The organism is Flavimobilis rhizosphaerae, from assembly GCF_014852685.1.
GTDB classification, from domain to species: domain Bacteria; phylum Actinomycetota; class Actinomycetes; order Actinomycetales; family Cellulomonadaceae; genus Flavimobilis; species Flavimobilis rhizosphaerae.
In genome coordinates, this window is sequence record NZ_JACZDF010000001.1 from 631,369 (window position 1) to 689,039 (window position 57,671).

General features: G+C 71.8%; 42 protein-coding genes (2 of these 42 only partly in view). 25 read left to right on the forward strand and 17 right to left on the reverse strand.

Translation table 11 applies throughout. The annotated features are described in order from the left end of the window. The 14 genes from IGS67_RS02725 to IGS67_RS02790 form a co-directional block, all read left to right on the forward strand. Positions 1-873: the 3' portion of an ABC transporter permease gene (locus IGS67_RS02725; RefSeq protein WP_192277553.1), read on the forward strand. It extends 645 nt beyond the left edge of the window; 873 of the gene's 1,518 nt are visible here — the last part of the coding sequence; its start codon lies off the left edge, out of view; it ends in the stop codon at positions 871-873. A gap of 54 nt (positions 874-927) precedes the next feature. Beyond that, positions 928-1,956 carry an ABC transporter permease gene (locus IGS67_RS02730; protein ID WP_192277555.1) on the forward strand — a complete coding sequence of 343 codons (1,029 nt, stop codon included), beginning with the start codon at positions 928-930 and terminating at the stop codon, positions 1,954-1,956. Continuing rightward, the gene (locus tag IGS67_RS02735; protein WP_192277557.1) at positions 1,956-3,680 is read left to right on the forward strand and encodes an ABC transporter ATP-binding protein; all 1,725 of its coding nucleotides are present in this window, start codon (positions 1,956-1,958) and stop codon (positions 3,678-3,680) included. The genes IGS67_RS02730 and IGS67_RS02735 overlap by 1 nt, the downstream gene beginning before the upstream one ends. A gap of 5 nt (positions 3,681-3,685) precedes the next feature. Beyond that, positions 3,686-6,424: an FtsX-like permease family protein gene (locus tag IGS67_RS02740; RefSeq protein ID WP_192277559.1), complete on the forward strand. Its 2,739-nt coding sequence runs from the start codon at positions 3,686-3,688 to the stop codon at positions 6,422-6,424. Then, positions 6,421-9,090, forward strand: a complete 2,670-nt coding sequence (locus IGS67_RS02745) for an FtsX-like permease family protein (RefSeq protein ID WP_192277561.1) — start codon at positions 6,421-6,423, stop codon at positions 9,088-9,090. The genes IGS67_RS02740 and IGS67_RS02745 overlap by 4 nt, the downstream gene beginning before the upstream one ends. Before the next feature lie 34 nt (positions 9,091-9,124). Further along, positions 9,125-10,141 carry an ABC transporter ATP-binding protein gene (locus IGS67_RS02750; protein ID WP_192277563.1) on the forward strand — a complete coding sequence of 339 codons (1,017 nt, stop codon included), beginning with the start codon at positions 9,125-9,127 and terminating at the stop codon, positions 10,139-10,141. Then, positions 10,138-10,776, forward strand: a complete 639-nt coding sequence (locus IGS67_RS02755) for an ABC transporter ATP-binding protein (RefSeq protein ID WP_192277565.1) — start codon at positions 10,138-10,140, stop codon at positions 10,774-10,776. Before IGS67_RS02750 ends, IGS67_RS02755 begins: the two co-directional genes overlap by 4 nt. 137 nt (positions 10,777-10,913) lie before the next feature. Continuing rightward, positions 10,914-12,824, forward strand: coding sequence for a translational GTPase TypA (gene typA / locus IGS67_RS02760; protein WP_192277567.1), 1,911 nt, complete (start codon positions 10,914-10,916; stop codon positions 12,822-12,824). A 12-nt stretch (positions 12,825-12,836) separates the two neighbouring features. Then, entirely contained in the window at positions 12,837-13,802 is a 966-nt protein-coding gene (locus IGS67_RS02765) for a PIG-L family deacetylase (protein WP_192277570.1), read from the forward strand. 4 nt (positions 13,803-13,806) lie between these two features. Continuing rightward, a complete protein-coding gene (locus tag IGS67_RS02770) occupies positions 13,807-14,214 on the forward strand; it encodes a DUF6113 family protein (RefSeq protein WP_192277572.1) in 408 nt (135 codons plus the stop codon). Between the two features lie 67 nt (positions 14,215-14,281). Continuing rightward, a complete protein-coding gene (locus tag IGS67_RS02775; protein ID WP_192277574.1) occupies positions 14,282-16,069 on the forward strand; it encodes a VanW family protein in 1,788 nt (595 codons plus the stop codon). A gap of 84 nt (positions 16,070-16,153) precedes the next feature. Further along, entirely contained in the window at positions 16,154-17,023 is an 870-nt protein-coding gene (locus IGS67_RS02780; RefSeq protein WP_192277576.1) for a hypothetical protein, read from the forward strand. Between the two features lie 8 nt (positions 17,024-17,031). Next, positions 17,032-17,952, forward strand: a complete 921-nt coding sequence (locus IGS67_RS02785; RefSeq protein WP_328741373.1) for a prephenate dehydratase — start codon at positions 17,032-17,034, stop codon at positions 17,950-17,952. Between the two features lie 38 nt (positions 17,953-17,990). Further along, positions 17,991-18,998 carry a prephenate dehydrogenase gene (locus tag IGS67_RS02790; RefSeq protein WP_407925801.1) on the forward strand — a complete coding sequence of 336 codons (1,008 nt, stop codon included), beginning with the start codon at positions 17,991-17,993 and terminating at the stop codon, positions 18,996-18,998. Positions 18,999-19,062: 64 nt separating this feature from the next. Here the strand turns inward: IGS67_RS02790 and IGS67_RS02795 are convergent, their stop codons facing one another. Continuing rightward, complete coding sequence (locus IGS67_RS02795; protein ID WP_328741374.1) at positions 19,063-19,335, reverse strand: putative acetyltransferase; 273 nt, start codon at positions 19,333-19,335, stop codon at positions 19,063-19,065. A gap of 104 nt (positions 19,336-19,439) precedes the next feature. On the opposite strand from IGS67_RS02795, the gene fdxA reads away from it, so the two are divergent. Both fdxA and IGS67_RS02805 read left to right on the forward strand, forming a co-directional pair. After that, positions 19,440-19,760, forward strand: a complete 321-nt coding sequence (gene fdxA, locus IGS67_RS02800) for a ferredoxin (protein ID WP_102510398.1) — start codon at positions 19,440-19,442, stop codon at positions 19,758-19,760. A gap of 147 nt (positions 19,761-19,907) precedes the next feature. After that, positions 19,908-20,804: a hypothetical protein gene (locus tag IGS67_RS02805; RefSeq protein ID WP_192277579.1), complete on the forward strand. Its 897-nt coding sequence runs from the start codon at positions 19,908-19,910 to the stop codon at positions 20,802-20,804. Positions 20,805-20,811: 7 nt separating this feature from the next. On the opposite strand, the gene cobA is transcribed toward IGS67_RS02805, so the two are convergent. From cobA to IGS67_RS02830, 5 genes are all read right to left on the reverse strand, one after another. Then, the gene (cobA, locus tag IGS67_RS02810) at positions 20,812-22,089 is read right to left on the reverse strand and encodes a uroporphyrinogen-III C-methyltransferase (RefSeq protein WP_328741375.1); all 1,278 of its coding nucleotides are present in this window, start codon (positions 22,087-22,089) and stop codon (positions 20,812-20,814) included. A gap of 139 nt (positions 22,090-22,228) precedes the next feature. Continuing rightward, positions 22,229-23,560: a sulfate adenylyltransferase subunit 1 gene (locus IGS67_RS02815; protein ID WP_192277581.1), complete on the reverse strand. Its 1,332-nt coding sequence runs from the start codon at positions 23,558-23,560 to the stop codon at positions 22,229-22,231. A 55-nt stretch (positions 23,561-23,615) separates the two neighbouring features. Continuing rightward, positions 23,616-24,560, reverse strand: coding sequence for a sulfate adenylyltransferase subunit CysD (gene cysD, locus IGS67_RS02820; protein WP_102510401.1), 945 nt, complete (start codon positions 24,558-24,560; stop codon positions 23,616-23,618). Further along, positions 24,557-25,375 carry a phosphoadenylyl-sulfate reductase gene (locus IGS67_RS02825; RefSeq protein ID WP_192277583.1) on the reverse strand — a complete coding sequence of 273 codons (819 nt, stop codon included), beginning with the start codon at positions 25,373-25,375 and terminating at the stop codon, positions 24,557-24,559. Before IGS67_RS02825 ends, cysD begins: the two co-directional genes overlap by 4 nt. Beyond that, positions 25,372-27,099 carry a nitrite/sulfite reductase gene (locus IGS67_RS02830; protein WP_192277585.1) on the reverse strand — a complete coding sequence of 576 codons (1,728 nt, stop codon included), beginning with the start codon at positions 27,097-27,099 and terminating at the stop codon, positions 25,372-25,374. The genes IGS67_RS02825 and IGS67_RS02830 overlap by 4 nt, the downstream gene beginning before the upstream one ends. A gap of 256 nt (positions 27,100-27,355) precedes the next feature. Here IGS67_RS02830 and dapC point away from each other — a divergent pair, with 256 nt between their 5' ends. Together dapC and IGS67_RS02840 are read left to right on the forward strand one after the other, a co-directional pair. Then, positions 27,356-28,492 (forward strand): succinyldiaminopimelate transaminase, encoded by a 1,137-nt coding sequence (gene dapC / locus IGS67_RS02835; RefSeq protein ID WP_192277587.1) that lies wholly within the window; start codon positions 27,356-27,358, stop codon positions 28,490-28,492. Positions 28,493-28,750: 258 nt separating this feature from the next. Continuing rightward, positions 28,751-30,049 carry a citrate synthase gene (locus tag IGS67_RS02840; protein WP_192277589.1) on the forward strand — a complete coding sequence of 433 codons (1,299 nt, stop codon included), beginning with the start codon at positions 28,751-28,753 and terminating at the stop codon, positions 30,047-30,049. Positions 30,050-30,218: 169 nt separating this feature from the next. Here IGS67_RS02840 and IGS67_RS14470 read toward each other — a convergent pair whose 3' ends face one another. Beyond that, positions 30,219-30,293: a 50S ribosomal protein bL37 gene (locus IGS67_RS14470; RefSeq protein ID WP_099052597.1), complete on the reverse strand. Its 75-nt coding sequence runs from the start codon at positions 30,291-30,293 to the stop codon at positions 30,219-30,221. Positions 30,294-30,427: 134 nt separating this feature from the next. On the opposite strand from IGS67_RS14470, the gene IGS67_RS02845 reads away from it, so the two are divergent. Then, positions 30,428-31,513: a type IV pilus twitching motility protein PilT gene (locus IGS67_RS02845; RefSeq protein ID WP_192277591.1), complete on the forward strand. Its 1,086-nt coding sequence runs from the start codon at positions 30,428-30,430 to the stop codon at positions 31,511-31,513. A 76-nt stretch (positions 31,514-31,589) separates the two neighbouring features. Here the strand turns inward: IGS67_RS02845 and IGS67_RS02850 are convergent, their stop codons facing one another. From IGS67_RS02850 to IGS67_RS02880, 7 genes are all read right to left on the reverse strand, one after another. Further along, positions 31,590-32,189: a GDSL-type esterase/lipase family protein gene (locus IGS67_RS02850; RefSeq protein WP_328741376.1), complete on the reverse strand. Its 600-nt coding sequence runs from the start codon at positions 32,187-32,189 to the stop codon at positions 31,590-31,592. A gap of 77 nt (positions 32,190-32,266) precedes the next feature. Continuing rightward, positions 32,267-33,247 carry an aldo/keto reductase gene (locus tag IGS67_RS02855; RefSeq protein ID WP_192277593.1) on the reverse strand — a complete coding sequence of 327 codons (981 nt, stop codon included), beginning with the start codon at positions 33,245-33,247 and terminating at the stop codon, positions 32,267-32,269. 160 nt (positions 33,248-33,407) lie between these two features. Beyond that, positions 33,408-37,241 (reverse strand): multifunctional oxoglutarate decarboxylase/oxoglutarate dehydrogenase thiamine pyrophosphate-binding subunit/dihydrolipoyllysine-residue succinyltransferase subunit, encoded by a 3,834-nt coding sequence (locus tag IGS67_RS02860; protein ID WP_192277595.1) that lies wholly within the window; start codon positions 37,239-37,241, stop codon positions 33,408-33,410. Between the two features lie 355 nt (positions 37,242-37,596). Next, positions 37,597-38,397 carry an ABC transporter permease gene (locus IGS67_RS02865; protein WP_192277597.1) on the reverse strand — a complete coding sequence of 267 codons (801 nt, stop codon included), beginning with the start codon at positions 38,395-38,397 and terminating at the stop codon, positions 37,597-37,599. Beyond that, positions 38,394-39,335: an ATP-binding cassette domain-containing protein gene (locus IGS67_RS02870; RefSeq protein WP_192277599.1), complete on the reverse strand. Its 942-nt coding sequence runs from the start codon at positions 39,333-39,335 to the stop codon at positions 38,394-38,396. The genes IGS67_RS02865 and IGS67_RS02870 overlap by 4 nt, the downstream gene beginning before the upstream one ends. A 41-nt stretch (positions 39,336-39,376) precedes the next feature. Further along, on the reverse strand, positions 39,377-40,480 hold the full coding sequence (locus tag IGS67_RS02875) for a sensor histidine kinase (protein ID WP_192277601.1): 1,104 nt from the start codon (positions 40,478-40,480) through the stop codon (positions 39,377-39,379). A gap of 2 nt (positions 40,481-40,482) precedes the next feature. Then, on the reverse strand, positions 40,483-41,229 hold the full coding sequence (locus IGS67_RS02880) for a response regulator transcription factor (protein WP_102510411.1): 747 nt from the start codon (positions 41,227-41,229) through the stop codon (positions 40,483-40,485). 159 nt (positions 41,230-41,388) lie between these two features. Between IGS67_RS02880 and IGS67_RS02885 the strand changes: the two genes are divergently transcribed. The 3 genes from IGS67_RS02885 to IGS67_RS14275 all read left to right on the forward strand — a co-directional run bounded on the left by IGS67_RS02885 (position 41,389) and on the right by IGS67_RS14275 (position 45,658). Beyond that, positions 41,389-42,726, forward strand: a complete 1,338-nt coding sequence (locus tag IGS67_RS02885) for a hemolysin family protein (RefSeq protein ID WP_328741377.1) — start codon at positions 41,389-41,391, stop codon at positions 42,724-42,726. Beyond that, positions 42,723-43,772, forward strand: coding sequence for a hemolysin family protein (locus IGS67_RS02890; protein ID WP_192277605.1), 1,050 nt, complete (start codon positions 42,723-42,725; stop codon positions 43,770-43,772). The genes IGS67_RS02885 and IGS67_RS02890 overlap by 4 nt, the downstream gene beginning before the upstream one ends. A gap of 332 nt (positions 43,773-44,104) precedes the next feature. After that, entirely contained in the window at positions 44,105-45,658 is a 1,554-nt protein-coding gene (locus tag IGS67_RS14275) for a M15 family metallopeptidase (RefSeq protein ID WP_192277607.1), read from the forward strand. A gap of 189 nt (positions 45,659-45,847) precedes the next feature. Here the strand turns inward: IGS67_RS14275 and adhE are convergent, their stop codons facing one another. Next, positions 45,848-48,595, reverse strand: coding sequence for a bifunctional acetaldehyde-CoA/alcohol dehydrogenase (gene adhE, locus IGS67_RS02900; protein ID WP_192277609.1), 2,748 nt, complete (start codon positions 48,593-48,595; stop codon positions 45,848-45,850). Positions 48,596-48,756: 161 nt separating this feature from the next. Beyond that, a complete protein-coding gene (locus IGS67_RS02905; RefSeq protein WP_192277611.1) occupies positions 48,757-50,034 on the reverse strand; it encodes an APC family permease in 1,278 nt (425 codons plus the stop codon). A gap of 512 nt (positions 50,035-50,546) precedes the next feature. On the opposite strand from IGS67_RS02905, the gene IGS67_RS02910 reads away from it, so the two are divergent. From IGS67_RS02910 to IGS67_RS02920, 3 genes are all read left to right on the forward strand, one after another. Continuing rightward, the gene (locus IGS67_RS02910; RefSeq protein WP_192277614.1) at positions 50,547-51,428 is read left to right on the forward strand and encodes a nucleotide-binding protein; all 882 of its coding nucleotides are present in this window, start codon (positions 50,547-50,549) and stop codon (positions 51,426-51,428) included. 8 nt (positions 51,429-51,436) lie between these two features. Then, positions 51,437-51,898, forward strand: a complete 462-nt coding sequence (locus tag IGS67_RS02915) for a hypothetical protein (RefSeq protein WP_192277616.1) — start codon at positions 51,437-51,439, stop codon at positions 51,896-51,898. A gap of 783 nt (positions 51,899-52,681) precedes the next feature. Next, positions 52,682-53,707 (forward strand): DUF4238 domain-containing protein, encoded by a 1,026-nt coding sequence (locus tag IGS67_RS02920; protein ID WP_192277618.1) that lies wholly within the window; start codon positions 52,682-52,684, stop codon positions 53,705-53,707. A gap of 1,247 nt (positions 53,708-54,954) precedes the next feature. Here IGS67_RS02920 and IGS67_RS02925 read toward each other — a convergent pair. Further along, a protein-coding gene (locus tag IGS67_RS02925; RefSeq protein WP_192277620.1) for a restriction endonuclease crosses the window boundary here: on the reverse strand, positions 54,955-57,671 show its 3' portion. 379 nt of this gene lie beyond the right edge of the window; only the last 2,717 of its 3,096 coding nucleotides appear in the window; the start codon falls outside the window, past its right edge; its stop codon occupies positions 54,955-54,957.

Sequence of the window (57,671 nt, forward strand, 5' to 3'; positions counted from 1 at the left end):
TCCTACTTCTCGGCGACCGAGTGGTTCCGCCGCCCGATGCTCGGCATCGCGTTCGTGCTGCTCGTCGGTCTCGGGGCCGCCGTCGGTGCGACGGCGCTCTTCAGCGGCATCCGCAACCGCCGCGTCCTCTACGCGACGCTCGGCACGGTGGCCGCCGGGACCGCGAGCCATCTCATCGTGCTGCCCCTCCTCGAGAAGGGGGGCTGGGGCACGATCTTCGGGCTGCTCCCCGTCGCGCTCCTCGTCTCCGCGGCCATCGGCTGGTTCGTCGGCGGATACTCGCGCAAGCCCGCGACGGTCCTTTCGATGTCTGTCGCGGTCATCATGGGCATGCTCACCATCGCTGACGTCGCGAGCCGGCACTGGGCGTCGCTGCTCGGGCTCAAGCCGCGCCCCATCTCGACAATCGGGTCGCAGACGCCGAACTTCGCAGGCGGTTTCTGGGAGTCCTTCCTCGACAAGGGCGCCCAGATCATCCTTCCGACGATCGTCCTCACGCTCATCTCCATCGCGTCCTACACGCGGTACACGCGGTCCTCGATGCTCGAGGTGATGAACCAGGACTACATCCGCACCGCTCGGTCCAAGGGGCTCTCCGAGCGCGTCGTCATCGTCAAGCACGGCTTCCGCAACGCGCTCATCCCCATCACGACGATCGTCGCGTTCGACTTCGCCGGGCTTATCGGAGGGGCCGTCATCACGGAGCAGGTCTTCGGCTGGAAGGGCATGGGCGAGCTCTTCCGCACCGGGCTCGACCACGTCGACCCCGCGCCCGTCATGGCCTTCTTCCTCGTCACCGGCACGGCGGCGATCCTCATGAACCTTGTCGCCGACCTTGCGTACGCGGCGCTCGACCCCCGGATCAGGCGGTGAGACTGATGACCCTCGTCCCGTCCGCCGCCCCCCACGCCCTCAGCGGAGCCTGCCATGACTGATCCCAACACCCCTGCACCGCACGAGAACCTCCAGACCTCGAGCCCCGGCGTCGGCGGTGTCGAGCCCGTCGTCTCAGGCATCGACCTCGACGTCGAGAAGGCCGTTCCTGACGCCTCGCAGAAGTCCTACTCCCAGGGGCAGCTGGTCCTGCGCCGCTTCCTGCGCCACAAGGGCGCCATGACCTCGCTCGTCGTGCTCCTCATCATCGTCGTCGTCGCCTACACGTCGATCGGCTTCGGCCCGTTCCCCGGCTGGTGGGACAAGGACTTTTCCAAGGCTGCCAACGTCGTCAACGGCGGCCGACCGACGCTCCAGCTGTGGCCCTTCAGCCTCGGCGAGCACCCGCTCGGGCAGGACGACACGGGCAAGGACTACTTCGCCCTCGCGATGCGTGGCACGCAGATCTCGCTCATGATCGCGTTCGTCGTCGGGATCGGCTCGACCCTCATCGGCACCGTCATCGGTGGCGTCGCCGGGTACTTCCGCGGTTGGGTCGAGTCGCTGCTCATGCGTCTCACCGACCTCGTCATCGTCATCCCGCTCCTCGTCCTCGCCGCGGTGCTCGGGAAGATCGCCTCGAAGTGGGGGGTCATCGGACTCGCCGTCGTCCTCGCGATCGTCACGTGGACCGGCCTCGCCCGACTCGTTCGTGGAGAGGTCCTCTCGCTGCGGGAGCGCGAGTTCGTCGCCTCGGCCACCGCGATCGGCACCTCACCCACGCGGATCATCTTCAAGCACATCCTGCCCAACACGATCGGCGTCATCATCGTCTCGGCGACGCTCGCGATCGCCTCGGCGATCCTCCTCGAGACGTCGCTCAGCTTCCTCGGCTACGGGGTCCAGGCCCCCGACGTCTCGCTCGGCAAGCTCATCAGCGACTACCAGGGCGCCTTCAGCACCCGTCCGTGGCTCTTCTGGTGGCCCGGCATGCTCATCCTCGTCATCGCGCTGACGGTGAACTTCATCGGCGACGGGCTGCGTGACGCCTTCGACCCCCGCCAGAACAGGAGCAAGGACTGATGAGCGTCGACACTACCCAGGACCCGGTCCTCTCGTTCACCGACCTCGACGTCAAGTTCCGCACCGAGTTCGGTTCGGTCCACGCGGTCAAGGGCATCAGCCTCGAGGTTCGCCCGGGCGAGGTTCTCGCCCTCGTCGGCGAGTCCGGCTCCGGCAAGTCCGTCACCTCGATGACCGCGCTCGGGCTCCTTCCCGGCAACGCCAGGATCTCCGGGCGCGTCACCGTCGGCGACAAGGTCGTCGGCGACCTCGACGACGGCGCGCTGCGCAGTATGCGCGGCAACGACATCGCCATGGTCTTCCAGGAGCCCATGACGGCGCTCAACCCGGTCCTCACGATCGGGTCGCAGCTCACCGAGTCGCTCGAGCTCCACGACGTCGCGCACGGCAAGGACGCGGACGCCCGCGCGGTCGAGCTGCTGCGCATGGTCGGCATCCCCGAGCCCGAGCGGCGCGTCACGCAGTTCCCGCATGAGCTCTCGGGCGGTCAGCGGCAGCGCGTCGTCATCGCCATGGCGCTCGCGTGCGACCCGCAGGTCATCGTCGCCGACGAGCCCACGACCGCTCTCGACGTCACAGTCCAGGCCGACATCCTCGACCTGCTGCGGTCCCTCAAGGACAAGCTCGACACGGGCATCCTCCTCATCACCCACAACATGGGCGTCGTCGCCGACATGGCAGACCGCGTCGCAGTCATGCTCAAGGGCGAGATCGTCGAGGAGGGGACGGCCGACGAGGTCCTCAACCACGCGCAGCACCCGTACACCAAGCGGCTCCTTGCCGCCGTGCCGCACCTCGGTCAGGGCCCCGAGCAGTTCGGCATCGCCGTGTCCGGCGCGCGCGCGGAGGCGAGCGCCGAGGCCGAGAAGCCCGCGCTCGCGCTCGACGTTCGCAACCTAGTCGTCGAGTACCAGCGGCTCGGCAAGACGCCGTTCCGTGCGGTCGACGACGTCTCGTTCCACGTCGCCCCAGGCGAGATCGTCGGCCTCGTCGGAGAGTCAGGCTCGGGCAAGTCCACGATCGCGCGCTGCGCCCTCGGGCTCATCCCGGCGGCCGGTGGCGAAGTCGAGATCTTTGGCACCGACCTCTACCGCGCGCACGGCAAGGCCGAGAAGGCGATCCGCCGGCGTGTCGGCGTCGTCTTCCAGGACCCCGCGTCGTCGCTCAACCCGCGCTTCCCCATCGGCGATTGCATCGCCGAGCCGCTCGTCGTCCACAAGGTCGGCAACCGCAAGAGCCAGCTCGCACGTGTCAGGGAGCTGCTCGACGCGGTCGAGCTGCCGCGCGACGTCATCAACCGCTACCCGCACGAGCTCTCGGGCGGTCAGCGTCAGCGCGTGAGCATCGCGCGCGCCCTGACGCTCGACCCGCAGCTGCTCGTCGCCGACGAGCCGACGAGCGCGCTCGACGTCTCCGTGCAGGCGCAGGTGCTCAAGATGTTCCTCGCGCTGCAGGAGCGGTACCAGTTCGGCTGCATCTTCGTGAGCCACGACCTCGCGGTCATCGACATGCTCGCGGACCGCGTCGTCGTCCTCCAGAACGGCAAGATCGTCGAGCAAGGCCCGCGCGAGGACGTCCTCGGACACCCGCGCGAGGAGTACACGCGCCGCCTCATCGCCGCCGCGCCCGTCCCGGAGCCGGGCGAGCAGCGTCGGCGTCGCGAGGAGCGCCACGCGCTCCTCGCCGAGCTGGGCGACCAGGTCGCCGAGCTCAAGGTCAACTGAGGGACGTGACGGGCCTCGCGAGGCTCGCGGGTCGTCGCGCTGCGGCGGCCCGCGGGCATCTCGTCGCGCTCGGGGTCCTTGCGGCGCTCGTCGTCGCGTGCGCCGTCGGCGTGCTCGGCCAGGTCGAGCAGGGCGTCCGCGACGTCGTGCGCGACTCCGCGGCCCTCGACGGCGACGGCGGCAGGCTTGTCCTGCGGACGCGTCTGCTCGCCGACGCCGACGCGCAGGACCGCACGGTCCGGGACCTCGTCGGGGACGCGACCCGCGGCGCGCGGACCGTCGTCGAGCGTGCGCAGTCGCCCGACGCCGCCGACACCCCCTTCGTCACGTGGACGGTGTCGGTCGACAGGGCGACCGTCGAGCCCGACGACGTCGAGCGGCTCGCGGGCGGCCTCGGAGCGCTCGAGGCCGCGTTCAAGGCGTCCGACGCGCAGTCTCGTGGCGTCGTCGTCAGCGGGGGCCTCGTCGCGACGACGACGAGCCTCGCCGCGCGTGTCGGCGCGTTCCGGCAGGTCGCGATCGTTCCCGTGCTCGTGCTCGGGGTCGTGGGTGCCGTCGGGCTCGGGCGGGTCGCGCGTCAGCTCGTCGCCGGACGTCGGCCCGAGGACGCGCTCCTCGCGTCCCGCGGCGTGAGCGGGCGCCAGCTCCGCGCGCTTGCCGGGCTCGAGACGGGAGCGGTCACGGCGCTCGGCGCGGCTCTCGGCGGAGGCGCCGCCTCTGCGCTGCTCGCCGCGACGACCGGAGCCGTCGCCGGGCTCGGTCCGCGTGCCCTCGTCGCGGGTGCCGTCACGGTGCTCGTCGCGACCGTGACGACGGCCGTCCTGGCGGGACGGCAGCTCGACGACATCGTGCGTGCCGAGCCGCGCGGGAGCGTCGCCGCCGGCCCCGTCGTCACTGCCGTCGGGCTCAGTACGCTCGCCGTCGCCGCGGGGTGGCGCCTCGCGGTCGCGGGGGAGGGCGCGCCCGACGTGTTCGCGGTGAGCGCCCCCGGCGTGCTGCTCGTCGTCCTCGTGCTGCTTGGCGTCCAGGCGACGGGTCCGGCGTTCGGGCTTCTCGCGCGGCGCGCGGCCCGGGGCCGCGGACTCGATCGCGTCCTCGCGCTTCGCTCCGCTGCGCGCCGACACGGGGTGAGGCTTCCTGCTCTCGTCGTCGGTCTCGCCGTCGGGACGCTCGTCCTCGCGAGCTGCTTCGGGGCGTCCGTGGCGCTCGGCGGGGCCAGGCTCGCGACGCTCGCCGCAGGCGCCGACGTCCGGGTCACGGTCGCGACGAGCGGACCCGTGACGGGCGCCGACGTCAACCGCGCGCCCGGTACGGCTGCCGGCGCGGTCGCGGGCGCGGCGGTCGTCGTGCGGCCCGGGAGCGTCGGCTCCGACGAGGTCACCGTCGTCGCAGCCCGCCCGGGCGACCTCGAGGTCGTCCTGCGTGACGGCGCGGGCATCACGGATGCGCTCCGCGGAGGACCGCACCTCGGCGGCCCCGCGGTCGGCGAGGCCGGCCTCACCGTGCCCGTGCACGCCCGACTCGACCTTCCGGGCCCGCTCGAGGAGGGCTTCAGCACCGAGAACCTCTCGCTCCGCGTTACCGGAAGCGCGTGGTTCGTCGACGCCGACGGACGGTGGGCGTTCGTGAGGGCGGACGGCGTCGAGCTCGATGCCGTCGGCGCGGGAGCGTCGGGCACGCTGCGCCTCGAGGTGCCCGACGCGGGGCCGTGGCACGTCGTCGCGCTCGATGTCGCGGCCGACGACGTCCTCCACAACGGCTCGTCCGACGACGCGAGCCTCGCCGGAGCGGGCGGCGCCATCACCGTCGAGGTCGGAGCGATGACGGGGGCCGACGGGACCGCCGGACCGCCGACCTGGACGCGCGAGCCCGCCTGGACCCCAGCGGACGAGGTCGCCGCGGACGAGGTCCCCGCAGGCACCACCCTGCGCTGGGTCGGACCCGGAGGACCCCGCGACCCCGCGGCGCCGGTCCTGCCCGGCGTCATCGACACGTCGCTCGCCCGTGCGCTCGACCTCGCGGTCGGCGGGACCCTCCCCGTGACCGTCGCCGGGGCGACCGTCGACGTCCGCGTGAGCGAGATCCGCGACACCGTGCCGGGTGCGCCCGCACCTGCGGTGCTCGTCGACGCCGACGCCCTGCGCACGGCCCAGGTCGCGGCGGGCGGCGCAGCGCTGCGCTCCGAGGAGGTCTGGCTCCGGGCCGACGCGTCCGACGCGGCTGCGGCCGCGGCCGCCAGCGAGCTCACCGCCGACCTCGTCGCGGCAGGAGCCTGGGGTACGACGCACGACGACGTCGCCACCGTCGCCGAGCCCCGGGGGACCGACGTGCCCGCCGCGTTCTGGACCGCTGGCCTCGCGACCGTGCTGCTCGCGCTCGCCGGGCTGCGCTCGACGACGGCGGCGCAGGCGGCCACCCGCGAGGGAGAGACGGTCGCGCTCCGGGCGCTCGGCCTCGACGGCCGGCGCCAGGGGCGGCTGCGGGCGGCCGAGACCGCCTGGGTGCTCGGCGCGGGCACTGTCGTCGGCCTCGCTGTGGGGGCGGTCGTCGCGCTCGTCGCGACTCCCGTGCTCGTGCGGGCAGCGACGGGGAGCGTCGGCACGATGCCCCTCGCGTTCGACGTCCCGCCGCTGCTCGCGGGTCTGGCTGTGCTCGCCGCGGGAGCCGCCGGGCTCGTCGCGCTCCACGCCCGGACCGTCGTGCGGCAGGCCGAGGACCGCGACCTGCGGGAGGTGTCGGCATGAGCCGCACGTCCTCGCGTGCATCGCTCCTCGTCCGCAGCCTGCGCCACCGCGTCGGTGCAGGCGTCGTCGTCGCGCTCGTCGCCCTCCTCGGCGCCGGCGTCGTCACTCTCTGGCCCCGGGGCGTTGCCGCGATGGAGGCCGAGGTCGTCGGAGCCCGGGTCGGAACGTCCACGGACCTCGCACGCGACCTCACCGTACGGACGTCGAGCTGGGCGTTCGACGAGGACGAGGCGCCCGGCCTCGAGGGCACCATGCAGCGCGTCCTCGGCCCCGCGCAGGCGTACCTCCTCGCGCTGCGGGACGCGATCCCCGAGCCGGCACGACGCCTCGTCGGCGAACCCCAGGTGCGCCTGTCCGACGCGACCGACCCGCTCGCGCAGGTGGCCGACGGTCCCGGGTCCGACGTCCGCTTCCCCGAGCTCGTCCGCTCTGCCGCCCCGGGCTTCCTCGAGCGCGTCCGGCTCGTCGAGGGGCGCGTCCCGACCGACGCCGTGCCGCGTCCGGGCGAGCCCGCCGAGACGCTCGTCTCGGCCGACGGCGCGGCGCGGCTCGGGTGGGACGTCGGCGAGGTCCGCGGTGCGACCCTCAGCGACGGTGGCTACACCCTCGTCGGCACGTACGAGGTCGTCGACCCGTCCGACGGCTACTGGCTCCACACGCCCGCGGGCGCCGGGCCCGCGGTCCTCGAGGACCTCGACAGGGGCGTGACGGTCCGGGTCCTCGGCATCGTCGACCCCGAGGTCCTCGCGATGACGGCGGCGCGACCCGTGCTCGACGCGTGGTTCCCCGTGAGCGGCGCGGGAGTCGCCGACCCGACGACGGTCGCTGCGCAGCTGCGCGCGGCGGCGGCGTCCGCGTCCGCCGACCTCGGGGGCGTGCGCTTCTCGACGGGCATGCCCGACCTCCTCGACAGCGCGGTCGCCGACGTCGCGACGTCGCGCACGCTCGCCTCGTTCGCGCTCGCCGGCCCGCTCGCGGCCCTCGCGCTCGCGCTCGGCGTCGGCACGCAGGGACTCGTCGCACGGCGGCGCGAGGATGGGGCGCTCGCGCGGGCCCGAGGCGCGTCGGGGCTCCAGGTGCGCGGCCTCGCAGCGCTGCAGACGTGGTGCGTCGCGCTGCCCGCGGCCGCCCTCGGCGCGGGCGGTGCCGCGGCTCTCGGCAGCGGTGTCGGACCGGGCGCGCCGGGCGACCTGCTCGGTGCGGCGGTCGTCGGGACCGCTCCCGGGCTGCTCGCCGCCGCGCTCGTCGCGCCGCCCCGGGCGTCCGTCGCCCGCACGAGGATCGTGCGTGCGCTGCGCGTCGCGGGAGCCGTCGTGCTCGTCGTTGCGGCGGCCGTCGTCACCGTGCTCGCCCTCGCCGGGAGGCTCCCGTCCGACGATCCGCTCGTCGTCGCGCTGCCCGCGCTCGTCGCCGCCGCGACCGCCGTCCTCGTCGTCGCGCTCGTCCGGCCGCTGCTCGGCCTGCTCGTCGCGGCCGCCCGCCGGCGTCCGGGGCCGGGTGCGCTCGTCGGTCTCGCCCGCGCGGCGCGCGGCCGGCCGGGCGTCGTCGCGGGGATCCTCGCGCTCGTCGTCGGGACGGGCGTCGTCGTCCAGGCGACCGCGCTCCTCACGACGGTGCGCGCGGGCGCGGCCGACGGCGCGTGGGAGGCGACCGGGGCAGACCTCCGGCTCTCTGGGCCTCGCATGACGCCCGAGCTCGTCGCCCGGGTCGAGGCCGTCGACGGTGTGCGGCTCGCGGTCGCCGCCGAGGTCGTCACCCCGGCCGACATGCGCCGTGGTGCGTCGGGCGCGAACGTCGAGCTGCTCGCGGTCGACACCGCCCGGCTCGCACGCCTCGACGCCGAGGGCTACCGTCACGCGCTGCCCGACGGCCTCACGGCGACGGACGGTCCCGTGCCGGTCGTCGTCTCGACGTCCGTCCGGGCCGACACGGGCGGAGCGCTGCCCGACGGCACGACGCTTCAGGTCGACGGCCTGCGGCTCCCCGTGGTCGAGGTCGCGTCACGCGACGTCGTCGCAGGTCTCGGACGCGGCTCCCGGTGGATCCTCGCCGACACGGGCGTGCTCGCCGCGCACGGCCTCACCCGCTCGGCCCCGGCCGTCCTCCTCGTCGATGTCGAGGACTCGCTCGACGCTGCGGCCGTCACCGCGCTCGGCGACCGCCTCGCGGAGATCGTCGGGACGGGCGACGTCCGCTCGTTCGCCCCGGTGCGCGACGCCCGCCTCGCCGACCCGACCGTCGCGTGGCTCGTCCGTGGCGTCCTCGTCGGCGCCGCCGTCGCGGTGCTCGGGGTCCTCGCGGCGCTCGTCGCCGCGCTCGCCGCGGCAGCACCGGCGCGACGACGTACGCTCGCGACCCTCCGCAGCGTCGGTGCGAGCACGCGCGACGTGAGGGCCGCGGTCGCGGCCGAGCTCACCGGCTGGGTCGTCCCTGGCGTCGTCGTCGGCGCAGCGCTCGGCCTCGGCCTCACGCTCGTCGCCGTCGGCGTCGTCGACCTGCCGACGTTTCTCGGGGCGCGCGAGGTCCCGCCGCGCGTCGACCTCCGTGCGCTCGCCGTCGTCGTCGGTGCGGTCGCCGCCGCCGTTGCGGCCGCGACGTTCCTCACCGCGCGCGGCGGGGACCACCGCGCACGCGACGCCGCCCTGCTCGCCGAGGGAGAGGGATGACCGCCATGACCGTCCGCACCGCCGAGGAGGCACCATGACCGCCGTCTGGGACGAGGCCCGCACCGACGAGACCGAGCCCGACATCCTCTGCCGCGACCTCGTGCGCATCTTCGTCACCGAGGGTGTCGAGGTCCAGGCCCTCCAGGGACTCACGCTGCGCGTCGAGCGGGGCGAGGTCGTCGCGCTCGTCGGCGCGTCCGGCTCCGGCAAGTCGACGCTCCTGTCGATCCTCTCGGGCCTCGACCGGCCCACCGGCGGGGCGGCACGCGTCGCCGGCCAGGACCTCGTCGCCATGACACGTGCCGAGCGCGTCGACTTCCAGCGCCACCGCGTCGGCTTCGTCTGGCAGCAGACCGCGCGCAACCTCCTGCCGTACCTCACGGCCACGCAGAACGTCGTCGTCCCCATGGCCCTCGCGGGGACGCCGCGGCGGACCGCGGCCCGCGCCGCGCGGGCCGCCGAGCTCCTCGCGCTGCTCGGCGTCACGCACGTCGCCGACCGGCTGCCCGCGCACATGTCCGGCGGCGAGCAGCAGCGCGTCGCGATCGCCGTCGCGCTGGCGAACGACCCCCGCGTCCTCCTCGCCGACGAGCCGACCGGCGAGCTCGACGAGGCGACGAGCGCCGAGGTCCTCGAGGCGTTCCGCACCGCGAACGCCGAGCTCGGCACGACCGTCCTCGTCGTCACGCACGACCCCGCGGTCGCCGACCACGTCTCCCGCACGGTCCGTATCCGCGACGGCCGCACCTCGCTCGAGGTGCTGCGCCGGCGCGAGGTCGGCGCCGACGGCGTCGCACGTGACCTCGTCGAGGAGTTCGCCGTGCTCGACCCCGTCGGCCGCATGCAGCTGCCGCCCGAGTTCGTCACCCAGCTCGGGCTGCGCGACCGCGTGCGCCTCGACCTCGAGCCCGACCACGTGAGCGTGTGGCCCGGGACGGGACCGTCGTCCGCCGCACCACCGACCGCCGCACCACCGACCACCACGTCCCCGCCGACGTCGGGCGGGTCCCGCCCCGCGGGCCGCCACGCCGCGACCGAGGAGCAGTCATGACCGAGGTGCTGCTGCGCGCGCACGACGTCTCGCGCGAGTTCCGCACGCCCGCGGGCGTCGTCCACGCCGTCGTCGGGGTGAGCCTCGAGGTCCGCGCGGGCGAGCTCGTCGTCGTCCGCGGACGCTCGGGCGCGGGCAAGACGACGCTCCTCGGCATGCTCGCGGGGGCCGACGTCCCCACGTCCGGCGCGGTCGAGCGGCCCACGGAGCCGGGGGAGACGGGCTATGTCATGCAGACCTTCGGTCTCGTCGACGTGCTCTCCGCCGCCGAGAACGTCGAGCTGCCGTTGCGCGTCGTGCGCACGCCGTCGGCCGAGCGCGACGAGCGCGTGCGCGACGCGCTCGCGACCGTCGGCCTCGCCCGCCACGGGCACCAGCGTCCCGCCGAGCTCTCGGGAGGGCAGCGCCAGCGTGTCGCGATCGCCCGTGCGCTCGTCACCCGGCCCCGGCTGCTCGTCGCCGACGAGCCGACGGGCCAGCTCGACTCGGTGACCGCGGGCGCCGTCATGGACGTCCTGCGGGAGCTCACGCGCTCGGGCGGCGTCGCAGCGATCGTCGCGACGCACGACCCGATCCTCGTCGAGCGAGCCGACCGCGTCCTCGACCTCCACGACGGGCACCTCGCGGAGGTCTGAGCGCCGTCGAGCGCCGTGGGGAGGGTGTCACGTCGTGGACGTCACACGGCGCACCGGCTTGCGCGGGCGTTAGGATGGACCGTTGCGCAGCGGAGATGCGCGCGGCACCCCCACCCCCTGACGGAACGGTTACTCCTATGTCTGTGCGCTCCGACCTGCGCAACGTGGCGATCGTCGCCCACGTCGACCACGGCAAGACGACGATGGTTGACGCCATGCTGCACACCTCCGGAGCTTTCGGTGCGCACGACCACGTCGACGAGCGCGCGATGGACTCGGGCGACCTCGAGCGCGAGAAGGGCATCACGATCCTCGCGAAGAACACGGCGGTCCACTACACCGGACCGTCGGCCGCGGACTTCGGCCACCCCGAGGGCATCACGATCAACGTCATCGACACCCCCGGTCACGCCGACTTCGGTGGCGAGGTCGAGCGCGGCCTGTCGATGGTCGACGGCGTCGTCCTCCTCGTCGACTCCTCCGAGGGCCCCCTCCCGCAGACCCGCTTCGTGCTCCGCAAGGCCCTCGCCGCGAAGCTCCCGGTCATCCTCGTCGTCAACAAGGTCGACCGCGCCGACGCGCGTATCGACCACGTCGTCGCTGAGGCGACCGACCTCCTGCTCGGCCTCGCGTCCGACCTCCAGGACGAGGTCCCGGACCTCGACCTCGACTCCGTGCTCGACGTCCCCGTCGTCTTCGCCGCCGCGAAGGCCAAGCGCGCGTCGCTCAACCAGCCGGCCGACGGCTCGCTCCCTGACGCCGAGGACCTCGAGCCGCTCTTCCGCACGATCCTCGAGAAGATCCCCGCGCCGACGTACGAGGACGACGCGCCGCTCCAGGCCCACGTCACCAACCTCGACGCCTCGCCGTTCCTCGGCCGCCTCGCGCTCCTGCGTGTCTTCAACGGCACGATCCGCAAGGGCCAGACGGTCGCGTGGGCGCGCCACGACGGCACGCTCCAGAACGTGCGCATCACCGAGCTCCTCGCGACGAAGGCGCTCACGCGCGTCCCCGCCGAGTCCGCGGGCCCTGGCGACATCGTCGCCGTCGCCGGCATCGAGGACATCACCATCGGCGAGACGCTCACGGACCCGGAGGACCCGCGTCCGCTGCCGCTCATCACGGTCGACGACCCGGCCATCTCCATGACGATCGGTATCAATACCTCCCCGCTCGCGGGCAAGGGCGGCAAGGGCCACAAGGTCACCGCGCGCCAGGTCAAGGACCGCCTCGACGCCGAGCTCATCGGTAACGTCTCGCTCCGCGTCCTGCCGACCGAGCGTCCCGACGCGTGGGAGGTCCAGGGCCGCGGTGAGCTCGCGCTCGCGATCCTCGTCGAGCAGATGCGTCGCGAGGGCTTCGAGCTCACCGTCGGCAAGCCGCAGGTCGTCACGAAGAAGATCGACGGCAAGGTCCACGAGCCGATCGAGCGCATGACGATCGACGTCCCCGAGGAGTTCCTCGGCGCCGTCACGCAGCTCATGGCGCAGCGCAAGGGCCGCATGGAGAGCATGACGAACCACGGCACCGGCTGGGTGCGCATGGAGTTCATCGTCCCCGCGCGCGGCCTCATCGGCTTCCGCACGCGGTTCCTCACGGAGACCCGCGGCACCGGCATTGCCTCCTCGCTGTCCGAGGGCTACGAGCCGTGGGCCGGCCCGATCGAGACCCGCGTGACGGGCTCGCTCGTCGCCGACCGTGCCGGCAAGGTCACGCCCTACGCGATGATCAACCTCCAGGAGCGCGGCTCGTTCTTCGTCGAGCCGACCGCCGAGGTGTACGAGGGTCAGGTCGTCGGGGAGAACTCCCGCAACGAGGACATGGACGTCAACATCACCAAGGAGAAGAAGCTCACGAACATGCGTGCGGCCTCTTCCGACAACTTCGAGAACCTCGTGCCGCCGCGTCGTCTCACGCTCGAGGAGTCCCTCGAGTTCACGCAGGAGGACGAGTGCGTCGAGGTGACGCCGGAGATCGTCCGCATCCGCAAGGTCGTCCTTGACCAGACCGAGCGGGGCCGCGCCGCCTCGCGCGCCAAGAAGTCCTGACACGCGGCTGACGTGCGCCTCCTCGCGGTCCACGCCCACCCCGACGACGAGACCCTGTCCACAGGGCCTCTGCTCGCGGCATGGGCGCGGACGGGGGAGGCGTTCGTCGTCACGTGCACGCGCGGCGAGCGCGGGGAGGTCCTTGGGCCGCACCGCGCTCTCGAGGGCGACGGCCCCGCGCTCGCGGCGCACCGCGAGACCGAGCTCGCGACGGCGCTCGCCGCGCTCGGCGTTCACGGCCACGCGTTCCTCGACGCCCTGCCCGTCCCTGCGGGGGCGCGGGCGCTTCCGGGGACAGTCGCCGACTCGGGGATGCGGTGGGTCGACGTCCCGGGCGGCACCGCGGGTCCCGCCGACGACGGGGGCCCGGACGCCCTGACGAGCGTGCCGCTCGACGACGCGGCCACCGTGCTCGCGGCGCACGTGAGAGCGCTCGCGCCCGACGTCGTCGTCACGTACGACGCCGGCGGCGGCTACGGCCACCCCGACCACGTGCGCACGCACGAGGTGACGGTGCGGGCGCTCGCGCTGCTCGCCGCGGCGGGCGACGACGTCCCGCCGCTCCTGTGCCCGTCGACGCCGCCCGCGACGGACGTCACCGTGCGCGCACACCTCGCCGGCGCGCCCTGGGTCACGGACGTGCGCGCGGCTCACGGGCTCAGCCTGCCCGCCGCGGACAGCCCGCCCGCCGTCGTCGCCGACCGCGAGATCGTCGTCGAGGTCGACCTCGCGCCCGTGCTCGACGCGGTGCTCGGCGCGCTCCGCGCGCATGCGACCCAGGTGACGGCCGTGACCGCCGCCCCGTCCTCGGACGAGGTGCTTGCGGCCGTCTTCGCACTCTCGAACCTCGTCGTCCAGGGACTGCCGCGCACCGCGACCTACGCGCTGCTCGGCGCGGACGGCCACCGTCCGGCCGCCCCCGGCACGACGCGCTGGACGCGCGCGATCCTCCCTCCCGGCGTCCGACGGGTAGCGTGAACGGATGACGCCGCACCGGATCCTCCACCTGCTCGCCGCGCTCGCCGTCGGGGCGACCGTCGGCGCGCTCGGAACCTTCGGGCACCGGTCCCTCGTGCCGTGGGGACTCGTCCTCGGGATCATCGCGAGCGTCGCGGCGGCCGTCTGGCTCCGCGCGACCTTCGGCCCCATGCCCGTCATGGCGTACGTCGTCGGCTGGGTCGTCGCCGTCCAGGTGCTCGCCGCGGGCGGCCCGGGCGGGGACACGCAGGTCGTTGCCGACACGACCGGGTACGTGTGGGTGTACGGCACCGTCCTCCTCGTCATCGCGACGCTGTGGCTGCCGCGTTCATGGTTCGCGGACGTCGAGGCAAGGTGGCCAGGAGCACGTCGAGGGGTCCCAACGGCCGCCGACGGTCAGAACGTAGGATGATCGCGCGCAGCAGGGAGCGCACCAGGGGGCGTGGCCACGTGCCACGACGGCAGGAACGGATGAACGTATGACGCAGGACCGCACCGGGACCGGAGCACAGAAGGGCTCTCCGCTCGACAAGTTCGAGGCGGAGGCACCCAAGGAACGCACGGGCCGCGGCCTCAAGGTCGCGCTGTGGACCGCGCTCGGCCTCGTCGTCCTCGCAGGAGGGTACGTCACCGCGCAGGTCGTCACGGCCGACCAGATTCCCCGCGGCACGACCGTCGCGGGAGTCGACATCGGCGGCAGGAGCCGCGCCGACGCCGTCGCGCTGCTCGACGCGCAGCTCGGGAAGCGCGCGACCGCCCCGATCACCGTCACCGCGGGGGAGCTCACGTCCGAGCTCGACCCCGTGGAGGCAGGGCTCGGCCTCGACGCCCGCGGCACGGTCGCAGGCCTCACCGGGTTCTCGCTCGCTCCCGCCGACCTCGTCCGCTCCCTCTTCGGCGGCGACGAGATCGCACCGTCGATCACTCTCGACGACGAGCTGCTCCGCAAGGAGATCGGCGAGACCGCCGAGAGCCTGCGGACCGAGCCCGTCGACGGCAAGGTCGCGTTCGTCGACGGCCGCGTCGAGGCGGTCCCCGCCGTCCCGGGGCTCGAGGTCGACCTCGAGCGCGCGCGGACGAAGATCCTTGACGCCTACCTCACGGTCACCGGTCCCGTGGACCTGCCGACCGCCGAGGTCGAGCCGGCGATCACCCAGGCCGAGACTGACGCCGCGCAGAAGACCGGCACGGCGCTCGTCTCCGCGCCCGTCCGCGTCGAGGTCGACGGGCAGAAGGCCGAGCTTCCCATCTCCGTGCTCGGCGCGGCCGCGACGTTCGTCGCGAAGGACGGGACCCTCACGCTCGACCTCGACAAGGACACGCTCGCGAAGGCCGTCCTCGACCGGACGAGCGACCTCGAGACCAAGGCCACGGCCGCGAAGTTCGTCTTCAAGGACGGCAAGCCCACGATCTCGGGCGGGAAGTCGGGGCTCGCGCTCGACCGCGACGCGCTCGCCGCGTCCGTCCTCGCAGCCGGGACAGGTCCCGGGACGCGCACCGCGACGGCCGCGCTCGTCGAGACCGAGTCCGAGAGCTCCCGCAAGGCGCTCGAGGAGCTCGGGGTGAAGAAGGTCGTCGCGGAGTTCTCGACGTCGCTCGCCGACTCGTACGCGGCACGCAACGCGAACCTCACGCTCGCCGCGAAGAAGATCACGGGCCAGCTCATCAAGCCGGGCGAGGAGTGGTCGCTCACCGAGACGCTCAGCCCCATCACTCGCGAGGCGGGCTACGTCAACGCGGGTGTCATCGACCGGGGGCGCCTCCAGGACGGCGTGGGCGGCGGCCTCTCGCAGATGGCGACGACGACGTACAACGCGTTCTTCTTCGCGGGCGTCGACATACTCGAGCACCGCCCGCACAGCTTCTACTTCTCGCGCTATCCCGAGGGGCGCGAGTCGACGATGTACGTCGGGTCGATCGACATGCGCATCAAGAACGACACCCCGTACGGCATCCTGATGCAGTCCTGGGTGAAGGACGGCAAGGTCACCGTCAAGCTCTGGTCGACGCCCCACTACACGGTGAAGTCGTCGACGTCGCCGCGTCGTGACGTCGTCCAGCCGCGGACGGTCTACTCGACCGAGAAGGGCTGCATCGCGCAGGGGGCCGGCCAGCCGGGCTTCGCTGTGACCGTGACGCGCAAGGTGTCGCTCGACGGCACGGTCGTCAAGGACGAGTCGAACGCGTGGCGTTACACGCCGCAGAACCGTTATGTGTGCGGTCCCGACCCGGCGACGCAGAAGCCCAAGAAGTCCGACGACGACTGAGACACCGCCCTGCCTGCGGCGTCCGCTCGGTAGGATCGCTGCGCGGCCCGTCCTGGGCCACCAGCAGCGGGAGGGACGGCAGCGATGCTCGGCAGGAGCGAACGGGAGTCGGGCGCGCACGCCCTCGCGGCGGCGCGCCAGGGCGCGTGGGACACGCACGAGAACCTCGACGAGCCGAGCGATCTGCTCGACCTCGGCGCGATGACGGCCGCGCTCGCGACGGTCTCCCGCATCGAGGGGCTGCGCGGCGTCATGCACGTCGGCCACCCGGCCGCGCCCGACCACGACCTCGAGCGTGCGCTCCTTGCGAGCTCCGCGTCGCTGCGGGTCACGGCCGTCGAGGCCGTCGCGTCCCGCTGGGTGTGGGTCGCGCGCGGCACGGAGCTCGACGGGCACGTCGTCGTCGACGAGGCGGGCATGCGGGACTGCCGCCACCAGCTGCGGACCCTCGGCGCGAGCCCCCACCTCGTGCCTGCCCGCACGCCGCTCGCGGAGCGCGTCGCGCTCGCGGGGGAGCACGGGTCGCTCGTCGTCGAGCGTGACCACGTGCCCGACGGTTTCACCGAGGTCGCCGGGTCGTCCGCGCTGAGCGAGCGCGCCCCGCTCTGGTACGGCCTCGTCGAGCCGGTTCCCGAGCCCGCGGACTTCGACGCGCCCGCGCAGGTGTGGCTCGCGTTCGGGCCGCGCGACGACCACAAGGGGTCGCTCAAGCTCACGCTGTCGCTCGTCTCGGAGGCCGGCATCGACCTCCAGCACCTGCGGTCGCAGCCGTCGGCCGACGGCCCGCACGTCTTCTTCGCGTCGTTCTCCGTGCCGACGTCGGCGCCGCTGCGCGCGCTCAAGGCCGATCTGTCGGAGCGGGGCGTCGCGCACCGCGTGCTCGGTGTCATGGCTGGTGAGGTCTTCGAGCCCGGGCCGGCCGCGGTCGAGCCCGTGTGGACGTCGAGGGACTGAGCGGCGCCGTGGCCTCGCTCGCGTACCTCGGCCCTGAGGGCACCTTCACGCATGCGGCGGCGCTCGCGCTGCCCGGCCGCGGCACGCCCGTCCCGCGGCCGCTCGTCACGGACGTCTACGACGACGTCGCGGCAGGCCGCGCGGACGCGGGCGTCGTCGCGATCGAGAGCTCGGTCGAGGGGTACGTCGTGCCGTCGCTCGACGCGATCGTCGCGGCGCGCGACGTCGTCGCGGTCGACGAGGTGACGGTCGACGTCGCGTTCGACGCGTTCACGCACCCCGACGCGGTGACGCCGACCGAGGTGACGGCGCACCCGCACGGGCTCGCGCAGTGCGCCGCGTGGATCGCCGCGCGGGGACTCACGGCCGTGCCGGCGTCGTCGAACTCGGCCGCGTGCCGGGACGTGCAGCCGCACCAGGTCGCGCTCGGGCCGACGCTGTGCGGTGAGCTCTACGGGCTCACGACCCTCGCGCGCGGCGTGCAGGACTTCGCGGGCGCGCGGACGAGGTTCCTCGTCGTCACGGACCGTGGGGCGGCGCGCGCCGAGCTCGGCGCTCGTCATGACGACGGCGGCGCGTGGCGGACCATGCTCGCGATCACGCCGCACGAGATCGGTCCGGGGGTCCTCGCGCGCATCACGGCGGCGTTCGGGGAGCGGGGCGTCAACATGTCCTCGCTCATCACGCGGCCGCTCAAGGCGCAGGAGGGCACGTACGTCTTCGTCGTGACGCTTGACGGTGCGCCGTGGGAGGAGGGTGTGCGTCCGCTCCTCGCGCAGCTGCTCGGGGCGGGGGACTCGCTCAAGACGCTCGGGGTGTTCCCGGCGCGGCCCGGGACGGACGCGGGCTTCGACACGTCGCGCGTCCCCGCCGGTTCGGTGCGTGCTGGGGACGATGACGTGACGCTCGCGCGGGAGCTCCTGTGGTGAGCGGGCGCGCCCCCGGGGCGACCTCCGCGTCGTCTGACGTGTCCTCCGACGCGGCGGCTCCTCGGGAGGGGGTGCCGGTGCGTCGCGTCGGCGTCGTCTCCCTCGGGCTCATCGGCGGCTCGGTCGCGCGGCGTCTCGTCGCGGCTGGCGTCGAGGTGCACGCGTGGAACCCGTCGCTGCCGGCGCTCGAGGCCGCGGCGGTCGACGGCGTCGTGCCTGCGCGCACGATCGCCGAGCTCTGCGCGGCGGAGCCCGACGTGCTGCTGCTCGCGCCGCCGCTGCGCGCGATGGCGGACGTCGCGCACGAGGTCGCCGCGCACGTGCGCGGCGGGACGGTCGTCACGGACGCCGGCTCGGTCAAGGGGGCGGTCGCGCGCGTCGTGCGCGAGGCCGGTCTCGCCGCACGGTTCGTGGGCGCGCACCCCATGGCGGGGACGGAGCAGGCAGGTTACGCGGCCTCGGACGCGACGCTGCTCGACGGCGCCCGGTGGGCGCTCACGCTCGAGGACGACACGCGGCTCGACGCGTTCTGCCGCGTCGCGCAGCTCGTCACGGGACCGCTCGGCGGGGTCGTGAGGGTGACGACGCCCGCGGTGCACGACGAGGCCGTTGCGCTCGTCAGCCATGTCCCGCACGTCGTCGCGAGCGAGCTGCTGCGGCTCGTCGGCGGCTCGGACCACGCGGACCTCGCGCTTGCGCTCGCGGCGGGGTCCTTCCGCGACGGAACGCGCGTCGCGGGCACGCACCCGCGCCGCACCGAGGCGATGGTGACGGACAACGCGGCCGCGGTCGCGCCCGTCCTGCGGCGAGCGGCTGCGGACCTCGTGGCGCTCGCGGAGCGGCTCGAGGCGGGGGAGCCGGTCGGTTCGTTCTTCGACGACGCGGCGGCGGTGCGCGCCGGGGCCCGCGTCGCGGGTCCGGACGACGCCCGGACGACGCTGACGCTCGACCCTGCGACGTGGCAGGCGGAGCTCCTCGCGCACCCGACGTCGCTCGTCGTCGGGGCCGATGAGCGCACGCGCACCCTCACGCTCACGAACCCCTGACGTCCCGTCCGACGCCATCCATCCGACTCGTCGGCCCGGAGCACCGCTCGATGGTGCTGGAGCCCTACGAGTCCGTGGGGGATGCCGCGTCGGGGGCGTGGCGCGGGCGACGCCGCGCGGGAGGCGGCGGTACGGGCTTGCCGATCGCGATCTCCGCGCCCGGCACCTCGACCTCCTCGCCCGATCGGGTCCGCAGGACGAGACCCGACGCGTCCGTGCGGACGATCTCGCCGAGGATGTCGGTGTAGCGGTGGGTGTCGCCCGAGATCGTGCGGCGCACCATGACGCGGGTCCCGACGGTCCAGGAGCGCCACGGGGGAAGGTCGGGGGAGGTCACGGACCGATTCTAGGACGACCACCCTGCGGACACCTGGGGCCTGGTGTCCGCAGGAGGGCGTCGGCGGGGGATACTGGAGCCTGAACTTTCAAGGAGGTCGGACCGTGACGTATGTGATCGCGCAGCCCTGCGTCGACGTCAAGGACAAGGCGTGCGTCGAGGAGTGCCCTGTCGACTGCATCTACGAGGGCAACCGCTCGCTGTACATCCACCCCGACGAGTGCGTCGACTGTGGTGCCTGTGAGCCTGTCTGCCCCGTGGAGGCCATCTACTACGAGGACGACGTCCCGGAGGAGTGGAGCGACTACTACGGCGCGAACGTCCACTTCTTCGACACGCTCGGCTCGCCGGGCGGTGCCGCGAAGATGGGTCTCATCGACATGGATCACCCGCTCATCGCCGCGCTCCCGCCGCAGGCGGAGTGACGTCGCGCCCCGTGGGGCGCTGAGACTGGGCGCAGGAGCCGGACCGTCGACCGACGGTCTGGCTCCTGCTGTCTGCGCGTGCGGCGTGACGGTCCCGCATCGCGGAACGGTGCGCACGGCATGCCGGGCGAGGCAGACGATCGGGACGTGAATCTCCTCGTCGTGGGACGGGGCCCCGTGGCCCAGGTCCTCGCAGCCTCCGCCCGCCGCTCGACCGAGGTCGTCCTCGCGACGCGGGACGACGTCCCAGGCGTGATCGACCTCGACGTCGCGCGCCACGGCCGCGAGCCACGGCCGTCCCGGCGGACGACGCTGCCGACGCTTCCGCTCGCTGAGGCGTCCGCGCGCTCGTGGGACGTCGTGCTCACGACGGCGCCGGTCGACGCGGCCGCGCTCACGTCGCTGCTCGCGGCGTCGCCCGGCGCTGCGCTCGCGTCGGTCACGCAGGTGCCGTCCGAGGCCGACGCCCTCGCACAGGCGGCCGCCGGCCGGCCGTGGGGCCTTGTGGCACCGGGCTTCCTCGCGCAGGGGAGGGAGGCGGTGCGTTGGTGGCAGCCAGGCGGGCTGGGCGTCGGGCTCGCAGGGGAGGCGGCCGATGCGCTCCGGCTGGCCCTCGACCCGCAACGGCTGCGCCTCAGGGACGTCCCGGCGTTTGCTCCGCTGCACGCAGCCGTCGTCCCCATGGCGGCGGTCGCGGTCCTCGAGGCGCACGGGTGGCACCGGGGACGGGCTGCGGCGGACGCACGGCGCGTCGTCGCAGTCGTGCAGGAGGCGGGGCAGGCGCTCGCGGTCGCGTACGGCGGGCGGCCAGCGCGGGCGGCTGCGCCCGTCGTCTCGGCGGTCCTGCGGCTCCTGCACCGTGTGACGCCGTTCGACGTCGACGCGTACGCGCGCGACCACTTCGGGCGGCACGGCGCGCAGACGCGCACGCTGCTCGCCGACTGGGTGCGCCTGGGCGAGTGCTTCGACCGGCCGGCACGGACGACGGCCGCGCTGCTCGCCGAGCTGTGCGTCGCCGACGAGAGGCGCGCTGCGGCCGTCTGACGTCGGGTCAGGCCGGCCCGGCCCACCCGGGCGCGCGCGTGACGACGTCTCCGACGACGGTGATCGCGGGTGCACGGACGCCTGCCGCGTTGGCGATCTCCCCGATGGTCGCGAGCGTGCCGAGGGTCGTGCGGGCGCGTGGGCCGTAGCCGTCCTCGAGGACGGCGGCGGGCGTGTGCGGGTCTCGGCCGCGGGCGACGAGCTCGGCCGCGGTCGTCCTGAGCCGGCCGAGCCCCATGAGGAGGACGAGGGTGTGGTCGGGGGCGTCAGGCACGGTGCCGAGGTCGTCGTGGCCGGTGAGCACCGTGAATCCGCGGGAGAGGCCGCGGTGCGTCACGGGGATGCCGGCGGCGGCGAGGACGGCGATCGCGCTCGTCACGCCGGGGACGACCTCGACGGGGACGCCGGCGGCCGCGCACGCGTCGAGCTCCTCGCCGCCGCGCCCGAAGACGTAGGGGTCGCCGCCCTTGAGTCGCACGACGCGCGCGCCGTCGAGGGCGCGCGCGACGAGCAGCGCGTTGATGTCCTCCTGCGGCACGGGGTGCGTGCCGGCGGTCTTGCCGACGTCGATGACCTCGACGTCGTCGCGCGCGTGCTCGAGCGCGGCGCGCGGCGCGAGCCGGTCGAGGACGACGACGTCGGCGCGCGCGAGGAGCTCCGCGGCACGGAGCGTGAGCAGCCCGGCATCTCCGGGACCGCCGCCGACGAGCGCAACCTCTCCGACGCCGGGTGGGGCGGGGACGGGCGTCGCCGGCGGGGCGGCGGACAGCGGCGAGGGTGTCGTGCTCCTCGCGGCGCGGTGGCGCGGTGCGCTGATCGTGCCGTCGCGCAGGGCGTGCGCGACCTTGTCGCGCAGCTCCATGGCGCGGCGCGGGTCGCCGCCTGCGCTCACCGTGACGGTGACGTCGTCGACGCGCGCGGCGGCGGGCACCCACAGGCTCGAAAGGGTGCGGTCGTCGGCCCGGCCGAGCCACACGCGTGCGTCCTCGGCGTCGGCGGCGACGGCCTCGTCGATCGCGGGCACGCCCGTCGCAGTGTGCGCGAGCCATGCGCCGTCGAGGTCGCCGGTCGCATAGGGACGCTGCTCCCAGCGGAGCTCGCCGCGGGCGGCGGCGCCGGTGACGTCGGCGCTCGCGACGGGCGCGACGACGGTGACGTCGGCTCCCGCGCGGACGAGCGCGAGCGCGCGTCGGGTGCCGACGGGGCCTGCGCCGACGACGACGCAGCGGCGGCCCGCGACGCGCAGCATCAGCGGGTAGGCGGGGTCGGTCGTCGAGCTGTCCACGATGCCTCCGGGGTGGGTGTGGCGGGCGTGCGCGATCTTACCGACCGAGCGTTCTCGACCGCGTGGTGACCCGGCCGGCCCGTGCGGACGGCCGACGGCGCACGACGCGGGTGCGTCGTGCGCCGTCGGGCCGGGCCGCTCAGATCGCGAAGTCGGCGGGGCGGTCGCCGGGGAAGCGGGCAGCGGCGAGCGCGTCCCCGACCATGCCGGCAGCGAGAGTGAGGCCGTCGGCGGGGTCGATGACGCAGAACGCGCCGGTGCGGCGGTGCTCGGCGTACTCCTCGGCCGGCACGGGCGACGCGAGCCGCAGCTGGACGCGACCGATGTCGTTGAGCTCGAGCGTGTCGCCCGGCACGAGGTGCGCGGCGTCGAGGTCGAGTCGCCCGACGACGTCGCGGACGACCGCCTGGACGACCTTCGTCGTGTGCTTGACGAGGACGCGCTGCCCGGCGCGCAGCGGCTTCTCGCCGAGCCACGCGAGGGTCGCGGTGACGTCCTGCGTGAGTGCGGGGACGTCGTCGGCGGCAACGATCGTGTCGCCGCGCGCGATGTCGATGTCGTCGGTGAGGCGCAGCGTCACGGACTGCGGGGCGAACGCCTCGGCGAGCGGACCGTCGGCTGTGTCGATCGCCTCGACGAGCGTGCGCTTGCCCGACGGCAGGACGACGACCTCGTCGCCGGGACGCACGACGCCCTCGGCGATCTGGCCCGCGTAGCCGCGGTAGTCGACGTGCTGCGGGTCGCGTGCCGCGCCCTGGGGGCGCAGCACGACCTGCACGGGGAAGCGCAGGTGCTGCGCGGTGACGTCCTCGCCGACGGGCAGGTCCTCGAGCAGCTCGAGGAGGCTCGGCCCGTCGTACCAGGGGGTCGCGTCGGAGCGGTCGACGACGTTGTCGCCGACGAGCGCGCTCACGGGCACGGTGTGGATCGCGGGGACGCCGAGGTCGGCGGAGGCCGCGCGGATCTCGGCGGCGAGCTCGGCGTAGCGCTCGGCGGAGTAGTCGACGAGGTCGATCTTGTTGACGGCGACGACGACGTGCGGGACGCGCAGCAGGGAGGCGACCGCGAGGTGGCGGCGCGTCTGCTCGAGGAGGCCCTTGCGGGCGTCGATGAGGAGGACGACGGCGTCGGCCGTCGACGCACCGGTCACGGTGTTGCGCGTGTACTGGACGTGCCCGGGGCAGTCGGCGAGGACGAACGCGCGGCGGGCGGTCGCGAAGTAGCGGTAGGCGACGTCGATCGTGATGCCCTGCTCGCGCTCGGCGCGCAGGCCGTCGGTGAGGAGCGCGAGATCGGCGCCGTCGAGGCCGCGGTCGCGCGAGACGCGTTCGACGGCGTCGAGCTGGTCGGCGAGGACGGACTTGGAGTCGTAGAGGAGGCGGCCGACGAGTGTCGACTTGCCGTCGTCGACGGAGCCGGCGGTCGCGAGGCGCAGGAGCGTCGCGGACGCGGGGAGGGTAGCGGTGCTCACGGGAGGGTCTCCTTGGCGACGTGCGGGGCGGGGACGGCGGGGCGGGGGTGCGGCATCAGAAGTACCCCTCCTTCTTGCGGTCCTCCATGGCGGCCTCGGAGATGCGGTCGTCGGCGCGGGTCGCGCCGCGCTCGGTGATGCGAGTCGTCGCGACCTCGGCGATGACGTCGGCGACGGTCGTCGCATCCGACGAGACGGCACCCGTGCACGACATGTCGCCGACGGTGCGGTAGCGCACGACCTCGGTGCGGACGGACGCGGCCTCGGCGTCGGTGCGCGGCGCCGAGTACGGGCCGACGGCGAGGAGCATGCCGTCGCGGTCGAAGACCTCGCGCTCGTGCGCGTAGTAGAGCCCGGGCAGCGCGATGTTCTCGCGCTCGATGTAGCGCCACACGTCGAGCTCGGTCCAGTTCGACAGGGGGAACGCGCGGACGTGCTCGCCCGGGCGGTGTCGCCCGTTGTAGAGGTTCCACAGCTCGGGCCGCTGGTTGCGCGGGTCCCACTGCCCGAACTCGTCGCGCAGGGACAGGACGCGCTCCTTGGCGCGCGCCTTCTCCTCGTCGCGGCGTCCGCCGCCGAAGACGGCATCGAAGCGTCCGCCGGAGATCGCGTCGAGCAGGGGCTGGGTCTGCAGGGGGTTGCGAGTGCCGTCGGCACGCTCCTGGAGGCGCCCGTCGTCGAGGTAGTCCTGGACGGAGGCGACGACGAGACGTAGGCCGAGCCGCTCGACCTCGGCGTCGCGGTACGCGAGGACCTCGGGGAAGTTGTGCCCGGTGTCGACGTGGACGACGGGGAAGGGCACGGGCGCGGGCCAGAAGGCCTTGGCCGCGAGGTGGAGCATGACGACGGAGTCCTTGCCGCCTGAGAAGAGCAGCGCGGGCCGCTCGAACTCGGCGACGACCTCACGGATGATGTGGATCGCCTCGGACTCGAGGAGGTCGAGGTGGCTGAGGGTGTACGGCGCGGCCTGCACGGCAGGGGCGTCGGTCGTCGTCGTCATGCGTGGAGCCCACATTCTGTCTTGTCGAGCCCGGCCCAGCGGCCGGAGCGCGGGTCCTCGCCGGGGGCGACCCGGCGGGTGCACGGTGCGCAGCCGATCGACGGGTAGCCGTCGTCGAGCAGCGGGTTGATGAGCACCGCGTGCTTCGCCGCGTAGGCGAGGAGGTCGTCGAACGACCAGGCGGCGAGAGGGTTGATCTTCACGAGGCGGTTCTTCTCGTCCCAGGTGACGAGCGGCGTGCCCGTCCGGGTGGGTGCCTCGTCGCGGCGGACGCCCGTCACCCAGGCCTCGTAGCCGCCGAGGGCGGCGTGGAGGGGGGCGACCTTGCGCAGCGCGCAGCACAGTCCGGGGTCGCGCTCGTGGAGGCGCGGTCCGTACTGGGCGTCCTGCTCGGCGACGGACTGCGACGCGGTGACGTCGACGACCGTGATGGGCATGCTGCCCGCGGCGGCGTCGCGCGTGCCGAGGGTCTCGGGGAAGTGGTAGCCGGTCTCGAGGAAGAGGACGTCGACCCATGGGGCATGCTGCGCGACGACGTGGGGCAGGACGAGGTCGGCCATCGAGCATGCGACGGCGAGGAGGTCGCCGAACGTCTCGGACGCCCAGGCGGCGACCTCGTCCGCGCTGGCCTCGCGGCCGTCGGCGGGGGAGAGGAGCGCGGCACCTTGCGCGGCGAGCTTCTTGAGCTCGTCGTCGGGGCGTCGCGGCGTGGCCCGCGCGGCGCGCTCGGCAGCGTGCGTGGCACGCGCCTGCTCGTGCGCGGCGGCGCGGGCGCGGCCGGCTGCGCTGAGCGCGGCGAGGTCGGCGGCGCTCACTGGAGCACCTCGTCGTCGACGCGCAGCGCCCAGTCGGCGAAGGTCTCGTCGCCCTCGTGCTCGTCGTCGTAGCGGCGGACGACGCGCTCGACGTACTCGGCGACCTCGTCGGCCGTGACCTTGAGGCCGCGGACGGTGCGGCCGAGGCCGCCCTCCTCGCGGCCGTGGCCGGAGAGCCCGCCGCCGAGGTGCACCTGGAAGCCGGCGACCTGCTCACCGTCGGCGGTCGTGACGATCTGGCCCTTGAGGCCGATGTCGCCGGTCTGGGTGCGGGCGCACGCGTTGGGGCAGCCGTTGACGTTGAGGGTGATCGGGGTGTGGTCGCCGCGGTCGAGGCGGGTCTCGAGGGTCTCGACGGTCTGGCGGGCGAGGCCCTTGGTCTCGACGATCGCGAGCTTGCAGTACTCGATGCCGGTGCACGCGATGGTGCCGCGGCGCCAGCCGCTCGCCTCGGTCTCGAGGCCGGTCGCGCGCAGACCCTCGACGAGGGCGGGGACCTGCTCGCCGGGGACGTCGAGGACGAGGAGCTTCTGGTACGGGGTGAGGCGGATGCGGCGCGAGCCGGCGGCCTCGGCGAGGCGTGCGGTCTCGAGGAGCGTCGTCCCGGAGACGCGGCCCACGTAGGGGGCTGCGCCGACGTAGAAGAGGCCGTCCTTCTGCTCGTGGACGCCGACGTGGTCGCCTGAGCGGGGCGCGGGGGCGGGCGCGGGGCCGTCGGCGAGGGCGTAGCCGAGGTACTCGGTCTCGAGGATGTTCCGGAACTTCTCCGTGCCCCAGTCGGCGAGGAGGAACTTCAGTCGGGCCTTGTTCCGCAGCCGGCGGAAGCCGTAGTCGCGGAAGATCGAGGTGACGCCGACCCAGACGTCGGCGACCTGGTCCTCGCGGACGAACGCGCCGAGGCGCTCGGCGAGGCGCGGCTGTGCGGAGAGGCCGCCGCCGATCCAGATGTCGTAGCCGGGGCCGAGCTCGGGGTGGACGACCCCGACGAGGCCGAGGTCGTTGATCTCGTGGACGACGTCGAGGCTCGGGTGTCCGGTGATCGCGGTCTTGTACTTGCGCGGCAGGTTGGAGAACGACGGGTCGCCGATGTAGCGCTCGACAATCTCCCCGATGACCGGCGTGGGGTCGATGATCTCGTCCTTGGCGATGCCTGCGACGGGGCTGCCGAGGATGACGCGTGGCACGTCGCCGCACGCCTCGGTCGTCGTGAGCCCGACGGACTCGAGGCGCCGCCAGATCTCGGGGACGTCGCGGACGTCGACCCAGTGGAGCTGGATGTTGTGGCGGTCGGTGATGTCGGCGGTGTCGCGTGCGAAGTCGACGGAGATCTGGCCGATGACGCGCAGCTGCTCGGTCGTGAGGGCGCCGCCGTCGACGCGGACGCGCATCATGAAGTGGTCGTCGTCGAGCTCGTGGGGCTCGAGGGAGGCGGTGCGGCCGCCGTCGATGCCGGGGCGGCGCTGCGTGTAGAGGCCCCACCAGCGGAAGCGCCCGTGGAGGTCTTCCTTGCTGATGGACTCGAAGCCGCCGGCGGCGTAGATCGTCTCGATGCGCTCGCGGACGTTGAGGCCGTCGTCCTTCTGCTTGATGACCTCGTTGGGGTTGAGGGGCTCGGTGCCGTCGATCTTCCACTGGCCCTGGGGTCGGGTGGAGCGCGAGGGCTTGGCGACGCCGCGCGAGGCGCGAGGCGTCGCCTCGGCGGCGCCGGGTGCGGTCGTGGTCATGATGTCCCCTCGGTCGGTGCGTGGTGCGTGGTGCGTGATCCAGAACCTAGGAAGCGAGGATCCCCGGAACAACCCGTCCCGCCATCCGGGACGACTTGATCTGACTCCCTGTCGCCCCGCTGACCCTCGCCCCTGTCTCGCGATCAGGTACGGCGGGGGGTTCTGAGGTGGTGGGGCCGTAGGGTTGCCGGGTGACGGACGGCAGGGTGACAGCGGGCATCGGGTGCGCGCCTGCGTGCACCTGCGAGGAGGATGTATGGGCCTGAGCCCGCTCACCGGCATCGACTTCCCCTGGGATCTCCTCGAGCCCGCCAAGGCGAGGGCCGCCGCGCACCCGGACGGGATCGTCGACCTCTCGGTCGGCACGCCGGTCGACGCGACCCCGGACGTCGTGCGCCGCGCGCTCGAGTCCGCGTCCGACGCGCACGGCTACCCGCTCACGGCGGGGACCCCGGCGCTGCGTGCCGCGATCGCGGGCTGGTTCGCGCGCCGTCGAGGCGTCGAGATCATGCCTGACGCGACCCTGCCGACCGTCGGCTCCAAGGAGCTCGTCGGCCTCCTGCCGTCGATGCTCGGCCTCGGAGCGGGCGACACCGTCGTCCATCCGGCCGTCGCCTACCCGACGTACGAGGTCGGGGCGCGCCTCGCGGGCGCGTCCGCCCTCGCGACGGACGACGTGCGCGACTGGGACGGACGCGAGGGTGTGCGGCTGGTCTGGGTGAACTCGCCGGGCAATCCGCACGGCCGCGTCGCTGACATCGCCGAGCTGCGCGCGGTCGTCGAGGCGGCCCGACGCACGGGCGCGGTCGTCGTCTCGGACGAGTGCTACGCCGAGCTCGGCTGGGGACCCGGCGCCCACGACCCGCGGTCGGTGCCGAGCCTGCTCGACCCGCGCGTGTGCGGGGGCGACCTTACGGGCCTGCTCGTCACGTACTCGTTGTCGAAGCAGTCGAGCATGGCGGGCTACCGTGCGGCGTTCGTCGCGGGCGACCCAGCGCTCGTCGGCGGTCTGCTCGCGCTGCGCAAGCAGCTCGGGCTCATCGTCCCGGCTCCGGTCCAGGCGGCGATGGTCGCGGCGCTCGACGACGACGACCACGTCGCGGCGCAGCGTGAGCGGTACCGGGCGCGGCGTGACCTTCTTGGCGGGGCCTTGGCGATGGCCGGGTTCGTCGTCGACCACTCCGAGGCGGGGCTTTACCTCTGGGCGCGCCCGGTCGGTGAGCCCGTCGACTGCTGGGTCACTGTCGAGCGTCTTGCGGGGCTCGGGCTGCTCGTCGCGCCGGGGGCGTTCTACGGGCCCGCGGGAGCGGGTCACGTGCGGGTCGCGCTCACGGTGAGCGACGAGCGCGCGGCCGCTGCCGCGGCCCGTCTCCATGCGCTCGCCAGAGCATGACGCCGCAGGTCGGGACGTTCGTCCCAGGTTTTGTGACGCTCATCACCTGATTCTGACCCGCAGATGACCCGTGAGGATTGGTCGGCGGCCGCCCCCCGCGGGTACCGTCGACCCAGACGGTCGACGCAGCCCGCCGGAGATGGGGTTCCCAGGTCCGCAGCGCGAACCTCCGCACCCGCGGACGGTTCCGGGAGGTCGTCGACGCTCACGGACGAAAGCGGCCGCAGCCCCCGGGCCACGGCCCCAAGGAAGGACACCATGACCCAGAACGCGCAGACCGGTGTGACGCTCACCGTCGGTCAGGTCACCCAGGACCTCCCCGTCGTCCCCGCGACCGAGGGCAACGACGGCATCGTCGTCTCCTCGCTCCTCGGCACGACCGGCAAGGTGACGCTCGACCCGGGCTTCACGAACACGGCGTCGTGCGAGTCCGGGATCACGTACATCGACGGCGGCGAGGGCATCCTCCGCTACCGGGGCTACCCGATCGACCAGCTCGCGGAGAACTCGACCTTCCTCGAGGTCGCGTACCTCCTCATCCACGGCGAGCTGCCGTCGGCCGACGAGCTCGACGCGTTCGTCACGCGCGTCAACCGGCACACGCTCGTCCACGAGGACTTCCGCACGTTCATGGGGACGTTCCCGCGCAACGCGCACCCCATGGCCGTCATGGCGTCCGCCATCAACGCGCTCTCGACGTTCTACCCGGAGTCCCTCGACCCGTTCGACGACGAGACGGTCGAGCTCGCGAGCGTCCTCCTCCTCGCGAAGACCCGCACGATCACGTCGTACGTGCACCGCCGCTCGATCGGCGAGCCGCTGCTCTACCCGGACTACTCGCGCGGGTACGTCGACGACTTCCTCCGCATGAGCTTCGCGCAGCCGTACATGCCGTACGAGGCCGACCCGATCGTCGTCGACGCGCTCGACACGCTCCTCATCCTCCACGCCGATCACGAGCAGAACTGCTCGACGTCGACGGTCCGCATGGTCGGCTCGGCGCACGCGAACCTCTACGCGTCGGTCGCGGCCGGCATCAACGCGCTCTCGGGCCCGCTCCACGGCGGTGCGAACGAGGCGGTCCTGTCGATGCTTACGGAGCTCAAGAAGTCTGGCGACGACGTCGACACGTACATGACGCGCGTGAAGAACAAGGAGGCGGGCGTCCGCCTCATGGGCTTCGGCCACCGCGTCTACAAGAACTACGACCCGCGCGCGGCGATCGTCAAGAAGAAGGCGTACGCGGTGCTCGACGCCCTCGGTGCGCGCGACGAGCTCCTCGACATCGCGCTGCGGCTCGAGGAGATCGCGCTCAACGACGAGTACTTCATCGAGCGCAAGCTCTACCCGAACGTCGACTTCTACACGGGTCTCATCTACAAGGCCATGGGCTTCAGCCCGGCGATGTTCACTCCGCTTTTCGCGCTCGGCCGCATGCCCGGCTGGATCGCGCAGTGGCGCGAGATGATGAAGGACCCGTCGACGAAGATCGGCCGTCCGCGCCAGGTCTACACGGGCGCCACGGAGCGCTCCTACGTGCCCGTCGGCAACCGCTGATCCTCACGTCCAAGAGCGGGCGCAGGACTGCCACGACGGTCCTGCGCCCGTTGTCGTGTAGCGCCTTCCTTGGGCCGATGCGGGGCCGACGCGCCCGGACGACGAAGGCCCCGGAGCCGATGCTCCGGGGCCTTGCGTGTGCCGTTCTCCGGCCGCTCCGAGCGGATGCTCAGGCGTTGGGGCGCTTGCCGTGGTTGGCGGCGTTGCCCTTGCGGCTGCGACGCTTGCGTCCGCGCTTGCTCATGGTGACTCCAAGTCCCTCGTGTCGTGCTGGCCGTCGTCCATCGTCCCACACCGCGGGCGGTGCGTGCGAACCTGTCCGTCACGCCGGGGTGCGGAGGCTCAAGTCGGACGCTCCAGAGGCCGATACTGTCAAGCGTGAACGCCACGCCGCAGTCCGTCATCCCGTTGCTCCACGCCGTCGTCAAGGCCGAGGCCTCGGACCTCCACGTCAAGGTCGGCTCCGCGCCGCGCGTGCGTGTCGACGGTCGCCTCCGGCGCCTCCAGGTGCCCGTGCTCACGCCGATGGACACCGACCACATGCTCTCGCAGGTCCTGCCGTCGGACCTCGTCGACCAGTTCGAGCGGACTCACGAGGCGGACTTCGCCTACTCGGTCGCGGGGGTCGGCCGCTTCCGTGTCAACGCCTACCAGGCGCGCGGGACGACGGCGATGGTGTTCCGTCTCGTCGGCATGGGCACGTCGAGCCTCGCCGAGCTCGGCGTCCCGAGCATCGTCGGCGACCTTGCGCTCGAGCCGCGCGGCCTCGTGCTCGTCACCGGTCCGACGGGTGCGGGCAAGACGACGACCCTCGCAGCGATGGTCGATCTCATCAACTCTCACCGTGAGGTGAACATCATCACGATCGAGGACCCGATCGAGGTTCTCCACGACGACAAGAAGGCGATCATCTCGCAGCGCGAGGTGCGTCAGGACACGAAGGACTTCTCGACGGCGCTGCGTGCGGCGATGCGTCAGGACCCGGACGTCATCCTCGTCGGCGAGATGCGTGACATCGAGACGGTGCGTGCGGCTCTCCAGGCGGCGGAGACGGGCCACCTCGTCCTCTCGACCCTCCACACGATCGACGCGCAGGAGACGGTCAACCGCATCATCGACTTCTTCCCGCCGTACGAGCAGCTGCAGATCCGCACAGCGCTCTCGCAGATGCTGCGGGGCATCGTCTCGCAGCGTCTCGTGCGGACGGTCGACGACAACCGTTGCCCGTCGGTCGAGGTCATGGTCAACACGGGCCGTACGGCCGAGGCGATCGTCAGCCCTCTCGAGAACCCGCCTCTTGCGGACCTCATCGCGGAGGGCGGCTACTACAAGATGCAGACGTTCGACCAGCACCTGTGCGAGCTCGTCGTCTCGGGTCGGATCACGTACGACGAGGCGATCAGCTCGTCGTCGAACCCGCAGGACCTCACGCTGTCGCTGCGGGGTCTGGGCGTCGAGGTCTGAACGTCCGTCCCTGTCGTGCAGCGAGGCCCCGTCCGGACGGACGGGGCCTCGCTGCGTCGCCGGGGGTTCGCGGAGCTCAGGCGTCGGGGTCGGCGAGGCCGAGCCAGCGGTGCCAGCCCGAGTGGAGGACGAGCCACGCCATGAGGCCGTAGCCGGCCTGCTGGGGGAGGTCGTCGCCACGGCCGGCGAGGTCGGCGTGCCACTGGTCGTGGTTGACGAGGGGCGTGAACGTCTCGACGTAGGGGGCGCGGCGGCGCTGGGCGACGTCGCCGTAGGCGCGTGAGAGGTCGGCGAGGCGTTCGTCGTCGTCGTGCGCCCTGGGCGGGGGCCCGACGACGAGCGTGCGCAGGTGCCGTGCCTCGGCGACGTCGAGGATGTTGGCGAGGTTGAGTCGTGAGCGGGCGACGGAGAGCCCGGCGGTGAGGTCGTGACGTCCGAGGGCGACGACGAGTCGCTGGTCGATGTCGGGGTCTGTCGTGAGCCGCGGCTCGGTCTCGGCCTCCCAGCGTGCGGAGAGGGCGGTCGACGTCTCGCCGGGGACGGCGAGGACGTAGTGCTCGACGTCGACCTCGGTCGTGCGGGCGACGACGCGTCCGACCCAGCCGAGGGCTCGGGGGTCGCCGACGCCGGCGGCAAGCTCGTCGCCGACGACGACGATGCGCAGCTTCCTGGTCACGTGGGGGCCTCCTCGCAGGTTCGTCCCATCGTCACCCGTCGCGCGCGGCGCCGTGGCCGTGACACGCCGCGAGGCGGCTACCAGCGCTCGTGCACCGCGGCGCGGACGTCCCGCTCGTAGATGCGGTGCACGGCGTCGTCGTACGCCGCGGGGAGGGGAGCTGCGGCGCCCGCCGCGGCGTTCGCGCGTGCCTGCTCGGGAGAGCGCGCGCCGGGGATGACGGTGGTCACGCCGTCGTGCTGCGCAAGCCATGCGAGGGCCGCCTGGGCGGCCGTGAGGCCCTCGGGGGCGAACGACGCGAGCTCGGCTGCGGCGGCGACACCCGTCGCGAAGTCGACGCCCGCGAAGGTCTCGCCGACGTCGAAGGCCTCGCCATGGCGGTTGAACGTCCGGTGGTCGTCGGCCGCGAACGTCGTCGTGGTCGTGTAGCGGTTCGCGAGCAGGCCCGACGCGAGCGGCACGCGCGCGATGATCGCGACGCCACGCTCGGTGGCGGTCGGCACGACGTCGTCGAACGGTGCGAGGCGGAACGCGTTGAGGATGATCTGGACGCTCGCGAGCCCGGGGCGCTCGAGCGCCCGCAGAGCCTCGGCACGCTTCTCGACGCTCACTCCCCACGACGCGATCGCGCCCTCGTCGACAAGGGTGCCGAGGGCGTCGAACACCTCGTCGTCCGCGTAGACGGACGTGGGCGGGCAGTGGAGCTGCACGAGCGGCAGCGTGTCGAGCCCGAGGTTGCGACGCGAGCGGTCGGTCCAGGCGCGGAGGTTGGCGAGCGAGTAGTTCTCGTGGAGCTGCGGCATGCGGCGTCCGGCCTTCGTCGCGACGAAGATGCCGGAGTCGGGCCGGGCGCGCAGGAACGAGCCGATGATCTGCTCGGAGCGACCGTCGCCGTAGACGTCGGCGGTATCGAAGAACGTCACCCCTGACTCGAGCGCCGCGTCGAGGACCGCGTGCGCGTCCTTCTCGTCGACTTCGCCCCAGTCGGCGCCCAGCTGCCACGTGCCGAGGCCGATCGCCGAGACCTGCTGTCCGTCGCTCCATCGCTTCGTCTGCATGCTGCGAGCCTATGCCTGACGGCGTGGAGCGGGGACCGCGCACGGGTTGGGGAGGGTCCGGGCCATGCCGACGAGCCGGACGCCCCGCCCCGCAGTCCTGTGACGTGCGGGAGGCCCGCACCCCGGGTGGGGTGCGGGCCTCCGTGGCGCACGGCTCGCGTCAGCGGGTGAACGCCGCCGTGAGGAGCTCCTCGGCCTGCCGCTGGTGCCGCTTCATCGTGCCGGCCGACGGTGACGCCGACGCGGGACGCGAGACGACCCGGATGAGGCGGCCGAGGGCCGTCTGGAGGTTCATCGCCATGAACGGCCACGGACCCTGGTTCTCGGGCTCGTCCTGGACCCACACGAGCTCGGCGTCACCGAACGGCGCGAGGGCTTCGGCGACGGCCTCGGTCTCGAGCGGGTAGAGCTGCTCGAGGCGGACGATCGCGGTGCGCTCGTCACCGAGCTTGGTGCGGCGCGCGAGCAGGTCGTAGTAGACGCGGCCCGAGCAGAGCAGCACGCGGTCGACCCCGTCGGCCTTGGCCGCCATGGTGGCGTCGCCGATGACCGGTCGGAACGTTCCGGTCGTGAAGTCCTCGACGCTCGACGCGGCGGCCTTGAGACGCAGCAGCTGCTTGGGCGTGAAGACGATGAGCGGACGACGCGGACGGTGGTACGCCTGGCGTCGCAGCAAGTGGAAGTGCGACGCGGGCGTCGACGGCTGCGCGATGAACATGTTGTCCTCCGCAGCGAGCTGGAGGAACCGCTCGATGCGGGCCGAGGAGTGGTCCGGTCCCTGGCCCTCGTAGCCGTGCGGCAGGAGCATGACGAGCGAGGAGTGCTGGCCCCACTTCTGCTCGGCGGAAGAGACGAACTCGTCGATGACGATCTGCGCGCCGTTGACGAAGTCGCCGAACTGCGCCTCCCACAGCACGAGGGCGTCGGGTCGCTCGACCGAGTAGCCGTACTCGAACGCGAGGGCCGCGTACTCGGACAGCGAGGAGTCGTACACCCAGAACTTCGCCTGGTCGGGCGTGAGGTAGAGCAGCGGCGTCCACTCGGCGCCCGTCTCGCGGTCGTGCATGACGGCGTGACGCTGGACGAACGTGCCGCGGCGCGAGTCCTGCCCGGCGAGGCGCACTGGCGTGCCCTCGGTGAGGAGCGAGCCGAACGCGAGGAGCTCGCCGAAGCCCCAGTCGATGCCGCCTTCACGCGACATCTGCTCGCGCTTCTCGAGGAGCTGGGCGAGCTTGGGGTGGACGGTGAAGCCTTCGGGCGGGTTGACGTGGGTGCGTCCGACGAGCTCGACGACCGAGCGGTCGATCGCGGTCGTCCAGCCGACCATCGTGCCCGCGTCCTCACGCTGCGACTCGGGGATCTCGAGGCCGCGGACCGCCTCGGTGTGCGCGGGCGGCTGGAAGCCCCCCTCCTTCGCCTCAGCGAAGACACGCTCGAGCTGCGCCTGGAAGTCCTGCGCGACCTGCTCGGCCTCGTCGTCGGTGATGTCCCCGCGCGAGACGAGGGTCTCCGTGTAGAGCTTGCGGGTCGAGCGCTTGGCATCGATGAGGTTGTACATGAGCGGCTGCGTCATCGAGGGGTCGTCGCCCTCGTTGTGGCCGCGGCGGCGGTAGCAGACCATGTCGATGATGACGTCGCGGTCGAACTCCTCGCGGAACGCGAACGCGAGCTCGGCGACGCGGACGACGGCCTCGGGGTCGTCGCCGTTGACGTGGAAGATCGGGACCTGGAGGCCCTTGGCGACGTCGGTCGTGTAGAGGGTCGAGCGCGACGAGCCGGGGCCCGTCGTGAAGCCGACCTGGTTGTTGATGATGATGTGGACCGTGCCGCCGGTGCGGTAGCCGCGCAGACCGGCGAGGTTGAGCGTCTCCTGGACGACGCCCTGGCCCGCGAAGGCCGCGTCGCCGTGGATGAGGATCGGCAGGACGGAGAAGCCGTCGCCGCCGAGGTCGATCTTGTCCTGCTTGGCGCGCACGACGCCCTCGAGCACACCGTTGACGGCCTCGAGGTGCGAGGGGTTGGCCGCGAGGTAGACCTTCGTCGACTCGCCCGTGTCGGTCGTGAACGTGCCCTCGGTGCCGAGGTGGTACTTGACGTCGCCCGAGCCCTGGAACGTCTTGGGGTCGAGGTTGCCCTCGAACTCCGCGAAGATCTGCGAATAGCTCTTGCCGGCGATGTTCGCGAGCACGTTGAGCCGGCCGCGGTGGGCCATGCCGATGCAGACCTCGTCGAGGCCCGCCCGTGCCGCGGAGTTGAGGACGCCGTCGAGGAGGGCGATGAGAGACTCGCCACCCTCGAGCGAGAACCGCTTCTGCCCGACGAACTTCGTCTGGAGGAACGTCTCGAAGGCCTCGGCGGCGTTGAGCCGGCCGAGGATGCGCAGCTGCTCCTCCCGGGGCGTGCGCTCGTAGCCTGCCTCGAGGCGTGCCTGGAGCCACTTGCGCTGCGTGCGGTCGGCGAGGTGCATGTACTCGGCGCCGATCGTGCGGCAGTACGAGTCACGCAGGAGGCCGAGGATGTTGCGCAGCGTGTCCTTCTGCTTGCCGCCGAAGCCGCCCGTGGGGAACGTGCGGTCGAGGTCCCAGAGGGTGAGGCCGTGCGTCTGGACGTCGAGGTCGGGGTGGCGACGGACCCGGTACGTGAGCGGGTCCGTGTCGGCCATGAGGTGACCGCGCGAGCGGAACGCGTGGATGAGCTCGGCGATGCGTGCGGGCTTGGCGGCCTCGACGTCGTCGTCGACCGTGTTGTCGCGCACCCAGCGGACGGGCTCGTAGGGGATGTGGAGCGCCGCGAAGATGCGGTCGTAGAGGCCGTCCTCGCCGAGGAGCTTGGAGCCGAGGATGCGGAGGAACTCGCCCGAGTGCGCGCCCTGGATGATGCGGTGGTCGTACGTCGAGGTGAGCGTGAGGACCTTGGAGACGCCCATGCGCGCGAGGCGCTCGACCGAGGCGCCCTGGAACTCGGCGGGGTAGTCCATCGCGCCGACGCCGACGATCGTGCCCTGGCCCTGCATGAGGCGGGGCACGGAGTGGACGGTGCCGATCGTGCCGGGGTTGGTGAGCGAGATCGTCGTGCCCTGGAAGTCCGCGACCTCGAGCTTGCCGGCGCGGGCGCGGCGGACGATGTCCTCGTACGCGGCCCAGAACCCGGCGAAGTCGAGGGTCTGTGCGGCCTTGACGGAGGGCACCATGAGCTGGCGCGAGCCGTCGGGCTTGGGGAGGTCGATCGCGATGCCGAGGTTGATGTCGGCGGGGTGGTGGACGGCGGGCTTGCCGTCGAGCTGCGTGTAGGACGCGTTCATCGCGGGCATCTCGGCGAGCGCCTCGACGAGGGCGAAGCCGATGATGTGCGTGAACGAGACCTTGCCGCCGCGCCCGCGCGAGAGCGCGTTGTTGATGACGATGCGGTTGTCGACCATGAGCTTGGCGGGGACGGCGCGCACGGAGGTTGCGGTGGGGACCTCGAGGCTCGCCTCCATGTTCGTGACGACGCGTGCTGCGGGCCCGCGAAGCTTCTCGACGTTGTCGGTGCTCGTCGCGGCGGCGGCCGCGTCGGTGCGGGTGACGGGACGCTGCGCGTAGGGCGCGGTCGCGGGGGCCGCCGTCGGCACGGGCGGGACCGGCGTCGTGCCGTGGCCGGCCGGCGGTGTGGGCGAGGGCGCGGTCGCGGGCGTCGCGACGGGGGTGGGCGACGCGGCGGCGGGTGCTGCGGCGGCGGGTGCTGCGGCGGAGGGGGCCGGGCTCACGGCCGGGCGGGCGGCGACGGGCTCGCCCGAGGCCGTGACGGCCGGGGCTGCGGAGGTCGCGGGGGGAGCAGCGACGTCGGACGTCACGGTCGTGCTCGGGCTGTAGTCCGCGAAGAACTCCCACCACGAGGGGTCGACGGAGTTCTTGTCCTGGAGGTACTGCTCGTAGAGCTCGTCGACGAGCCACTCGTTCGCACCGAACGTGGCGCTCGCCCCGCTGATCGACGTTGATTCAGCATTTCCGGACACTTCGCAGATCGCCTCTTCCACTGCACTGGGTGGTCGTGCTCGCACGGTTCGCGCGTGCACGGCATCGGTCGGGACCACACTACGTGGCGGTGCCTGGGGCGAAGAGGGCTCGCGGGGCTCGCGGTCAGGCGGACCTGTGGCCGGGGCAAGATCCGGCCAAAGGGTGGCCCGTCTAGGACCAAGGACTCATCCCTGAGGGCCATCAGTTGGTGAGGTGAGCGCTGGAGTGTGATGCATCTCACATTTCTGGGGCCGCGCTGTGGGCGACCGCTGTCCGCACCTCGGACGCGTGAGGCGCCGCCCGTCGGGCGAGGAGGGAGCGCGGCGCCCGCCACAGGGGACGGGCGCGGCGGCCTCAGCCGAGGTCGCGTCGGAACGTCGTGAGCCTGCCGGCGACGGTGAGCACGGCCGCGTACCCGAGGAGGACGAGCGCGCCCTGCCACCACGTCAGCAGCGATCCCGGGCTCATGAGCGAGTAGATCGAGCCCTCGGCGAGTGCGTCGCCCGCAGCGCCTGGGAGGAACGCCGCGACGCGGCCCCCCGCGTCGCCGAGTCCGGCCGTGAGCCCCATGCGGGCGATGGGCTCGACGAACTGCGTGAACGCGAGGAGGGCGACGAGCGCCGCGACCTGGTTGCTGAGGACCGAACCGACGCCGACGCCGACGAGGGTCCACAGCGTGAGCGCAACCGTCGAGAGCGCGACCGTCCGCCACACGTCGGGGGAATCGAGCATCGGGTCGCCCCCGCCGAGCGCGATGAGCGCGGCCCCGGCGCCGACCGCGGCGAGCGACCCGACGAGCCCGTACGCGAGCCCGACGGGGAGTGCGCCGAGGTGCTTGGCGACGAGCAGCCGCGTGCGCGACGGGTCGGCGAGGAGCGTCGGGACGATCGTGCGGTGCCGCAGGTCGCCCGTGACGGCGAGCGTGCCAATGATTGCGGGGAAGACGTAGCCGAGCGTCGTCCCGACCGCGTACACCGCGCGGGCGGTCGCGAGCGGGTCCGAGGCGTCGATCCCCGCGTCCTGCGGGGTTGCGGTGAACGCGAAGCCCATCCCTCCCGCGAGGAAGGCCATGTAGCCCGCCATGAGGACGAGCAGGACCCACCACATGCGCGTCGAGAAGAACTTCGCGACCTCGAGCCGCACCGCGCGCCTCATGCTGCCACCCCCGTCGTCTGGCCGGTGAGCCGGAGGAACACGTCCTCGAGGCCCGGTGCGTCCTCCGTGAGGAGGTGGAGCTCGACGCCCGCGGCGAACGCTGCGGCGCCGATCTCGGCGGCACGCACGTGGAGCAGCCGCAGGGCGCCCGGGGCGCCCGCGCCGGCCGGCTCGGACGCCCAGCCGCGTCGTGTGACGAGATCGGTGAGCGCCGCCCGGTCGGGGGAGTCGACGGTGACCGTGCGGACGGCGAGCGCCGCGAGCGCGGCGAGGGGCGAGGCGTGGACGAGACGACCGTGGGCGACGATGACGACGTCGTCGACCGAGTGCTGCACCTCGGAGAGGATGTGGCTCGAGACGAGGACCGTGCGGCCGCTGTCCGCGAAGCCCCGCATGAACGAGCGCAACCAGGCGATGCCGGCGGGGTCGAGCCCGTTCGTCGGCTCGTCGAGGACGAGGATGTCGGGGTCGCCGAGGAGCGCGGTCGCGAGCGCGAGCCGCTGCCGCATGCCGGTCGAGTAGCCGCCGACGCGGCGGTGCGCGTCGCCGGTGAGCCCGACGAGCGCGAGGAGCTGCTCGACGCGTGCCGCGTCGGCTCCGGCGGCGGGCGCGAACATCTGCAGGTGTGCGCGGGCGCTGCGGCCGGGGTGGAAGGTCGAGGCCTCGAGCGCGACTCCGATGGTGCGGGCCGGGTCGGTGAGCTCGGTGTAGCGAACGCCGCCGATGGTGGCGGTCCCCGCCGTCGGGGTCGTGAGGCCGACGAGCATCCGCAGTGTCGTCGTCTTGCCGGCGCCGTTGGGGCCGAGGAATCCGGTGACGTGTCCGGGGGAGACGTCGAACGTGAGGTCCTCGACGGCGCGGACGGTGCCGAAGTGTTTGGTGAGGCCGCGGACGGACAATCGTGCCGGGGTGCGGGGCGGTGCGGAGGACGCTGTCATGCCACCAGCGTAGTTGTTCTAACTTCCTTAGAACAAGAGGCTCAGGCTGCCGGTTCGCGCCCCGCTGCCCGCAGACTGCGCATCCGCGGTGCGGGCAACGACACCCGAAACGTCGCACCCCGCTCCGAGTCGACCACCTCGATGTCACCGTCGTGCAGCGCGACCGCCCACCGCACGATCGCGAGGCCGATGCCCGTCCCGCCCGACGTCCCCGCCGACGACGTCGCCGCAGGCGTCGTCCCGTGGACGAAACGCTCGAAGATCCGCGACCGGTCCGCCACCGCGATACCCGGCCCCTCGTCAGCGACGTCGATGACCACCCGGTCCCCACGTCGCATCGCCGCGACCCGCACCGTCGACCCGTGCGGCGCATGCCGGATCGCATTGTGGAGAAGATTGACGAAGATCTGCGAGAGCCGGTCAGGATCGCCCGGCACCGTGAGGTTCGCCGGCGTGACATCGACCTCGAAGACGAGGTTCTTGCCAGCCTCGACCATCTCGACCTCGTCGACGACCGCGTCGAGGAACTCCGCGACGTCGACCGTCGCCACCCGGAGGTCCGCAGCACCCGCCTCGATCCGCGAGAGATCGAGCAGGTACGTGACAAGACGCGAGAGCCGCTCCGTCTGCGCGAGCGCCGCACCGAGGGACGCCGGCGTCGCCGGCGTCACCCCGTCGACGATGTTCTCGAGCTGCGCGCGCAACGCCGCGACCGGGGTGCGCAGCTCGTGCGACACGTTCGCGATGAGGTCCCGCCGCTGCTGGTCGCCCGTCGCGAGGTCGTCCGCCATCTGATTGAACGCGACCGCGAGCTGGCCGACCTCGTCCCGGCTCGTCGCACGGACCCGCCGTGAGTAGTCACCGCCCGCCATCGCGCGCGCCGCCGCCGTCATCTCCCGCAGCGGCGACGTCATCCCCCGCGCGAGCACGAGCGTCACGACGATCGAGACGACGAGCGCGAGCGGGAACGTGCGCGTCGGCCCGAGGTGCATCCGCAGACCCACCCACGTGATGAGCGCCGCGAGCGCGTTCGTCGTGATGACGAGGACGCCGAGCTTCGTGCGGATCGACCGCAGGACGTCGAGAGGTCGGACGTCGGGCAGGTGCGGCCGCGGGACCCGGCCGTGACGACCGGGCGACGACACGCTCAGCCCTCCTGGCCCTCGTCGCCGTCGACCGGAGGTTCGAACGCGTAGCCGACGCCGTGGACCGTCCGGATGAGCTCGGCGCCGAGCTTGCGACGCACCGCCTTGATGTGGGAGTCGACCGTGCGCGTCCCGCTCGCATCGACCCAGTCCCACACCTCGGCGAGCAGACGCTCACGCGTGAGCACGGTGCGCGGCGAGCTCGCGAGCATGACGAGCAGCTCGAACTCCGTCGGCGTGAGGTGGACCTCCTCGCCGGCGCGGTGCACCCGGCGCTGGTCGCGGTCGATCACCACGTCGCCCGCGACGATCGGCGGCTCGCCCACGGGCGAGGCCGCGGCCTGCTGCGCCCGGTCGACCCGCCGCAGGAGCGCCTTGAGACGTGCGACGAGCTCGCGCATCGAGAACGGCTTCGTCATGTAGTCGTCGGCGCCGACACCGAGGCCGATGAGCATGTCCGTCTCGTCGTCCCGAGCCGTGAGCATGAGGATCGGCACCGGACGCTCCGCCTGGATGCGTCGGCACACCTCGAGCCCGTCGATGCCCGGGAGCATGACGTCGAGGACGACCGCGTCGGGCAGGACCCGCGTCGCCGCAGCGACGCCCGCGAGGCCGTCGCGTGCGACCTCGACGCGCCACCCCTCCGCGGTGAGGCGCTGTGCGATCGCCGTCGCGATCGTCGACTCGTCCTCGACGACGAGGATCGTCGTGCCGCGCGCGGCACCGGTGCTGGCTGCGTTGCTGCTCATGCCCCAACATTCGCACAGGAGAGGTCGCGCGGTACTGCGGCGCGCGGGATGCCGCGCGAGGTCGGTACGATGCGTGGCACGGGTGCGACGCACCCTGCCCGGCACGTCCGGGCCGGACGATCAGAAGCGCGGCCCGTGCCGCGCCATGAAGGGGAGCGCGTGCTGGCCGACTGGCTGCTCGTCGCGTTCGGGGTCCTGCTCACGGTCGGGACAGCGGTTTTCGTCGCGAGCGAGTTCGCGCTCGTGACGATCGACCCGGCCGGGCTCGAGTCGGAGATCGCTCAGACCGCGGGGCCGGGCGGCCCCGATCGTCGGACACGGTCCGTCCTCGCGGCGCTCCGCTCGCTGTCGACCGAGCTCTCGAGCTCGCAGGTCGGCATCACCGTGACGACGATCCTCCTCGGGTACACCGCGCAGCCTGCGCTGCAGCGCCTGCTCGAGCACGGCCTCGGGCTCACCGGGTGGGCGTCGACCGCCGTCGCCGTCACAGCGACCGTCGTGGCGCTCGTCGTCGTCAACCTCTTCTCGATGCTCGTGGGCGAGCTCATCCCCAAGAACTTCGCGCTCAGTGCGCCGCTCGCGACTGCTCGGCTCGTCGTCCCCGTGCAGCGGGTCTTCACGCGCGCCATGCGCCCCGTCATCACGGGGCTCAACGGCTCCGCCAACGCGCTCCTGCGGCGCATGGGCGTCGAGCCGCGCGAGGAGCTCTCGGGCGCACGCTCGGCTCCCGAGCTGCTCTCGCTCGTGCGCCGCTCGGCGCAGCAGGGCACGCTCGAGGCGTCGACGGCGCTCCTCCTCACGAACTCCCTCGAGCTCGAGCAGCTCGACGCGTCGGACGTCATGACGGACCGCACCCGGCTCGTCGTCCTCACGCGCGAGGACTCCGCGCAGCGCGTCGTCGAGCTCTCCCGCACGACGGGGCACTCGCGCTTCCCGGTCATCGACGGCTCGCGCGACGAGATCGTCGGGCTCGTCCACGTGAGGCGCGCTGTCGGCGTGCCGCGGGAACGGCGCGCCGAGGTGCCTGCGGCTGCGCTCATGGTCGACGCGCCGACGGTCCCCGAGACCGTGAGCCTCGGCCCGCTCCTCGTGACGCTGCGCGGGCTCGGTCTCCAGATGGCCGTCGTCGTCGACGAGTACGGCGGGACGGCGGGCGTCGTCACGCTCGAGGACGTCGTCGAGGAGCTCGTCGGGGACGTCGCCGACGAGCACGACGTCCGTCGTGCGGGTGCGACGCGGCAGGCGGACGGCGCCTGGCTGCTCCCCGGCCTCCTGCGGCCCGACGAGCTCACCGAGCAGACGGGCCTCGTCGTGCCGGACTCGTCGGCCTACGAGACCCTCGGCGGGCTCGTCATGTCCCTCCTCGGCCGGCTGCCGGACGTCGGGGACGAGGTCGACGTCGACGGCGTGCACCTCGAGGTCGTCGGGATGCACGGGCGGCGGGTCGCGCGTCTGCGCGCCACGACCGTCGCCGGGACCACCGAGGAGGACGCATGACCACCGGGACTGCCCTCCTCGTGGGCCTCGCGCTGCTCGTCGGTAACGCGTTCTTCGTCGGTGCGGAGTTCGCCGTGCTCTCGGCGCGGCGCTCGTCGATCGAGCCGCTCGCCGAGTCCGGCAACCGGCGCGCCCGGACGGTGCTGTGGGCGATGGAGCACGTCTCGCTCATGCTCGCGTGCGCGCAGCTCGGTGTCACGGTGTGCTCGATCGGGCTCGGCATGGTCGCGGAGCCCGCGATCGCGCACGCGCTCGAGGCCCCGCTCGCGGCGCTCCACGTCCCGGGGGCGCTCGTCCATCCGGTCGCGTTCGCGATCGCGCTCGCGATCGTCGTCTATCTCCACGTCGTCCTCGGCGAGATGGTGCCGAAGAACCTCGCGGTGTCGGGACCAGACACGGCCGTCATGTGGTTCGGGCCGCCGCTCGTGTGGATCGCCCGGGCCGTCAACCCGCTCATCGTCGTCCTCAACCGGCTGGCGAACGTCTTCGTGCGGCTCGGCGGTGTCGAGCCGCGCGACGAGGTCGCGTCGGCGTTCACGGCCGAGCAGGTGCACTCGATCGTCGAGGTCTCGCGGCAGGAAGGCGTGCTCGTCGACGAGCAGGGGCTGCTCGCTGGCTCGCTCGAGTTCTCGGAACGGGTCGCCCGCGAGGTCATGGTGCCGACCGACGCGCTCACGTCGCTCGTCGTGGGCGCCACGCCCGACGACGTCGAGCACGCGGTCGCCCGGACGGGCTTCTCGCGGTTCCCTCTCGTCGCCGCGGAGGGCGGGCCCGTGACGGGCTACCTCCACCTCAAGGACGTGCTGTACGCGGGCGACGACGACCACGACGTCCCCGTCCCGCAGTGGCGTGCGCGGTCGCTCGCGACGGTGGGGCCCGACGACGAGGTCGAGGCGGTCCTCGCCGCGATGCAGCGAGACGGAGCGCATCTCGCGCTCGTCGTCGATGGCGGGCGGCAGATCGGGGTCGTCTTCCTCGAAGACATCCTCGAGGAGCTCGTGGGCGAGGTGCGGGACGCGATGCAGCGGGCCGACGACCGTCCGTAGTGCGGTGGGGGACAGGTCGAGGGACGAACGTCCCGGCGTCCGGGATGTGAGACCTAGATCGCAGTTGCGCAGGTGGTCTTGGCCGGGGGCCCCCGGCTCGTTATGATTCTGTGATCGACCAGCGGTCGTCGCGAGCCACGCTCGTGCCGATGCAGGAGATATCGCTGGAACGGCAGCCGCGCAGGACCCTTCGGGGTCGAGCACGGCCCGAACCAGCACCGGCCGGGTTCCGTCGACGGGGCCCGGACGGGGTAGCGTGACCCGTCGGGAACCCCCGGAGGGACGAGCAGAGCCGCCGCAACCGTGGCGTCACGTATGAGGGTGGAGGTGTCGTGAGCACGAGCAGCCAGGTCGACGCTCAGGCTCCCGAGACCCGTCGCGCTCGCCGCGAGGCTGCTCTCCTCGAGGCGCGCGCCGCGACCGTCCCCGTCGTCGAGCGGCCAGCCACCACGGCATCGGCGAGCTCCGCCCCGGTCGCCGTCGTGCGGCCCGCCGCGACTGCGGGAGCGACGTCCCCGTACGGAACGCTCGGACGGCCCGCAGCACGGATCGTCGTGCCGGATCTCGAGCCGGAGGAGCCCGCTGCACCCACCGCGCACGCTGCGCCTTCCGCGACCGTCGCGGCGCCTCTGTCCGCCACGGCTGCGGTCACGCCGACCGTCCGACCCGCCGCTGCCCGCCCCGCAGCCACCCGCCCGCACGACCTCCTTGGACGCCCCGCGCCTGCCACGAGCTGGACCCCGGTCCCGCAGCCGTCGGTCGCACGCAGCGCCGAGCTCACCCAGGCCGCCGTCGCAGCGCGTGACTCGCTCCGTGACGGCCGACGCCTCGCTGGCGTGACGCCCGCGCACCCGTCCGCGGTCACCGACACGGGCCCCCTGCCGCGCACCGCCCCGGCGGCGGCGCCTGCGACGGCGTTGCCCGCGAGTGATACGGCCGCCGCTGCACCTCGTTCCGCACCCGCACCTCGTTCCGCACCCGCACCTCGTTCCGCACCGGCGCCTCGCTCTGCTGCGGCACCTCGTCCTGTCTCCGCGTCGGATGCGTCCCCCCAGGTCCTTCCTGCGGCCGAGGCCCCCACGGCCGAGACTCCTGCTCCCGCACGCCCGCACGGAGCGCGTCAGCTCACGCGACGTGAGCTGGTCGCGGCCGAGCGCCGCAAGGCTGGTCGTGCCGAGCCTCGCACGGCTCCGCGACGTCCGTCTGCGACCCGCACGGCGCGGGTCGGTGTCCTCGCGACGCTCGCGATCGCGACGGTCGCTGTCCCGATCGTCCAGGGCGCCGGCAGCGGACCTGAGACGACCGTCGTCCGCGACTACGCGTCGGGCCGTGCCACCGTCGACGTCCTCATGAGTCCGCGCGGGCTCTCCGACAGCTCGGTCATCGTCGCCGACACCCTTGCGGGACGCGAGCTCGGTGTCGCCTCGCGGTCCGACTCGCGCACCGCCCTCCCGGGCTGCGACCCCTCCGTCACGGTCCCGACCTCCATCAACGGGCGCCTCTCGGGCGCGCAGCTGTGCAAGCTGCCGCAAGCGGGCCACTCGATGCAGCCGCAGGCCGCCATCGCCTTCAGCGAGCTCAACACGCAGTTCGAGGCCCGGTTCGGCACCCCGATCTGCATCACCGACTCCTACCGGTCGCTCTCGAGCCAGTACTCCGTCGCCGCGAGCCGCGGCGCGTTCGCTGCGCGCCCCGGGACGTCGCAGCACGGCCTGGGCCTCGCGCTCGACCTCTGCTCGAGCACGTACCGCGACTCCGCGAAGTGGTCGTGGCTCAAGGCGAACGGCCCGGTGTACGGCTTCGACAACCCTGCCTGGGCGCGTCGCGGAGGCTCCGGCATGTACGAGCCGTGGCACTGGGAGTACTTCCCGCTCGTCGACTACTGAGTCTCTTCTCGAACGCAGAAGGCCACCCCTCGGGGTGGCCTTCTGCGTTCCCGCGCGCTCCGAGCGTTCCCGGTGAGGGGGACTGGGGTCGACGGCGGCAGCCTGGTGGCAGCGCGCAGGTGCGTGCCGCGGACGCGGGAAGGGGGTGGCGGCCAGGACGGCCGCCACCCCCTTCCGGGTCAGGCAGGATCAGCGCTTGCGCGACGGCTTGCGGCCCTTGGGAGCCTCGGCGGGCTCGGCGCCTGCCTCGACCGCTGCGGCACCGACGGCCTTGCGCGACGCCCGCACCTCGGCGAACGAGGTGCCGTAGTACGCCGCCTCCATGAGAGTCTTCATGTCCTCGAGCATCGGCATGCGCGGGTTCGCGGGGGCGCACTGGTCCTCGTACGCTCCCATCGCGAGCTCGTCGAGCTTGGAGATGAAGAGCTCCTCGTCGACGCCCTGCGCCTGGAAGGACGCGGGGATGCCGACCTGCTCGCGCAGGGCCTCGACCGCGCGGGCGTAGGACTCGACGCCCTCCTCCGGGGTGCTCGCCGGGAGGCCGAGGTGCTGGGCGATCTCCTGGAAGCGCTCGGGTGCGACGTAGTGCTCGTACTTCGGCCAGCTCGTGAGCTTGGTCGGGACGGTGCCGTTGTAGCGGATGACGTGCGGCAGGTATGTCGCGTTGGTGCGGCCGTGGACGAGCTTGAACATGCCGCCCGTGACGTGCGCCATCGCGTGGACGATGCCGAGGAACGCGTTGCCGAACGCCATGCCGGCGATCGTCGAGGCGTTGTGCATCTTCTCGCGCGCCTTGACGGTGCGCTCGTCGGTGGCGCCGGGGCCGCCCTTGACCGAGTCGACGATGTTCTCGAAGATCAGCTTGATCGCGTGGAGGCACAGGCCGTCGGTGTAGTCGTTCGCGTAGACGGAGACGTAGGCCTCGGTCGCGTGCGTGAGGGCGTCGAACCCGGAGTCGGCGACGAGGAACGACGGCATCATCGAGGTGAGGGCCGGGTCGACGATCGCGACGGTCGGCGTGAGGGCGTAGTCCGCGAGCGGGTACTTCTTGCCCTTCGCCGGGTCGGAGATCACGGCGAACGGCGTCATCTCGGAGCCGGTGCCCGAGGTCGTCGGGATGCAGACGAGCGAGGCCTTCTCGCCGAGGTCGGGGAACTTGAAGGCGCGCTTGCGGACGTCGAAGAACTTCTCCTTCATGTCCGCGAACTCGATCTCGGGGTGCTCGTAGAGCAGCCACATGACCTTGGCGGCGTCCATGGGGGAGCCTCCGCCGAGGGCGATGATGGTGTCCGGGTTGAAGTGCCGCATGAGGGCGGCACCCTTCTGGACGAAGTCGACGGTCGGCTCGGGCATGACGTCGTCGATGATCTGCAGCGCGATGCGCTCGCCGCGGCGGTTGAGGACGTCGAGGATCTTGTCGACGAAGCCGAGCTTCGTCATCGTCGAGTCGGTGACGATCGTCACGCGCGAGATGCCGCGCATGTCGGCGAGGTAGCGGATCGCGTTGGGCTCGAAGTACGTCTTGGCCGGAACCTTGAACCACTGCAAGTTGTTGTTCCTCCGACCGATGCGCTTGATGTTGACGAGGTTGACCGCGGAGACGTTGTTCGACACCGAGTTGTGGCCGTAGGAGCCGCAGCCGAGCGTGAGCGACGGGATGAACGCGTTGTAGATGTCGCCGATGCCGCCGAGCGAGCTGGGCGCGTTCGTGATGATGCGGACGGCCTTGATGCGCGAGCCGAACTCGCGGATGACGGCCTGGTCCTCGGAGTGGATCGAGCCGGAGTGGCCGAGGCCGTCGAACTCGACCATCTGCTCGGAGAGGCGGATGCCCTCCTCGGCGCCGTCGGCGCGGAGCACGGCGAGGACGGGGCAGAGCTTCTCACGGGTGAGGGGCTCGTCGGGTCCGACCTTGCTGACCTCCGCGAGGATGATCGAGGTCTCCTCGGGGACGGAGAAGCCGGCCTTCTCGGCGATCCACTGGGGGGACTGGCCGACGACGGCGGGGTTGAGCTTCGCGCCGGCGCAGTTCTCGCCGCCTGCGGTGACGCCGAAGATGAACTCCTCGAGCATCGCCTTCTCGGCGGGGGTCGCGCGGTACGCGTGGAGCTTGGCGAACTCGGCCATCGCGTCGTCGTAGATGGGGGCGTCGAGGATGACGGCCTGCTCGGAGGCGCAGATCATGCCGTTGTCGAACGCCTTGGAGAGGACGACGTCGTTGACGGCGCGCTTGAGCTTGGCGGAACGCTCGATGAAGGCGGGGACGTTGCCCGCTCCGACGCCGAGGGCCGGCTTGCCGCACGAGTAGGCGGCGCGGACCATCGCGTTGCCGCCGGTCGCGAGGATGAGCGCGACGCCGGGGTGGTTCATGAGGGTGCTCGTCGCCTCGAGCGACGGCTGCTCGACCCACTGGACGCAGTCGGCGGGGGCGCCGGCCTCGATCGCGGCGTCGCGCACGACCTTCGCGGCGGCGACGGAGGAGGCCTGGGCGGAGGGGTGGAAGCCGAAGACGATGGGGTTGCGGGTTTTGAGGGCGATGAGCGCCTTGAAGATCGTCGTCGACGTCGGGTTGGTGACGGGGGTGACGCCGCAGATGACGCCGACGGGCTCGGCGATCTCGGTGATGCCGGTGATCTCGTCCTCGCCGACGATGCCGACGGTGCGCATCTTGAGCATCGAGTTGGTGACGTGCTCGCACGCGAAGATGTTCTTCACGGCCTTGTCCTCGAAGACGCCGCGGCCGGTCTCCTCGACCGCGAGGACGGCGAGCTCGCCGTGCTGCGAGAGGGCGGCGACGGAGGCCTTCTTGACGATGTGGTCGACCTGCTCCTGGTCGAGGAGCATGAACGCGTCGAGGGCCTTCTGGCCGCGGGTGACGAGCGCGTCGATCGCCTGGGCGACGGGGCTGGTGGTGCCGGGTCCGGCGGTGGTGGTCATTGCCTGATCCTCTGTGCGGGGTGGGGGTGCTTGTGTGGTCTCATGTCCAACCTAGGGGGGTGGTGAACGTCACTCGCGTGTCAAAGGTCCCACCTTTGGTCTGTAGGAGGTTCCAGACCCTCCGCCGATGTGACCCACGGAGGCCTGGAGGGCCGGAAGTCCTAGGCTGCGGGGTCCTGGGGCCGGAGTACGCCGCCCGTGAGCGCCCTGCCGGCCAGCCCGACGAGCAGCACCGCGCCCGCGACGACGAGAGCGTCACGAGGCAGCGACGCGACGAGCGCAGCGCAGCCGACGAGCCCTGCGGCGGGCACCCACCGGGGGGCGATCCGCTCGGCGGGGCGCATCGTCCACGCCGCCGCGTTCGCGACGCCGTAGTAGAGCAGCACACCGGCCGACGACGCGCCGAGCATGCCGCGCAGGTCCGTCGTGCACACGAGGACCGCGACGATCGTGCCGACGAGCAGCGTCGCCGTCGTCGGCGTCCTGCGGCGCGCGTCGACGTGCGCGAGCGCGCGCGGCAGGTCGCCCTCGCGTGCCATGGCGAGTGTCGTGCGTCCGACGCCGGCGAGCAGTGCGAGCAGCGCGCCTCCCGACGCGGTGACGGCCGCGACGCCGACGACCGGCACGAGCCACCCGGCGTCCACGGCCTGCGCCGTGTCGACGAGCGGCGCGCCCGACGCGGCGAGGGTCGCCGGACCGAGCGCGACGAGCGCAGCGGCCGCGACCGCCGCGACGACGGTGACCGCGCCGACGAGCGCGAGCATCACCGCCTGCGGGATCGTCCGCGCGGGGTCGCGCACCTCCTCGCCGAGCGTCGCGACGCGCGCGTAGCCGGCGAGGGCGAAGAAGAGCAGGCCGGCGGCGCCGAGTACGCCGGTGACGCCGACGTCGTCCGTCGTCGTCGGGGGTGCGCCGCCCCCGACGGCAAGAGCGCCCGATGCTGCCGCGATCGCCACCGTGACGACGAGCGCACCGAGCGCGAGCAACGTGACGACGAGGAGGACGCGCGTCGCGCGCGCCGTCCGCGTCACCCCCGCCATGTCGATCGCGACGAGCGCCACGACCGCGACGAGCGCGACGGACCGCTCGTGCCCCGGCCACGCGTACGCGCCGAGGGTGAGCGCCATCGCCGCACAGCTCGCGGTCTTCCCGACGACGAACCCCCAGCCCGCGAGGAACCCCCACCAGGATCCGAGCCGCGCACGGCCGTACGCGTACGCGCCGCCCGCGACCGGGTGGCGGGCCGCGAGTTGGGCCGTCGACAGGGCGTTGGCCGTCGCGACGAGCGCCGCGAGCCCGAGCGCGACGAGGAGCCACCGGCCTGCGAGCCCCGCCGCGGGCGCGAGCGCCGCGAAGACGCCCGCGCCGAGCATCGAGCCAAGGCCGAGCGTCACGGCGTCGACGAGTCCGAGACGACGGGCGAGGGGGGCGGAGGTCACCAGGCGACGCTAGCGCGGCAAGGTGGACGGGAGGTGACCGCTCAGGCCGCGTCCGCGGTCGTTCCGGCGCGGGACGGACATGCGGGGGCAAGGCCTGCTACGACGACGCCCCGGTCTCCGCGTGGGGGACCGGGGCGTGGTGGGTGCCCTCGACAGGATTCGAACCTACGACCTTCTGCTCCGGAGGCCTGCGGTTGGTGTGTCCCGTCGCCCTGCTCACAGGCTCCGGGTTGGGTGCTGGAAAGGTCATGATTCCTCGCTTCTTACGGGCATGGATGTCGTCGACACCTCGACCGTGCGCGCACCCCCGGGTCCTGTCAACCGACGTGGCACCCAGGGGAAGTGTGTCCGACGGCGCGGGCTCCACCGCGGCGAAAAGGACGCGACCGTGCGCCCGATCGAGAAGCGCAAGTTGCTCCAACGGGAGGTGAGCGTTGCCCCTGCCCAAGGACCGCAGCGCGACATGGCCTGTTCTCGGACGCAATGTCGGACGCTCTCGCTACGGTGTGACCATGACGGACTCTTCGACAGTCTTCGTGGTCCACGGGCGCAACACCGCGGCGCGCGATGCGATGTTCACGTTCCTGCGTGCCCTCGGTCTCAAGCCGCTCGAGTGGGACCAGGCGATCGAGCTCACCGGCAAGGGGACTCCCTACGTCGGCGAGGTGCTCGATGCCGCATTCGCGGCTGGCCAGGCGGTCATCGTCCTCATGACCCCCGATGACATCGCATACCTCCAGACCGAGCATGCCAGCGGACTTGGCGACAGCGAGACCGAGCCTCGCGGACAGGCCCGCCCCAACGTCCTCTTCGAGGCGGGAATGGCCATGGGGCGCAACCCGGACCGCACGATCATCGTCGAGCTCGGCGACATCCGACCGTTCAGCGACATCGGGGGGCGCCATGTCGTGCGTCTCTCCAACGACGCGGACGTCCGCCACCGGCTCGCTCAGCGGCTCTCGACGGCGGGGTGCGCCACCGACACCACCGGAAGCGACTGGCTGACGGCCGGCGACCTCACGCCTCCGCCGCCCCCGGGCCGCGGCCTGCCCGTCGGAAAGCGAGTGCAGGCCGTTCGGCAGCCGACGGCACGCGTCGACGGCCGTTGGCTCTCGGGATCCGGCAACCGCTTCGCGACCGTCAAGATCACCAACACTGGAAACGAGCCGATCTTTGATGCGCGGCTGTGTGTTCCCGAGGATCTGGCCGGTGTCCAGCTCTGGCAGGACGACGCCGTCGCGAAGCTACCGCCCGGTAAGTCGTTCACAGTCCGTGGCGACAACGGTCAAAACAATCTTGGAGGACGAGGACCGACGACGTTCGAGCTGGTTGTCACCGGGCGACTGGAAGACGGACGCGACTTCTGTCAGGACGTGTACTTCGACGCACTCTGAGGAGAACCATGGAACTTTCCATCGACCTTCCGCTCGATTCTGCCGGGTTCCTGCGACGTGAGTGTCCGCACTGCGAGCAACAGTTCAAGTGGCACCACGGTCGAACCGACACAGCACCGGAGGACTATCTCGACCCCGAGATCTACTTCTGTCCGCTGTGCGGCCAGCCGGCGGCCCCCGACACGTGGTGGACCCCCGCGCAGCTGGAACTTGTCGAGCAACATGCCGCGGGAGCCGTCCACGACATGATGGGCGACGTACTTGCGGACGCCTTCAAGCGGCGACGATCCTCAAGCCTCAAGTTCACCGTGTCAAAGAACGAGCGCCCTGAACCGCCTGACCCGCTCACGGAGCCCGACGACATGGAAGAGATTGCGCCTCCGTGCCATCCGTGGGAGCCGATTAAAGTTCCAGAGACTCGCGAAGCGCCGTTCCACTGTCTCGCGTGCGGAGCGGCGTTTGCCGTGTAGACGCCTCGCTGTTCAGAGGCGGTCTGGCGGACGGCGTCAAGCGATCTGGATGGGCTGGACTCTCGACCCGGCGTGAGCGTCGATCACCAGTCAAACAGGGTCGGCTCCGTGCGAGGATACCTGACGCCGTCAGCACGCAGAATCTATGCCCTAAGTTGGATCGCGTCGGCGTGAACCTCGTCGGAGAAATCGCCCGAACGTCGGTGGGTTTCGTGGCGCAGCAGAGGTCGCCCATCACCGCGAGGTGCTCTTAGCTCAGCGGGTCGGTCATCCCTGCCTCATGCGTGTGCGCAAGCGATGCGCGGCCCTTTGCGGAAGTAGAGGGATCGCCTGGGCACCTGACGCTATTTGAGAAGCTGAAGGGCTGACGGGAGGTGTGTATCCAGAGTTTGGGGAGAACGGATCTACTGTGCGATCAATGCGCAGGGTGTACCCGACTATGTCGGGCAGACTCGAAGGGCGCTCGCCAGCCGAGTGGCAGAGCATGTCCGGACCGGTAATGGTCACGACTGGGAATGGGTTGTGAGCGCAAGCGTGCACGGCCTTACTCCGTCGGAGGTGGACTCCCTTGAGCGGTCAGCCCATATCTGGATGGTTCCGCTCAGCCGTCGCCGTACGCGACGGACCCCCGCGACTCGATAACCAGACGCAGTTCTGCAGACAGTCAGAGCCGCCTCGGTGCTCGTCGAGGTGGTGGAGTGATCCGACTCCACGAGCCTCGGGGTGCGCCACCCGCTGGGCCGAACCTGTCGGAGTTCGCGGATCGGTCGGTAGCCTGCTCTCGTGAGCGACAGCTTTTGGATCGTCAGAGACCGAGTTCGACGACAACACACCGTCCCCATAGTTCTGCTTCGCGGATTTGTCGACGAAAAGAACATGGTCACCGTGGCCCGGCGATCGGGAGGTGAGTTCACAACAAATGTCACGAATGCTTCCGTGCGCAATGACTTCTACAGTTTTCACGGAGTCGACGGCAATCTTGATGACGCCGTGGAACGGTGGTTCGCAGATCAAGTCGAAGGTCCTGCCGCGGAGAGTCTTCGGCTGGCAAGGGCTGGGATCCCGCCATGTGTATACGCAACAGTCCCGATGGTGCGTTTCGTTGCCGCAGGGCTGTGTAGAACGCCTTCGGTCCGCGCCAAAATGGATGAGATCGACGTCGCTCTGTGGCCCCAAGTAGCTGCCCAGGTCCTGCGCAGGCACGAGAGGCTGAGGGGGTCCATGCAGGACGTGGCGAGCGTCTCGCTCCTCGACTACGTGCTGACGCCGCAGGAGGAGAATCGGTCTCGCCTCCGCACCATGATGCGCGTCTTTGAAGAACTGGCAGCTATACTCACGCACTACTCATGGAGCGTCGCGACATCTGCTGAGCCCTCATTGATTACTTCAGACAACGCTATTGCCGTGGACGCCCGAAACGGTCTTTGGGATGGCCTCGTCCCTCCAGGGGCGCGGCTGTACATGCCGGTATCTCCCCAGGCGCTGCTACTGGCCGAACCTCTTCCGAGCGGCCCGATCCGGCGTGTTCTGACGCCCGAGCTTGCAACACGCGTCAATCAGCTCCTCGCATCGTCAGCCCACGAGTTTGTCTATCGACATCCCGCGATGCCGCTGCCCAACGGCGCTACTCTCGTTCCTGCTACCCCGACCATGAGCGCCGCCGCAACTGCCGCGCTTCATCCCTCGGGGCGCACCACCCCGGGTGCGTATCGCGCTCAGGATCCTACGGTCGCTGTCGTCATGGATCGTCTCAACAGCCCCGAGATCTTCGGATGGCGGGGCCTCTCGCGTGCGCGAACCGGGCGTTAGTGTTCCCCGTGGCAGGACGTTCGCACTGGCGGGCGGCGCAAGTCGCGCCCGCCCACGGGTAATGCTCGAGTTGAGGCCGCACTCGAATCTCGTCGTCGAGCAGCCCGCAGTCCCTGCCCATGACACCCAGTGAGTGCTTCGGGAGGCCGTGATGACTACTCAGGTCGCCCTCTCTGCCTGAGCCTGACTGTCACCGCTCAGTGCAGCGGTCCCGTTCTTCGGTGGATTGGCAGTAGACAGTGACCCGCAGTTCGACGATGTTGACGTTGACAGTGAAGAGATCGTGAGTGGTTCTGGAATGCTACTCAACTACCTTCGCGACATCTCGGAATCCGTCTCACACGCGAGAAGCGCCGAGACCACCTGAGAGCCCGGGTGTCTACGGCGCAAGCAGGACGGCCAGCAGCAGCATCAACGCCATCCCCGCGGCCAGTGACACGAGACATCCCGTCGCGCTCATCAGTGTCGGGGGGCCATTGGAGATCCCAACAGTGTCGGTACCGCTGCCCGGGCCGAGCTCAAGATCGCCTTCCAAGATTGCGACGGGTGCGCTCTCTACTGCGACTTCACGCGAAACGTAAGTCACCGCGCCCCCGCGTTCGAAGAGAATCGATCCTGATGGAGGCACTTCGATCGACTGGTCGAGCCAGCGCAGCGTCCCCTGGAGTCCCGTGACTCGTTGGATGACCGTCACAACGAGCCCGCCTGGGACTGAATGCTCTGCCGAGAGGACCTCGACGGCGCGCGAGGTAGCCCATTGGGCTCGACTCGTCGCGGTGCGCGGGTCCGGCATTATGAAGTCTTGACTCCGGGCGGTCCGCCGAGCTTTCTCTGCGAACCGTTCACTGACCGTGCATGGGTGCTTTGTCCATGGCGGACCGATGACGTCGAAGAAGACGCGGGATCCGAACCTGTTCGCGTAGAAGTAGACGTCGAGGCCGCACACTGGGCACTGTGCGTTGGGCGCAACGAGGCAGAGGAACGGGCGCGATGCCGGGGTTGGCGATGCCTCGGGTGCCCTGACGACGCGCGAAGGTGACACGACCGTGAGGGGCGGTATGTAGCGAGGGCTGTGCCAGTCACCGTGCGGTCCGTCGCGGGTGACTTTGTGGGGCCCTACCCAGTGCTTGGTGCCGTTCTTCGAGGTGCGCCAGTGTCCGCGGCGTCGAAACGTTGTCATTTCGCGGCCCTGACATGTCGAGGCGCGCGGCGCGGTGGAAGGCGCCACTGAGTGTCTACGTGCACCTCTAAACCTGCATCGAGTCGATCACCCCGTCGACGTCGGACATCGTTGCCACGACCTCGTACGCGAGGTCCGTGACACCGAGTCGCTCCGCGACGGTGGCGAAGTGGAGCTTGCCGGCGATGGTCTTCGGTTCCTGGAACCCGCCAAGGAGTGCCGTGTTCGTCTCGCTCTTGGTCTCGAAGACGATGTAACGACCACCGTCAGGGAGTTCGATCAGCACCGCCCAGTCAGGGTTGTACCGGCCGAACGGCGTTGGGATGGTGAATCGGGACGGCAGCTTGACGAACGCCTTGACGTCATCGCGGGTGAGGAGCGCGAGGGAGAACTCGCGCTCGACGGCCGAGTCAACGACGACGTGCGCGTAGGGCGACTTAGCGCTGAAGTCGATCGCGGCACCGTCGGAACCGGCGACGACGTTTCCACCTTGGCCCGCGTATCCCTGGAGGTCCTCACTCTCGAGGAGGGTGAGCGGGTACCAGCGGTCAGCGTCGGGACGGTTGTCCGCCACGAGGTCGTACTGAAGGCCGTTGACGAGGAAGAGATCCTTGGTCTCGTTGAGAAGCTTGGAGACGCGGTCGACGTAGGCCTGGGGGTTCTGCCGGAACTGGGGGAGCGTGCCGGAGTCCGTGAGGACGTTGGCGATCGTTGCACGCGTGAGCTGCGTGCGGTCGGCGAGCACCGAGAGGATGTCGGGCAGGTCCTCACTGTCGGTGTAGACGACGTCCGTGCGACGAACGCTCGAGAGCTCGGCAGACAGGCCGCTCTGGTCGATGCTCGTGACCAACGAGGTCTGCCATTCGCCCTTGCGCTTCGGGACGGGCGGCATCTGACGAAGCTTCTCAACGAGAGTCTCTCGGAGCTCGTCCTCGTCGACCTCGAGGCGGTACTCGGTCCGGTGCTTGATCCGGTTCCAGAGAGCCCGGAACTCCGGGCTCTCGAGCCGTTCCTTGACGACCGGGACGACGACCCGCTCAGAGGCCTTCTTGATCTCGATCGGCTTGGCAAGACGCTTGAGCAGGCCGAGCAGTGCGATCTGGCCGGACTCGCTCGGGACCGCGTCGGCGACGAGCACGTTGAGCTCGTCGCTGTCCTCCTGGATCGCGGTGCGAAGCGACTCCTGGACGAGACCCGCCGCGTCCACATAGCCGGCCAACGTCAGTGCGGTGAAGAGGTTCTGTGCCGCAGCGTTTCCGACTGGGACGACTGCACCGTCGTTGTCCAGGTCCTTGTATGTGACGCGGGCGAAGCCGTCGACTGTGACCTTTCCGAACTCGATGCCGAGGTCTTCGGCGAGCTCGCGCTGGAGGTTCTCTGCGAACTCTTCGAACGACTCGTTGGCGATGACGGTGAGCCTGTTGACGCCGAAGCCCCGCACGCGGTTGCCGGTGCCGTCGACGGCGAGTCGCAGTCCACGTCCGAGCGACTGGCGGCGCCACCGTTCGGAGCCCATGTTCCGCAGGACGCAGATCTGGAAGACGTTGGGGTTGTCCCAGCCCTCCTGCAGGGCGGAGTGGCTGAAGATGAAGCGGATCGGGGTTCCCGGGGTGGTGAGGCCGACCTTGTCCTTCATGATCTGCGAGTACGCGAGCTCTGCCTGCTGACGTCCGGCGGCGGTGTTCTCCGCTGTGTCGACGAGGCGACGTGCGCCGCTCTTCTTGTTCTGGTCGATAGAGAAGTAGCCCTGGTGGGCCGCCTGTGCGACGGCGTCGGCGGGCTGCTCGGGCAGGATCGTCACGAACTCCGGCTCGACGGAGACGCGGGCGTACTCCTCCTCGAAGATTTGCGCGTACTCGCCGGGGTGCGCGTTGCCATCCTCGTCATACATGCGGTACTTGGCGACGGAGTCGACGAAGAAGAGGCTGAGCACCTTGATGGGGAGGCCGCTGAACGCGAACTCCTTCTCCTTGCGCAGGTGCTGACGGATCGTCTGCGCGATCATCTGGCGCGCGCGCTCGCCCAGGTCGACCTCGGCGCCGATCGACTCACCCGGGTGGAGGGGCTCGGCGACGGTGTCGAATCGGATGTGCTCGGGGGAGATGCCGAGGGCGGTGACGTTGAGGTTCCGGTAGATCTCGCGTCCGGTGACGTCCGCAAGGTTGGAGTCGGACCTCACGGTCTCGACCTTGCGGACGATCTTGCCGCCCTGCTCTTTGTCGACCTCGATCCGTGCCGTGAAGCCGCCGGCGGTCCTCTTGACGCTCTTCAGCTGGACGTACGGGGTGGTGCCGCTGGACTCGGTGACGAGCGAGTCGACCTCGATCTGCTTGACGAGCTGCTTCTCGTAGGCGGCGATCGCGTCGAGGCGGTAGACGAGGTTGCCCTTGTCGAACTTCGGGTGCGTTGCCGAGTAGCGCAACACGGCCAAGGGCGCGAACTTGTCGATCGCGAGACGGCCCGCGCCGGGCTTCTTCTTCGGGTTGCCGTCGTCGCCGTAGACGCTCTGAGGCTCGTCGACGATGACGACCGGGCGTGTGGCCGCGATGAGGTCGATCGGGCGCTCGTCGTCGAGGTCTTCGGACGGCTTGTGGATCGTGTTCGACGCCTTGTTGATCGCGGCGACGGTGACAATCATGATCTCGATGCCCGACGACGTCGCGAACGTGCGTACGCGCGAGGGATTGCCACCGTCGTAACGGAAGAACTGCATAGCCGGGTTGCCGTATAGCGTGCCCAGATGCTCACGGAGCATCTCGAGCGAAGCGAGCACGCCCTCGAGGA

Bases quoted from the DNA above. Each gene is read 5' to 3' on its own strand.
- IGS67_RS02730 (WP_192277555.1), top strand. From the start codon at position 928: ATGACTGATCCCAACACCCCTGCACCGCACGAGAACCTCCAGACCTCG.
- IGS67_RS02735 (WP_192277557.1), top strand. From the start codon at position 1,956: ATGAGCGTCGACACTACCCAGGACCCGGTCCTCTCGTTCACCGACCTC.
- IGS67_RS02745 (WP_192277561.1), top strand. From the start codon at position 6,421: ATGAGCCGCACGTCCTCGCGTGCATCGCTCCTCGTCCGCAGCCTGCGC.
- IGS67_RS02750 (WP_192277563.1), top strand. From the start codon at position 9,125: ATGACCGCCGTCTGGGACGAGGCCCGCACCGACGAGACCGAGCCCGAC.
- IGS67_RS02755 (WP_192277565.1), top strand. From the start codon at position 10,138: ATGACCGAGGTGCTGCTGCGCGCGCACGACGTCTCGCGCGAGTTCCGC.
- typA (WP_192277567.1), top strand. From the start codon at position 10,914: ATGTCTGTGCGCTCCGACCTGCGCAACGTGGCGATCGTCGCCCACGTC.
- IGS67_RS02770 (WP_192277572.1), top strand. From the start codon at position 13,807: ATGACGCCGCACCGGATCCTCCACCTGCTCGCCGCGCTCGCCGTCGGG.
- IGS67_RS02775 (WP_192277574.1), top strand. From the start codon at position 14,282: ATGACGCAGGACCGCACCGGGACCGGAGCACAGAAGGGCTCTCCGCTC.
- IGS67_RS02780 (WP_192277576.1), top strand. From the start codon at position 16,154: ATGCTCGGCAGGAGCGAACGGGAGTCGGGCGCGCACGCCCTCGCGGCG.
- cysD (WP_102510401.1), bottom strand. From the start codon at position 24,560: ATGACGACGACGACCGACGCCCCTGCCGTGCAGGCCGCGCCGTACACC.
- IGS67_RS02830 (WP_192277585.1), bottom strand. From the start codon at position 27,099: ATGACCACGACCGCACCCGGCGCCGCCGAGGCGACGCCTCGCGCCTCG.
- dapC (WP_192277587.1), top strand. From the start codon at position 27,356: ATGGGCCTGAGCCCGCTCACCGGCATCGACTTCCCCTGGGATCTCCTC.
- IGS67_RS02840 (WP_192277589.1), top strand. From the start codon at position 28,751: ATGACCCAGAACGCGCAGACCGGTGTGACGCTCACCGTCGGTCAGGTC.
- IGS67_RS02855 (WP_192277593.1), bottom strand. From the start codon at position 33,247: ATGCAGACGAAGCGATGGAGCGACGGACAGCAGGTCTCGGCGATCGGC.
- IGS67_RS02865 (WP_192277597.1), bottom strand. From the start codon at position 38,397: ATGAGGCGCGCGGTGCGGCTCGAGGTCGCGAAGTTCTTCTCGACGCGC.
- IGS67_RS02870 (WP_192277599.1), bottom strand. From the start codon at position 39,335: ATGACAGCGTCCTCCGCACCGCCCCGCACCCCGGCACGATTGTCCGTC.
- IGS67_RS02880 (WP_102510411.1), bottom strand. From the start codon at position 41,229: ATGAGCAGCAACGCAGCCAGCACCGGTGCCGCGCGCGGCACGACGATC.
- IGS67_RS02890 (WP_192277605.1), top strand. From the start codon at position 42,723: ATGACCACCGGGACTGCCCTCCTCGTGGGCCTCGCGCTGCTCGTCGGT.
- adhE (WP_192277609.1), bottom strand. From the start codon at position 48,595: ATGACCACCACCGCCGGACCCGGCACCACCAGCCCCGTCGCCCAGGCG.
- IGS67_RS02910 (WP_192277614.1), top strand. From the start codon at position 50,547: ATGACGGACTCTTCGACAGTCTTCGTGGTCCACGGGCGCAACACCGCG.
- IGS67_RS02915 (WP_192277616.1), top strand. From the start codon at position 51,437: ATGGAACTTTCCATCGACCTTCCGCTCGATTCTGCCGGGTTCCTGCGA.